The following is a 57,671-nucleotide window of genomic DNA, read 5'->3' as shown; positions in this document are numbered from 1 at the left end:
TTTTGCTGCGCCGCCGCCGTGCCCGCGATGCCGAGCGCGACGGCCGCCAGCAGCGCCGAAGCCGCCGAAGCGATTTGGCGCGAATTCCGGAACGTCTTCATCGTGCCACTCCTTACACGTCCACTACGACGAACAGATGAGCAATTCGCGTGCCTGATGTGCGAAGCGAACGGACGCCGCATACGACACTGCCGCCGGGCCAGAGGCCAACGGCGGCAGTGAACAACGACGGCAAGTAAGCGGCCCGGCGCGCGGCCGGACTCTGGCGGACCATACGGGACAGGATCAGCCGGAATCAGCCAAGATCGACCGGCACGAAGATCTGCGCATTGTCGCGCTGGATCAGCAGCGCAATGCTCTTGCCCGCGTGCGTGACCATGTCCTTGAGCTGCTCGGCGCTCGTCACCGGGCGGCCGTTCACGGCGAGGATCACATCGCCCGGCTGGATGCCCGCGTTCTCGGCCGCGCCGCCGGCCTGTTCGACGACCACGCCGTGATCGACCGACGCGTTGCTCTTCTCGTCCGGCGTGAGCGAGCGCACCGCGACGCCGAGTCGGCCCTGCATCTGCGCGCCGTGCGTATCGGCCGAGGCAACCTTCGTATCGGTGAGCGCACCGATCGTCGCGCTCACGGTCTTCGTCGACTTGTCGCGCCACAACTGAATGTCGGCCTTCGTGCCCGGCTTCATCGAGGCGATCAGCGCCGGCAGATCGGTGGAATCGTCCACGTGCTGGCCGTTCACCGAAAAGATCACGTCGCCGGGCTTCAGACCCGCCTTCGCCGCAGGACCACCCGCGTCGACCGAGCTCACGAGCGCGCCGTGCGGCTTGTCCATGCCGAACGAATCGGCGAGCGTCTGGTTCACCGACTGCACCGCCACGCCGAGGCGGCCGCGGCTCACGTGGCCCGTCTTGACGAGGTCGTCCTTGACCTTCATGGCCTCATCGATCGGAATGGCGAACGACAGGCCCTGGAAGCCGCCCGTCTGCGAGTAGATCATCGAGTTGATGCCGATCACTTCGCCCTGCAGATTGAAGAGCGGCCCGCCCGAGTTGCCCGGATTCACCGGCACGTCGGTCTGGATGAACGGCGTGTAGTTCTCCTCCGGCAGCGAGCGCGACTTCGCGCTGATGATGCCCGAGGTCACGGTGTTGTCGAAGCCGTACGGCGAGCCGATCGCCACGACCCACTGGCCGACCTTGCTCTGGTGCGGATCGCCGATCTTCACAGTCGGCAGGCTCTTCGCGTCGATCTTCAGCACCGCGACGTCCGACTGCTTGTCCGCGCCGACGACCTTCGCCTTGAACTCGCGCTTGTCGGTGAGCTTCACGGTCACGACGTTCGCGCCGTCGACCACGTGCGCGTTCGTGAGGATGTAGCCGTCCGGACTGATGATGAAGCCCGAACCGAGGCTCGCGCTCGGCGTGTCGGACTCGCCGCCGCCGTCGCCCGCGCCCGGGTGGTTCCCGTAGAAGTGCTTGAAGAACTGGTAGAACGGATCGCTCGGATCGATCGGCAGTTGCTGCGCGCGGCCGTGCATCGCGGTCTCTTTGACCATGTGCTTGGCGCTGATGTTGACAACTGCGGGCCCGAAGGTTTCGACGAGGCCGGAGAAATCGGGAACGCCAGTTTTGGCGGCGGCTTCCGCGGGCATCAGCGCCGCGGCCTGCGCCGGCGAAACGAGGTTCGGGGTCGGAACGTCATGGCGTCCGGCTACATAGCCCGCCGACAACGCGGCGGCTACGGCAATCGCCACGGCACTGCGAGTTAAGACTTTTGCGTTCATTGCGGACTCCTTGAAGCGGGGACGTGTTGTGCGTGTTATGACGGAACAAAGACTACGTGGCGTCACTTAAAGGAGTCTTAATCCGGCGCCCCCCACGTAAAAAGTGCGCCGCGGGGTTCAGAAACGCACGTCGACCTGAAGACCGCCCGCCGGCGAATCGCCGAGCGTGATCGTCGCGTTGTGCTGATCCGCGATACGGCGCACGATCGCGAGCCCGAGGCCGGTGCCGGAGACGTCCGTGCGCGCCCGCGAAGCGCCCCCGCCGACGCGGTAAAAACGGTCGAACACGCGCGCGCGTTCGGCGACCGGAATGCCCGGTCCGCTGTCGGCGATGCGCACGAGCGGATGGCCGCCGTCGAGGCGCAGCGCCACGTCGACGCGCCCGCCTTCCGGCGTGTATTTCGTGGCGTTGTCGAGCAGGTTGTTGAGCATCACGCGCAGCGCGTCGGCGTCGCCGTGCACGGTTGCATCGGTGCTCTGCTCGATGCCGAGATCGACGCCGCGCTGCTGCGCAACGGTCGCGCGCGACGCCACGCAATCTTCGAGCAGCACGCGCAGATCGACATCTTGCGCACACACATGGCCGTCCGGTTCGGAGCGCGCGAGCGCGAGCAGCTGTTCGGCGAGCCGCGTCGCGCGCGTCACGCCCGCCTGCAGATCGTCGAGCGCTTCGCGGCGCGCGTCGTCGTCCTTTGCGCGCGCAACCAGTTGTGCCTGGATCTGCACTGCGGCGAGCGGCGTGCGCAGTTCGTGCGCGGCATCGGCGACGAAGGCCTTTTGCGTGTCGCGCGCCTGCGCGAGACGGTTGAGCAGCGCGTTCAGCGCGCGCACGAGCGGCGTGACTTCGCGCGGCAGCCGTTGCTCGGGCAACGGATCGAGCGCTTCGGGATGGCGCGTATCGAGCGCATTCGTGACGCGCGCGAGCGGCTTGAGCCCGCGGCCCACCACGAGCCAGACGGCGAGCCCCAGAAACGGCAGCAGCACGATCAGCGGCCACAGCGTGCGCAGCGCGACGTTCGCCGCGAGACGGTTGCGCACGGAGACGGGTTGCGCGAGCTGCACGAAGTTGTCGCCGACGATCGCGCCATACACGCGCCAGTCGCCGCGATCGGTGCGCTCGGTCGAGAAGCCGAGTTCGGTGCGCGGCGCGAGCGGCACGCGCGGATGCGAGTAATACATCAGCACGCCGTTGCGGTTCCAGATCTGCAGCACGATGCCCTCGTTGCCGGTGTCGCGCGAGCTGAGAATCTCGCTGAACGGCTCGGAGGGCAATGCGTCGGCAATTTCCTGCAACTGGTAGTCGAACAGTTCGTTGGCTTCGGCCAGCGCCTGGCGATAGATCAGCCAGCCCGCCAGCACGACACCCGCGACGACGATCGCGAGCAGCCAGAAAAGCAGTTGTTTCCGGATAGAACTCATCGGCGCGTCACGCTTCCTTCGCGATCATGTAACCGAGCCCGCGCACGTTGCGGATCAGGTCGGCGCCGAGCTTCTTGCGCAGAGCGTGGATATAGACTTCGACCGTGTTGCTGCCGATCTCCTCGCCCCACCCGTACATCTTCTCCTCGAGCTGATTCTTCGAGAGCACCGCGCCCGGGCGCGCGAGCAGCGCTTCGAGCAGCGCAAATTCGCGCGCCGAAAGCGCGATCGGCGCGCCGTCCTGGGTCACCTGGTGCGACGCCGGATCGAGCGTGATCGTGCCGTAGCGGATCATCGACTCGCTGCGGCCCGACTGGCGGCGGATCAGCGCGCGCATGCGCGCGCCGAGTTCGTCGAGATCGAAGGGCTTGATGAGATAGTCGTCGGCGCCTGCGTCGAGACCCTTCACGCGGTCGGCAACCGCGTCGCGCGCCGTGAGGATCAGCACCGGGAGCGCAAGGCCGCGCGCGCGCAGCGTGCGCAGCACGTCGAGCCCGTCCTTTCTCGGCAGGCCCAGATCGAGCAGCAGCAGATCGTAAGATTCGCCGGTCACGGCGGTGATGGCGGCGTCGCCGTCCTCGACCCAGTCGACCGCGAAGCCGTCGCCGCGCAGCGCTTTACGCACGCCCTCGGCGATCATGCGGTCATCTTCGACAAGCAGTATTCGCATCGTAATGAATTGGCAAAGAGGCGCTGCGTGACGGTGGAGCGGGCGCCGGATTGGGGCAGATGGGTGCATTCTAGCGCCCCCGGCCCCCGCGCCACCGTCACGCCACCCCGGCGCCACCCCCGCTCCACCGCCAGGCCGGTCGGCTTTCGCGCATGCACCGGGGTTTTTGTCGCCGCACGATGCGCGCGCGCCGCGCGAGGTCTTTACAATTGTCGCTTTTGCGGCGCGCGGCGCTGCGGTGCGACGCGATCCGCCCGGCTTGCACGATGCGCATCGCGTCGCGCGGTGCGCCGCAACCCGGATTCGCGCGTGCGCGCGGCGAGGCGTTAGCAACAGATCGTGCCCACCGCCCGCCGCGCGCCCCTTGCACTGCCCGTATTCATCTGACGCTCCACATGCTCCCTGCTTCGCTGTCCCGCCTTCGCAACCTGTTGCGCCCTGTGTTGCGTCCCGGGTTGCGTCCCGTCCCGCCGCGCGCCGCGCACATGGCGGGCGCGCCATCCGCTACACGCGTAGCCGCACCTGTGCGCGCCATGTTCGTCCTGCGCCTTGCCTGCGCCGCACTGGCCGCGGCGAGCCTCGGCATGCCCGCCGCGCAGGCGCAGCCGAAAGGCGCGCGCCTGCCTTCGGTCAACGTGAGCACCGTGCTGCCGCCGTCCGTGATGGCGGGCCTCGAACGCGCGCACGTGCCGCTCTCGGCGGTGAGCGTGGTAATCGAAAAAATCGGCGACCGCCAGCCGAGCGTGGCCGTCAACGCAGGCCAGCCGATGATGCCCGCCTCGACGATGAAGATCGTCACGACGTGGACCGGCCTCGCAATGCTCGGCGCCGACTACCGCTGGCACACGAGCGCGTTCACCGAAGGCGAGGTCGACGCGAGCGGCACGCTGCACGGCAATCTCTACATCAAGGGCACGGGAGACCCGAAACTCGTCCCCGAAGAGCTGATCGATCTCGCGCAGAAGATCCGCGCCGCGGGCATCGCGCACATCGACGGCGCGCTCGTGCTCGACAAGAGCGAGTTCGACGCCTCGACGCGCGACCTGCCGCCGTTCGACGACGACGCCGAGGCCCCCTACAACGTCGGCCCCGATCCGCTGATGTACGCGTTCAAGTCGGTATCGTTCACGTACTCGCCGTCTCCCGATGGCGTCTCGATCAGCATCGTGCCGCCGGTCGCGCAATGGCAGATCGACAACCGCATCCGCGAGCACGGCGGCAAATGTGTCGGCATGATGCCGTCGCCGCAGATCGCACCGGGTGCGAACGGCACCGTGACCGCAAGCTTCGACGGCAGCTACGCCGCGCGCTGCGGCGAGCGCACGCTCAACATGGCCGCGCCCGTCAATCACACCACGTTCTTCACCGACGGCTTCCTCGCGCTGTGGCAGCAGGCGGGCGGCACCTTCAGCGGCACGGTGCGCGAAGGCGTCGTGCCGCCGGGCGCACGCCTCATTGCCGTCCATCAGAGCCCGCCGCTCGCCGACGTCGTCCACGACATCAACAAGTTCAGCAATAACGTGATGGCGCGCAACCTGTTTCTCACGCTCGGCGCCGTCGAGGGCAAGGCGCCCGCGACCACGACGAAAGCTGCCGCCGCCGTCAAGGCGTTCCTGCGCAAGAGCGGCGTCTACGCGCCCGAGCTCGCGCTCGAAAACGGCTGCGGCCTCTCGCGCGACGAGCACATCAGCGCGCTTTCGCTCGCGTCGCTGCTGCAGGCCGCGAATGCGAGCCCCGTCGCGCAGCCGTTCGTCGATTCGCTGCCGATCGCGGGCGTCGACGGGACGATGCGCCGCCGCCTCACCAATACCCCTGTGGACGGCAACGCGCACATCAAGACCGGCACGCTGCGCGACGTGCGCGCAATTGCGGGCTACGTCGCGGCACGAACGGGCGAAACGTGGATCGTCGTGAGCCTCATCAACGACCCGCACGCGGCAGGCGCGCGCGAAGCCCACGATGCGCTGCTCGAATGGGTCTACAAGGGCATGCCCGAAGAAGCGCCGATGTACGTGCAGCGCCATCCGAAACGGGCGGCGAAGCACATCCGCAAGAGCCCGCAGCGCCGCGTGGCGCATTGAAGACGCGGGCAAGCCCGCAGATTCGGCACGCGTCGCACGAAAAAAAAACCGGTTCTCGCGAACCGGTTTTTTTGTATGCACAGGTGAAGCTAACGTGCCGCGAATGTGCCGATATCGAGCCCGCTATTCCCGCGCCTCGAACGCCGCCGCCGCCCTTCCGAGCCGATCATTCACGGCGATCCAGTCGAGCGTTTCGGGCAGTTTTTCGATCAGGATACGCGCGACGTTCGCACGATCGAGCGCCCGCAGCAAGCCATAGAGTTCGCGTGCGTACAACTGCGGATCTTCCGGCGCGGCGACGAAATGCACGCCCGGCGCGCTCGCCCATGCTTGCGCGCGCGATGCGCGGGCCACGAGCGCCACGGTCTCGCCGTTCTCGCGCGCCGCGCTCAGCAGCGGCTCCAAAGCCTCGAACGGCAGCAGCGCGAGCGGCGTGCGCGGCGCGTAGTGCGCCTTCAGCGTCCCCGAGGCACGCGGCGCCGTGGCATCCGATCCGTCCGGCAGACGCGGCGCCTCGCCGAGCACCCGCGCGATATCGTGCGGCGTGATGTGGCCCGGGCGCAGCAGCGCCGGAAAGCCGCGCGAGAGATCGAGAATCGTCGATTCGATGCCCACATCGCTCGCCCCGCCGTCGAGCACATGCACGTCCGCACCGAACTCGTCGCGCACATGCTGCGCGGTGGTCGGGCTCACATGGCCGAAGCGGTTTGCCGACGGCGCCGCGACACCGCCATGACCTCCGCGGCGCGCCGAAAACGCGGCGAGCAGCTTCTGCGCGACCGGATGCGACGGGCAGCGCAAACCGACCGAATCCTGACCGCCGCTCACGGCATCGGGGATGCGCGGGTGGCGCTTGACGATCAGCGTGAGCGGGCCGGGCCAGAATGCGGCGACGAGCTTGCGCGCCGACTCCGGCCACTCGGCGGCCCAATACTCGGGATCTGCGCCTGGCGGCAGATGCACGATTACCGGATGATTCGCGGGCCGCCCTTTGGCCGCGTAGATGCGAGCGACGGCGTCAGGGTTCGCGGCGTCGCCGCCGAGGCCGTAGACGGTCTCGGTCGGGAACGCGACAAGCTCGCCCGCGTCGAGCAGCGCGGCGGCGTGCTCGATTTCGGCATCGGTGGGATACGGCTGACCGGTCATGACGTCGTGCAACCTCAGCTCGTGGCGATATGCAGCAAACGCGCGCAGTCGCGCGCGGCCACACGCGCTTCGTCGAGCGTCGGCGCCGTGAAGTTCACATGGCCCATCTTACGTCCCGGACGCGCATCTTCCTTGCCGTACAGATGCAGACGCGCGGCCGGCATGGCCGCCACCTGATCCCACGGCGGCGTGACGGGCACAGCGCCTTTCTGCGCGCGCACGCCACCTGCACTGCCCGGACCGCTTCCACCGGCGGCGAACCACACATCGCCGAGGATGTTCAGCATCACGGCCGGCGAGTGCTGACGCGTGTCGCCGAGCGGCATGCCCGTCATCGCGCGCACCTGCTGCTCGAACTGGCTCGTGGCGCACGCATCGACCGTGTAGTGACCCGAGTTGTGCGGACGCGGCGCCATTTCGTTGGCGACGATCGAGCCGTCTTTGAGGATAAAGAATTCCACGCACAGCACGCCCACGTAGCCGAGCTTCTCCGCGATCTGCAGCGCCGCCTGCTGCGCCTGCTCGACGAGCGCGGCGCTCGCATCGGGCGCGGGCACGATCGTGTGCGACAGCACGCCGTTGCGGTGCGTGTTCTGCGCGAGCGGATAGACAGCGCTCGCGCCGCTCGCGCCGCGCGCGATCAGCGCCGAGACCTCGAACTTCAGCGGCAGACGCTTTTCCAGCACGCACGGCACGCCGCCGAGCGCGGCATGCGCCTCGCGCACGTCCTCGGCGTTGCCCACGCGCACCTGGCCCTTGCCGTCGTAGCCGAGCCGCGCCGTCTTCAGAATGCCCGGCAGCACAGCGGCAAGCGCGGCGTCGTCGATGGCTGCCAGCGCCTGCGACGACTCGATCACCACGTGCGGCGCAACCGGCACGCCCGCGGCGGCAATGAAGCGTTTTTCGGCGATGCGGTCCTGCGCGACGGCCACACAGCTACCGGAGGGACTCACGAAGGTCGATTTGGCAAGCGCGTCGAGGCTCGCGGCGGGCACGTTCTCGAACTCGGTCGAGATGGCGGCGCACAGGCGCGAAAGCTCGGTCAGCGCGGCTTCGTCCTCGTAGGCGGCGCGCAGATGGCGGTCGGCGACCATGCCGGCCGGGCTCGCCGGATCCGGATCGAGCACGGCGACGCGGTAGCCCATCGCCTGGGCGGCAAAGCAGAACATGCGGCCGAGCTGGCCGCCACCCACCATGCCAAGCCAGGCGCCGGGCAGGATCGGTGAAACCGGAGTGTTGTCAGGGGTCATCTCAGTGGTCGGTCGCGGCTGGCGCGGCGCTGCGAACGGCGCACGGGCCAGGCCGGGTTGAATGTCGAAGTTGAGCGTCGAGGTCGAACATCAAAGCGAGGCGCGCTGCCGTGCCCCGGCGGGGGCGCTCACAGCGCCGGCAACACCATCGCGTGTGCAGCTTCGTTCTGGCGCACGCGGAAAGCCGCGAGCTTGTTCGCGTATTCCGTGTCCGTCACGCTCAGGATCGACACGGCGAAGAGCGCCGCGTTGGCCGCGCCCGCCTCGCCGATGGCGAAGGTCGCGACCGGCACGCCCTTGGGCATCTGCACGATCGAATGGAGCGAATCGACGCCCTTCAGATACCTGCTCGCCACCGGCACGCCGAGCACCGGCACGGTGGTCTTCGCGGCCAGCATGCCCGGCAGATGCGCCGCGCCGCCCGCGCCCGCGATGATCGCCCGCAGGCCGCGCTCGCGCGCCTTTTCGGCGTACTCGAACATTTCGTCGGGCATGCGGTGCGCCGAGACGACTTTCGCCTCATAGGCGACGCCGAACTCCTGCAGGACCGCAACCGCCTGCTTCATCGTTTCCCAGTCCGAGCTGGAGCCCATCAGTACGCCGACGAGCGGCGCCGCATGCTGGTGAGCCGTCTGTACTTCGCTCATTTGCTTCCTTTCCCCGGGATGCGCGCGCTCGCGCGCATCCGTCGACGTTAATTCACGCTGATTCGCGTCAGGCGAGATGCCTCAGGCGAGCGTCTGGCCGGTGAGGCGCTCGAGCGCCTCCTGATACTTCGCGGACGTCTTCTCGATCACCGCGCCCGGCAGCTTCGGCGCCGGCGGCTCCTTCTTCCAGTCCTGGGTTTCGAGCCAGTCGCGCACGAACTGCTTGTCGAACGACGGCGGGTTCGAGCCCACCTGATACTGGTCGGCGGGCCAGAAGCGCGACGAATCGGCGGTGAGCGCCTCGTCCATCAGATACAGCTTGCCGTGATTGTCGAGACCGAATTCGAACTTGGTGTCGGCGATGATGATGCCGCGCGTCGCCGCGTAGTCGGCCGCTTCCTTGTACAGCTTGATCGCCGTTTCCTTGATGGTGCGCGACAGCTCGGTGCCGATGCGGCGCTCCATCTCCTCGTACGTGATGTTCTCGTCGTGGTGGCCCATTTCGGCCTTCGCCGCGGGCGTGAAGATCGGCTCGGGCAGCTTCTGCGCATTCTGCAGGCCCGGAGGCAACTGCACGCCGCACACGGCGCCCGTGGCCTGGTAATCCTTCCAGCCGCTGCCCGCCAGATAGCCGCGCACCACCGCCTCGACGAGGATCGGCTCAAGGCGCTTCACGACGACCGCACGGCCGCGCACCTGCTCGACTTCATCGGGCGCGACGACGGTTTCGGGATCGACGCCGGTGAGGTGGTTCGGCACGACATGTTCGAGCTTGCCGAACCAGAAGTTCGCCATCTGGTTCAGCACCTGGCCCTTGCGCGGAATCGGCTCGCCCATGATGACGTCGAACGCCGACAAACGGTCGGTCGTGACGATCAGCAGCTTGTCGGTGCCCACGGCATAGTTGTCGCGGACCTTGCCGCGGCCGAGGAGCGGCAGCGAGCGGAGCGTGGATTCGTAGAGGGTAGACATCGTCGTGATTCGCTATTTAACGTGGCGGGGCCGGCGCAAAACCGGACCGAAAGGGTAAACCGGGTAAACCGAAAGGGTAAATCAAAAAGCCAGTCGCCGTTCCCCAGACCGGCGGATACGGCGACGATCCTGCTGCAGGTTGCTTGCACAGGATGTTGCGCAGAACGTCGCGCGGCCGGCCGGTCGTGCTGCAGGCGCTGCGGGTGCTGTAAGCGCTGCGGGCAAGACCGGGGCGCGCGGCGCATCAGCGAACGATCTGCGCGAGTTCGCCCGACTTGTACTTCTCAGCGATCTTGTCGAGCGACACCGGCTTGATCTTGCCGGCCTGGCCTTCGCAGCCGAATGCCAGATAACGGTCCACGCAGACCTTCTTCGCGGCTTCGCGGGCCGGCTTCAGGTAGTCGCGCGGGTCGAATTTTGACGGATTCTCGAACATGTAGCGACGAATCGCGCCCGTGATCGCGAGACGCAGGTCCGTGTCGATATTGACCTTGCGCACGCCGTGACGGATGCCTTCCTGGATTTCCTCGACCGGCACGCCGTAGGTTTCCTTCATGTCGCCGCCGAATTCGCGGATTTCCGCCAGCAGCTCCTGCGGCACCGACGACGAACCGTGCATCACGAGGTGCGTGTTCGGAATGCGCGCGTGGATTTCCTTGATGCGCTGGATCGACAGGATGTCGCCCGTGGGCTTCTTCGAGAACTTGTACGCGCCGTGCGAGGTGCCGATTGCAATTGCCAGTGCGTCGCACTGCGTGAGCTTCACGAAGTCGGCGGCCTGCTCCGGATCGGTCAGGAGCTGCTCGCGCGTCATCGTGCCCTCGGCGCCGTGACCGTCTTCCTTGTCGCCCTTCATCGTTTCCAGCGAACCGAGCACGCCCAGTTCCGCCTCGACCGTGACGCCGATCGAGTGCGCCATGTCGACGACCCGGCGCGACACGTCGACGTTGTATTCGTACGATGCGACCGTCTTGCCGTCGGCTTCCAGCGAGCCGTCCATCATGACGCTGCTGAAACCGCTGCGGATCGCGCCCATGCACACCGCGGGCGACTGGCCGTGGTCCTGGTGCATGACGACGGGGATATGCGGATACGACTCGATGGCGGCTTCGATCAGGTGACGCAGGAACGGCTCGCCCGCATATTTGCGCGCACCCGCCGACGCCTGCATGATCACCGGCGCGCCGACCTGGTCGGCTGCGGCCATGATGGCCTGAACCTGCTCCAGGTTGTTGACGTTGAACGCGGGCAGGCCATAGCCGTGCTCTGCCGCATGGTCGAGCAGTTGACGCATTGATACGAGAGGCATTGTGCTACTCCTTTGATTTAAAACGAATTCCTACGTCACGCCAGCCATCTTGCGTGGCCGGTCGAAGGCGGCCTGGCAGCCGCCGCCCGCATGCTCGCCGCGGGCGCAATGGCGTGATTTTATCGCGAAGCCAGCCCGCTCCCGGGGCAATCGCGTCAGCGGCATGAAAATGCCATGTCAGGGCGTCCTGACGGCAAGCGGGCAGCGGACTGACATCGGGATGGCGTCGGACGGGCAATCGAGCTGACAAGCCGGCTGAAAAGCGGACTGAAAAGCAGGCAGTCCGCGCGGCCTCTCGTACGCGCGGACTGCGGCCGGATTCATGTGCGAACCGGGTCAAACTCGCGATCGAACCTTACAGCACGTCTCCCACACGGACGATCTTCAGCGTGTTGGTGCCGCCAGGCTGCCCCATCGGCTCGCCGACGGTCAGCACCACCACGTCGCCGCGCGACGCATAGCCCTTGCTCACCACCACTTCGACGGCCTGCTGGAGCGCGGTGTCGCGGTCCGTGCTGGTGTCGAGGTGCAGCGGCGTGACGTTGCGGTAGAGGGTCATCGCGCGCTCGCTGCCGGTGCGCGGCGTGAGCGCGAAAATCGGCACGTGAGTCCAGTGACGCGACATCCACAGCGCCGTCGAGCCCGAATCCGTGAGCGCCACGATCGCCTTCGCGCCGAGGTGGAACGCCGTGAAGAGCGCGCCCATGGCAATCGACTGGTCGATGCGCGTGAAGGTGCGGTCGAGGAAATCCTTGTCGAGCTCGGACTGCTCGGACTTCTCGGCTTCGAGACAGATCGCGGCCATTGCCTCGACCGTCTGCACCGGGTACTTGCCCGCCGCCGATTCCGCCGAGAGCATCACGGCGTCGGTGCCGTCGAGCACCGCGTTCGCGACGTCCGACACTTCCGCGCGCGTCGGCACGGGCGCATAGATCATCGACTCCATCATCTGCGTGGCCGTGATGACGAGCTTGTTCGAATCGCGCGCCATGCGGATCATGCGCTTTTGCAGCGCGGGCACGGCGGCGTTGCCGACTTCGACCGCGAGATCGCCGCGCGCGACCATGATGCCGTCCGACGAATCGAGGATCTCCTGCAACGCGGGAATCGCCTCGGCGCGCTCGATCTTCGCGATCATCTTCGGCTTGATGCCGTACGGCGCCCCCGCGATATTCGCGAGCTGGCGCGCCATTTCCATGTCGGTTGCGTTCTTCGGGAACGACACGGCGATGTAGTCCGCGCCGAGCGACATCGCCGTGCGGATGTCCTCCATGTCCTTCGCGGTCAGCGCGGGCGCGGTGAGGCCGCCGCCCTGGCGGTTGATGCCCTTGTTGTTCGACAGGTCGCCGCCGATGCGCACGGTCGTATGGATCTCGCTGCCGATCACGCGGACGACGTCGAGCACGATCAGGCCGTCGTTGAGCAGCAGCGCGTCGCCAGACTTCAGGTCGCGCGGCAGATCCTTGTAGTCGAGACCGACGCGTTCTTCGTTGCCGAGTTCGCAGTCGGCGTCGAGGATGAACGGCATGCCGGGTTCGAGCGCGATCTTGCCGTTCTCGAATTTGCCGACGCGAATCTTCGGGCCTTGCAGGTCGGCCATGATCGCAATCTCGCGACCTGCCTTGCGGGCGCATTCCCGCACGCTGTCCGCACGCTGGCGGTGATCGTCCGCCGTGCCGTGCGAGAAGTTGAGGCGCACCACGTCGAGTCCCGCGCGAATCATCTGCAGGAGGACGTCCGGCGAGCTGGAAGCCGGACCGATGGTTGCAACAATCTTGGTGGCGCGATGCATGAGTCTCCTCGTCTGGAAAAGATCGCTGGAAGAAACGTTGCTGCGAGAAGGACCGACCGGCTCACCCGCACCCGCGGTGTGGCCGAAACGCGCGCCGGTGAAATACAGCGTCGCTTTGTGCGAGCGCGCCATCCGCGCGGCGGCCGCTTCGGCCGCGCGCGCTTCGCGCCTCGGGGCGGCGTGCTCGCCGCGGTGTGCAAGCGCGCATTGTGCGCGCCGCGTCCGCGGCTGCCGCCGGAAATCCTGCGTTGGCCAGCCTGGCTGGCCGTCTTTGTGGCCGCCGTTTGAGCATGGCAGGCGCGCCCGGCGCGCCTGCCGCCACAGTCGAACTGACACGCGCCCCGCCGCTACCGCCGGGGCGCGCCGTGTCGCTTACGAAGCTGCCCGGGTTTCGAGCACTTCGACAGCCGGCAGCTTCTTGCCCTCAAGGAATTCGAGGAACGCGCCGCCGCCGGTCGAGATATAGCTGACCTCGTCGTGAATGCCGTACTTCGCGATGGCCGCAAGGGTGTCGCCGCCGCCTGCGATCGAGAACGCCGACGACTTCGCGATGGCCTGCGCGAGCGTCTTCGTGCCTTCGCCGAACTGGTCGAATTCGAACACGCCCACCGGGCCGTTCCATACGACCGTGCCGGCCTGTTCGAGCTGCGAGGCGAGCGCCTTCGCGGTCTGCGGGCCGATGTCGAGGATCAGGTCGTCGTCGGCGACGTCGGCCACAGCCTTGATTTCAGCCTTCGCGTCCGCAGCGAACGCCTTCGCGGTCACGACGTCGCTCGGAATCGGCACCGAGGCGCCACGCGCGCGCGCCGCGTCGATGATGACCTTCGCTTCGGCGACGAGGTCGGCTTCCGCGAGCGACTTGCCGATCTTCAGGCCGGCCGCGAGCATGAACGTGTTGGCGATGCCGCCGCCGACGATCAGCTGATCCACTTTTTCCGCGAGCGACTTGAGGATGGTGAGCTTGGTCGAGACCTTCGAGCCCGCGACGATCGCCACGAGCGGGCGCTTCGGCGCGCCGAGCGCCTTGCCGAGCGCGTCGAGTTCGGCGGCGAGCAGCGGGCCCGCGCAGGCGACGCTCGCGTACTTCGCGATGCCGTTCGTGGTGGCTTCGGCGCGGTGCGCGGTGCCGAACGCATCGTTCACGTAAACGTCGCAGAGCTTCGCCATCTTCTGCGAAAGCTCGTCGGAATTCTTCTTTTCGCCCTTGTTGACGCGGCAGTTCTCGAGCAGGACGACGTTACCCGGCGCGACGTTCACGCCGTTTTCGACCCAGTTCGCGACGAGCGGCACATCGCGGCCGAGCAGGTCGGACAGACGCTTCGCGACGGGCGCGAGCGAGTCTTCCGGCTTGAATTCGCCTTCGGTCGGACGGCCGAGGTGCGACGTGACCATGACGGCCGCGCCCGCGGCGAGCGCGGCCTTGATGGCCGGCACGGAAGCGCGGATGCGGGTGTCTTCGGTGATGTTGCCCTGGTCGTCCTGCGGCACGTTGAGGTCGGCGCGGATGAACACCCGCTTGCCGTTGAGCTTGCCTTCGGAGATCAGATCGGAGAGACGCAGAACCTGGTTCATGGACTTGACTGTGCGTGATGGTGGGAAGGCGGTGACAACGCGATGCCCGGGCGGCTGCGGACCTGGCGCGGCGTGCACGGCGCGGGATCCGGAATCTGGGGCCGTCCCGGGTCGCTGCTCGTGGCCTTGCCTGATATCCGGCGAACGCGACGAAAGCCGGCATCGAATTGCGAGACCGGTATTTTAGCCGATCGCCAGACCGATCCGAGACGCCCTTCGGCGAATGTGCCGAGCGGGTCCGATCAGATATCCCGCCGCATGTCCCGTAGCTGGGCGCTTGCCGTGAGGCACGGCCATTTTGGCACGTTTTCGTCTTGTTTTTTTCGCGATGCCCGATGATGCTTTTTCCCGGAGGCATTTGGCACCTGTTTTGGGCGCCTTTCAAACACCTTTGCATGCGCTGGCCGACTGGCGCGCCGAGGCGTGACATAAAGCGTCCTCAGGCGCCCGCGAGGGCCCGTGTATACGCCAAATGGCGCTAGAATGCACGTTTGCCCGCTGCGGACGCCGAAGCTGCCGCTGCGCTACGGTCCACAACGAGCGTTACGAGAATTGTCCTCATGAGCGAAATCAAGGAAATGCCGCTGGTCGAACTGTCGGCCAAGGATCTGCCCGCGTACTGCCCGAATCCGTCGATGCCGCGCTGGAGCAACCATCCGCGCGTCTTCCTCGACGTGACCCACGGCGAAGCGCGCTGCCCCTACTGCAGCACGCGCTACAAGCTGCGCGACGGCGAGGTCGTGCACGGCCACTGAGCGCCCCGCAGTTCCCGGGTGTGCCCTTGTTTCGCTGTGCATCGCCCGCCGGCATGAGGCCGCGGGCGGCCCGATGACGCGTCTTGCGGCGCGTCCGCCCTGCTAACCGCGTTCCGCGCGCCTGATGCGCGCGGAAGCTTTGTCACTTTCCGGACCCTGATACCCGATGCGCCGCGCGCTGGTAATCGCCCCTAACTGGATCGGTGACGCACTGATGGCGCAGCCGCTCCTTTCGCGGCTCGTGAAACTGCATCCGCGCATCGTGATCGATGCACTCGCGCCCACGTGGGTCGCGCCCGTGCTCGAGCGCATGCCTGAAATCCACGACGTCTACGCCACCGACCTCGCGCACGGCAAGCTGCAACTGCTGCGCCGCTGGCAACTCGCGAGCGATTTGCGCGAGGTGCGCTACGACGCCGTCTACGTGCTGCCGAACTCGCTGAAGTCCGCGATGATTCCGTGGCTCGCGCATATTCCGCTGCGCATCGGCTACACGGGCGAGAGCCGCTACGGCCTCTTGAACGTGCGCCACGCGAATCCGCCGAAGGACGAACGTCCGCCGATGGTCAAGCACTACGCCGCGCTCGCGTGGGCGCCCGGCGCGACGGTCCCCGACGATCTGCCGGTGCCGCGTCTCGAGTCGGATCCGAACGAGGCGTCGCGCGTATCGGCGCGCTTCAACCTCGATACGCGCGTGCCGCTCCTCGTGTTCTGCCCCGGCGCCGAGTACGGCCCAGCCAAGCGCTGGCCGCCCGAGCATTTCGCGGCGCTCGCGCAGATGGTGGGCCAGTCGTTCCCGTACACGCAGATCGTCGCGCTCGGCTCGCCGAAGGATGCGCCGCTCGCTCAGGCCATCGCCGAGCGCGCATCGAACGTGCGCAACCTGTGCGGACAGACCGCACTCGGCGAAGCGTGCGCGCTGATCTCGCGCGCAAACGCTGTCGTCACCAACGACTCCGGCTTGATGCACGTAGCCGCCGCGCTGCGGCGGCCGCTCGTGGCGCTGTACGGCTCGACGGATCCGCGCCACACGCCGCCCTTGTCCGATCTCGCAAAGGTACAATGGCTGCATCTCGATTGCAGCCCGTGTTTCCAGCGCGAATGTCCGCTCGGACATCTGAATTGCCTGCGCGAACTGAGCCCGGAACAGGTGTTCGGCGACCTTCGCGGCATGCTGCTCGGCCAACGCTAGTCTCGCTGCGGCTGCAGCGGCAACAGCAGGCCTGCTGCCGCTGCAAACGCAGCGAGTGTCGATTCGCAACCCGCGCCCCGGCGCACAAGATCATCGAGCCATGCCACGTTTTGCCCACCACTTTGAAGCCGCCGCGGACACGCTCAACGCCTGGTATCAGGCCGTCGCGGAAGTGAATCTCGACGGCTTGATTGGCCTGTGGATCGATGAGGAATTCGTGAGCTGCATCTGCCCGGACGGCGCCCATCTGTATGGCCTGCCGAACATCCGCGCAGGGCTCGCCGCGCAGTTCGAGGCAGCGCCGGTGTCGATCGAGCCGCTCGATATCCGCGTCTACGACAGCCTCGGCACCGTGGTCTACGCCATCGTGGAAGCGCATCGGCCGGTCGACCCGAAAGCCGTGCCCGCAATGGTCTTCACGACCTACGTGATGGTTCACGAGCGCGGCGAATGGCGCATCGCCCACATCCACTCGAGCCGCATGCCGGACGAAGCGGCCAGCCAGTTCTCCGCGAAACTGCGCCGCAGCCTGGGCGCGCTGCACTGAACACGCCTTCGGTATAGCAGTCATGAGCACGACCGGAGACAAATCCCACACCACCGGAACACCGGATGCGAATGCAGCGCACGCGCATTCGCATCCGGCAGCGCTGGCCGGCGCCTATCGCGCGCCGGTCTGGCTGCCGGGCGCGCACGCGCAGACCATCGTGCCCGCGCTCATGTCGAATCTGCCCACGCCCGTCTACCGCCGCGAGCGCTGGGACACGCCCGATGGCGACTTCATCGAACTCGACTGGGTTGTACCCGCCGCCGGGCAGCCGCTTCCCGCGCCCAACGCACCGCTTTTCGTGCTCCTGCACGGGCTCGAAGGCAATTCCGGCTCGCACTACGCACGCACGATGGCCGCCGCCGCAGCCGCGCGCGGCTGGCATGCCGTGATCCCGCACTTTCGCAGTTGCAGCGGCCCGCTGAATTTGCTGCCGCGTTTCTATCATCTCGCCGACGCCAACGAGGTCGACTGGATGCTGCATCGCTTCGCCGCGCTTCATCGCGGGCCGCTCGTGGCGGCAGGCGTCTCGCTCGGCGCGAACGTGCTACTGCATTGGCTCGCGCAGCAACGCGAGGATGCGTCGATCGTCAAGGCAGCCGCCGCGGTTTCCGCGCCGCTCGACGTCCACGCGGGCGGCGAAATGCTCTCGCACGGCTTCGGCCTGATCTATACGCGCAGCTTCCTCAAAACGCTGAAGGCGAAGGCGCTCCAGAAGCTCGAACAATATCCCGGCCTGTTCGACGCAAACGCCGTGCTCGCGAGCCGCACGCTGTTCGAGTTCGACGACGTCGTGACCGCGCCGCTGCACGGCTTTCGCAACGCCGACGACTACTGGACCCGCGCGACGGTTGGCCCGAAGCTCAGCGAAATCGCCGTGCCGACGCTCGTGCTCAACGCGCGCAACGATCCGTTCCTGCCTGACCGCGCGCTGCCCTCGCCCGGCGAGGTAAGCGCGGCGGTCGAGCTGGAGCAGCCCGCGCACGGCGGCCACGTCGGCTTCATGACGGGACCGTTCCCGGGCCGCTCCGACTGGCTCGCCGAGCGCGTAACCGGCTATCTCTCACGCTTTGTTGCCCATGGATGAGATCGTCAGACAGGCACTCGCGCGCTGGCCTGACGTGCCGCACTGCACCGGCTGGCTGATGCTCGATGCGCGCGGCCACTGGCGCATGCGCGACGAGGCCGACCAGGCGGCGGGTACGCACGGCACGCCGATCCGGCACGAGACGCTGATCGGCTTCATCAACCGCAATTACGCGTGCGACGAGCGCGGCCAGTGGTATTTCCAGAACGGGCCGCAGCGCGTCTATGTCGAGCTGGAATACACGCCGTGGATCGTGCGGCTCGCGTGCGATGCGGCCGGCGCACTCACGCTCACCGACCAGTCCGGCCAGCCGTTCGCGCCGTCAGCCGTCTACGTGGATGAAGCGGGCAGCGTGCTGTTCGCATCGCCCGCCGATGCTGCTGAAGATGGTGCGCGCGCGTGCGTGGCCCTGCTCCACGATCACGATCTCGATGTGTTCGCCGACCACGCGTCGCTTGCCGACGACGGTTTAAGCGGCACCTTCGCGTGGCGCGCCGATGCCGTGCTGCCGCTTCAGGCAATCCAGCGCGCGCAAGTGCCCGCGCGTTTTGGCTTCGTTTCGAGCCCGGCGCGCGAAGCCGCCAACGTGCAGGGGCAGCGCGGCACCGCCTGAGCGCCCCGCTTAGCTACCGTCTTTCTCGTCTTCGCGCTCTTCCTTGTAGCGCGCCTCGAACTCGTGCAAGCGCGCCGTGATGATCGACAGGTCATAGAAGCCGACCGATCGCATGTCGCGCGCCTCCTTCAACTGCCGGATCGCCGACGCCCACCCGCCGTCGAGCGCGAACTTTTCCGCCAGCGCACGCCGCTGTGTCAGCAGATCGCCCAGGCCCGCGCTCGCCTGTGCGAGGTAGAGCCACCACGCAGCCTGCCTTGGCTCCGCCACGGTCTGAGCCTGCGCAAGCGTCTGCGCTTCCTTGAAGCGGCGCGCGCCGAGTAACGCCTCCAGCAAAACTTCCGTTGCGGCATGCGATGCGGGCCATGCGGCGTGCGCGGTCCGCGCGCGCTGCACCGCTTCATCGTTGCGCCTCGCGCGCCGGGCGATGTCCGCGGCGAGCACGTCGAGACTCGGCGAGCTGCGCGTCCTGCTGCCGTCGGCCGCTTCAAACGCGCCGAACGCCGCACGCGATTTCGCCAGCGACGCTGCAGCAGCGTCGTACTGTTCAAGCAATGCCTGTCCGAACGCGATGCCGTACCAGTTCGCGGCCACGTTCAACGCCGTACGGTCGTCGATTTCGGAGCGCAGCCGCGCAACCTCGTCGATCCGGTCGCCGCGCATCCGACTCTGCAAGATACGCACGCGCGCGCGCACGAAGCCGTACTCGGGCGTCTGGCGCGGCTGGCGATACGCCGAACGTCGCGCGCGGTCCTCCATGTCGGCGATGCGCTCCGTGGTGAGCGGGTGCGTGCGCGCGTAGGCAGGCACGCCCGTGTCGTCCATCGACGCGCGATCGAGCCGCTCGAAAAACGCCACCATGCCGTACGGATCGTAGCCCGCGCCCGCGAGCAACTGGAAACCGACGCGGTCCGCCTCGTGTTCGGCGGCGCGCGAAAAGCTCAACTGGCGGTCGACGGCATAGGCCCCGCTACCGAGTACGAGCGCGCTGCCAAGGTCGCCGCTGCGTGCGAGCACGCCCGCGAGGATGCCAACCAGCATGCCCGCGAGCGCCGTGTAACCGGTGCGCTCGTTCTGCGAGAGCATGCGCGCGATATGCCGCTGGAGCACGTGGCCCATCTCGTGGCCGAGCACGGAGGCGAGTTCCGATTCGGTCTGCGTGGCGACGATCAGTCCGCTGTTCACGCCGATGAAACCGCCCGGCAGCGAGAACGCATTGATCTGGCTGTCGCGGATGGCAAAGAGATCGAAGTCGGGTCGATAGCCGCCGATATACAGCGCACTCGCCGCCGCCGCGAGCCGCGCGGCAACCGAGTTGAGATAGTCGCGCACGAGCCAGTCGCCGATGTAGTCGGGGCGGCTGCGGATCTCGCGCATCACGCGCTCGCCGACCTTGCGCTCGGCCTCGGGCGAGAGCGCGCCGTCCGAGCCGTCGCCGAGCGCGGGCAGTTGCGGCACCCAGGTGCCTGCGCGCACACTGGCGTTGCCGTGCGCGCCCGACTGGCCGGACAAGCGGTCTCGCGCGCCGCCGTAGGTGCCGAACACGCCCTGTGCGATGGATGCGGGAATTATCGGATCGGCGCGCTCGTCGAGCGGGCCGATCACGAGCGCGGGCGCATCCGGCGCGAGCGAATCCGTGCCCGCGGGAGCCGCGCCCGGACCGTGGACGTTGGCTGCGCCCCGGATGGCGGCGGCCGCATTCGTATCGAGCGTGACCGCGCTGGCGGCGAGCGCGAGCGAGGCGCGCGTCTGCGCGTACGCCTGCGGGCAGACCGCAACCGATACGGACAACCAGGCAGCAAGCAGTCGTTTCAGACGCATTGATGACAGGATTGGAGAAAGGCGGGACTGCGGGGTAGCGGCTGGCGCCGCTTCGCCGCCTGCCGATTGTACGCGCGGCCTGCGTGCGCCACGGCGACACCGTGCGGACAGCGCCCGCGCGCGGCGCTGTTATGATAGGCGCCCTCGATGGAGAGCCAATCATGCCCGAACTCACTCATTTCGATGCAGCCGGCGACGCCCATATGGTCGACGTCGGCGGCAAATCCGAGACCCGGCGCATCGCCGTCGCGCGCGGCACGATCCGCATGCTGCCCGCAACGTTCGCGCTGATCCGCGACGGTCAGGCGAAAAAAGGCGACGTGATTGGCGTCGCACGCATCGCCGCCATCCAGGGCGCCAAGCGCACGTCCGATCTGATTCCGCTGTGTCACCCGCTCGCGATCACGCGCGTCGCCGTGGATTTCGCGCTCGACGAAACGCTGCCCGGCGTGCATTGCACGGCGCAGGTGGAGACCGTGGGACGCACCGGCGTCGAGATGGAAGCGCTCACCGCCGTGCAGGTCGGGCTGCTGACCGTCTACGACATGTGCAAGGCAGTGGACCGCGGCATGACGATCACCGATGTGAAGGTCATGGAGAAGCACGGCGGCAAGTCGGGGGATTGGGTGGCGGATTCAGACAGTCCGCACCCGCCTTCAAGGTAACAGACCATGCTGATCAACTGCGCCGCGTACCAGGATGGCAAGAAGCTCGCCGATATCAAGATCGAGGACATCAGCGATTACGTCGCCAAACCCGAATGCTTCGTCTGGGTTGCGCTCAAGGACCCGGAACCGGCCGAACTTGAGGCGATGAAAGAGGAATTCGGCCTGCATGAGCTTGCAATCGAAGATGTCCAGAACGGTCACCAGCACCCGAAAATCGAGGAGTACGGCGACTCGCTATTCGCGGTGCTGCACACGATCGAGATGGACGAGAACGACGAATTTGTGATCGGCGAAGTCGATATCTTTGCAGGCGAAAATTACGTGCTCTCCGTGCGCAACCGGACGCGTCACGGCTTCCAGGAAGTGCGTGCACGCTGCGAGCGGGAGCCGAGTCTGCTCAAGGAAGGCTCGGGTTTCGTGCTGTATGCGCTGATCGACACGGTCGTCGACCGCTATTTCCCGATTCTCGAAACGCTCTCCACGAAACTCGAAGAGATCGAAGACCGCATCTTCGAGAAACATACGCTCGCGCAGTCGCGCGCGATCATCGAGGATCTTTACTCGCTCAAGCGCAGGCTCGTGGCGCTGCAGCAGCGCGTCGCGCCGTTGCTCGAAAGTCTCAGCAAGCTGACGGGCGGCCGCATCCCGCGCATTTGTTCAGGCATGGCCGCGTACTTCCGCGACGTCTACGATCATCTCGAACGGATCGTGCGGACGGTCGAAGGCCGTCGTGAAATGACCGTGACTGCGGTGCAGGTGAATCTCGGCATGATCTCGCTTGCAGAAAACGAAGTGACCAAGCGTCTCGGCGCGTTTGCCGCGCTCTTTGCCGTGCCGACCATGATCGCCGGCATCTACGGGATGAACTTCCAGAACATTCCGGAACTGCATCTGCCGTTCGGCTATCAGATCTGCCTTGCGGCGATGCTGGTGATCGACCTGATCCTGTTCTGGAGATTCAAGGCCTCAGGCTGGCTGTGAGCACTCGCGCGCGCGGCTGAGCCCCTCGCTCACGCCGCGCGCGCGCCGCAACGGTTAATCGCAGCGGTCAGTCACAACGGTCAGTCGCTGGAGTCGTCGTCCGATTCGATCGGTTGCGCGGGCGCGCCGTACTTCTTCATCAGGGCAGCCCTGAAGCCCTTGAGCGCCGGTTGCCGGTCGGTCAAGCCGTAGAGTTCGGCGAGTTGCTTCGGCCAGTCGCGCAGCTCCACCGCGAAGATCTTCAGCCGCGCGACGGTATCCATCGCCCCCGCCATGTCGCCAGCGTACGCCTGCAGCGCCGCGTAACGGCGCAGCACCGTCTCGCCAGGCAGCAGCGAAATCGCACGCCGATGCGCGTAGAGCTTGGACGCGAGATTCGACGCATCCATCGGCAGCAGCGTGGCCATCCCGTAGTCGCCCCATCCGCGGAACAGGAACGACGGTGCTTCGCTGTACTCCTGCGCGGGATGCTCGCCGTAGTAGAGCACCTCGGAGCGGTTGTAGTCGCGCAGCACGGGATAGAGCGACACGATCCCGCCGACCACGACGATCGCGAACACGCCGAACGAAACGCCCGACGGCACGAAGCGCAGCGCCCGCGTTTCGAGCAGGCCGAACACGAACATCGCGGGCAGCAGGAAGAACATGTACTGCTGCGGATATTCGACGAGCGCATGCATGACGAGCGCGCCGATCAACATGAAGCCGAACACGCGCTCCGGCGTGTGGTTCGTGCTCAGCGCGCGCACGAACCAGGCCAGCAGGCCGAGCAGCACGATCGCGAGGCCGATCAGACCAGTCTTGGCGAGCAGATCGATGAAGATGTCATGCGCGTTGTTGGCGATCTCGACGCCGCCCAGCGCGCGCACCAGTTCGAACTGGCGCAGCGGGAACTCGCCCCAGCCGACGCCCAGCAACGGATGCGACTTGAACATCGTCAAACCGTAGCGCCACAGTGCGAGACGCGGCGCGATCTGTCCGGCGTCCTTGAAACGGTCAGCCGCGGACACGTCGAGCTGGAGGTTGTAGCGCACGTTGGCCCAGCGCACGTACGCGTTCACGCCGATGAAGATCAACAGCAGCACGACGGGCAGCAGCCAGTCGCGCAGCGTGCCGTGCCTGCCGAGCTCCGTCACGCCACGGCGCATGCCCGCAAACGCGATCCAGAATCCCCCGACGATGATCACCGCCATCTGCAGCCACGGGCCGCGCGATACGGTGAGCGCCAGACCGCCCGCAAAGATCGCGGAAAGCACTGCCCACAGCACGACATGCAGGCGGCGCGTCTGCACGAGGAAGAGGCACGCGGCCATCGCGAATGCGATATACGTCGCGAGGTGGTTGGCCTGCGCCATATTGCCGAACGGCCGGCGATCGGTCGCGATGTTGTACGCGACGACGAGCGGCGCGAACTTCGCTTCGAGGTGGAACAGTTGCACGACCTGGCTGAACACCGCGAAGAGTCCGCCGAGCAGCAGCGCAAAGGCGGCCCACACCAGCGCGGTTTGCGTCTGCCGCGCGCGCGCGATGCCGTAACCCGCCAGCGTTGCCATGAACGCGGCAAGCAGATAACCGGCGCCAAGCCAGTTCATCAACGGCTGCGTCACGGGCAGCGCGACGATCTGAACGATCAGGAACAGGCCGAACGCGAGAGGCACCAGCGCAACCGAGGGCGTTGCGAAACCGATCGCAGGCCGCGCCGAGCGCACGAGCAGCAACACGGCAGCGCCGACGAACAACCAGAGCGCCAGCGACGTGAATTCCGCGTAGAACGTCGGCATCGGGTAGGTGTGGTTGACGACGGCATACGGTAGGGTCAACGCAACAGCCAGCAAGAAGAACGTAAGAAACCGCGTGAAATTGGAAGGCATAAGTCCGCAGGGGCGTCAGCAACCGGCGCACTATACAAAACTTTTCCCGCTCTGTGCGGGCTCTCTCCTTGTTGCGAGCGAGCGCGCACGCTTTTTGCGGTTCACGGGCGCGAGCCTGGCGGCGCGACAGCCGGGTGCCTGCGCCGCCCTGCTCTTCACGATGCCGAGCCTCACCGCGTTTCCGCGACTGACCGCGCACGATTGGTTGCGTAAGCCCCTAAAGCGCACGGTGCACGTCGAAGCCGCGTCAAGCCTCTTCAGGCCCTGCAGTCTGGCGGCGCGAGATTCGGCGGCAGCGTCGCGGCGTCGGCCGGCGCTGGCCCGGCGCCTGGCGCGCCCAGCGACGACGCCGTCTTGCTGCCCGCGAAACACTCCCACGTGACGGTGCCGCCCTGCGAGCTGCCGCGTGCGAGCGCGACGCGGGCCGTAGGCGCCTCGGCGTTGTCCGGCACCGAGGGAACCAGCACGAGCGTATTGCTTCCCGCAGGCGCAACCCGAACCGTGAAGGTGACGGCGATCTGGCCGTTCGTGTCGTCGACCCGCACCGATTCGACGTTGCGCGTCGCGGGCGGCGACGAGAACCCGGCAGAAAACGCGTTGCCGCTCGCGGCGTTTTCCGCGACCGCGAGCCGTGCCGACGACGCGAGCGACAAACCCTCGCCGACGCGGCTGCGCGCCAGATAGTCCTGATACGCGGGAATGGCGTAGGCGGCGATCACGCCGACGATGGCAAGCACGATCATCAGTTCGATCAGCGTAAAACCACCGGGCGCGAGGCGGCCCACGTTCCGCACGATCGGCGCGAACCTGGCCGACGCGACGGCCTGAGCGCGCGAGCACGCGTGCAGCAAACGCCATCGCGACACGGCTGCGGGCGTTCGCGCGAGAAAAACAGTGACGGTCATCATCCGGGCTCCAGAAACAAGAAACGCCTGTCCACGAAAGGTGAACAGGCGTCTTGATCGTATCGGCCGGTCCAGCTGCGGGACAGCCAGCCGAACGGCGTAGGAACCGGCTTACGGCTTGTTTGCCCGCTGCTCCACCTGCGCCGCGCGCTCCACCGCGCGCCGCGCCTGGCGGCGCTTGAGCAGGTGACCGAGCCCCATGACGAACACCGCGCCCGCCGCGGCCATGCCGTACTCGGCGACCGGCGTATCGAGCAGCGGCCAGCGGTCGCCCGCCGGATCGTTCACGATGAGCCCGCCCGCGATCCAGCCGAGCAGCCCCGCGCCCAGCGTGACGATGACCGGAAAACGATCGAGCAGCCGCAGCACGATCTGGCTGCCCCACACGATCAGCGGAATGCTCACCATCAGCCCGAAGATGACCAGACCGGTGCGGTGCGCCGGATCGGCGGCCTCGGCGGCGCCCGCAATCGCCACGACGTTGTCGAGGCTCATCACCGCGTCGGCGACGATGATCGTCTTGATCGCGCCGAGCAGCTTTTCGGCAGGCTTCACGTCGGCGTGTTCGAGATGCGCCGGGGCGAGCAGCCGCACGCCGATCCACAGGAGCAGCATTCCGGCGGCGAACTTCAGCAGCGGCACGTTGAGCAGCAGGACGGCGAACGAGATCAGCACGACGCGCAGCGCAATCGCGCCCACCGTGCCCCACAGGATGCCGCGCAGACGTTGTTGCGCGGGCAGGTCGCGGCACGCGAGCGCGATGACGACGGCGTTGTCGCCGCCGAGCAGGATATCGATGACGATGATCTGAACGACAGCGCCCCAGTTGAGCGACGCGAGAAACTCAGTCATGAAAGCAGTGGCGAGAACGGTGAGCGGTCAGCGCAAAAGCGCAGTGAGAGACAACGCCAGAAGCAAGCCCGGCGGGCACGAGCCAGGCACAAACCAGACGGCCAATAAAAAAGCGAGGTAGCCATCACTGGCTCCCTCGCTTTTTGCCGGGACCCTTATGAAAGGATTCCGCAAGCATACCAAAAACGCCGGCTACCCGCGCGAGCAGGGCCGGCGATCGGCGGTATTACAGCACTGCCTTCAGCAGACGGCCCATCTCCGACGGATTGCGCGTCACCTTGATGCCGCAGCCGTCCATGATTTCCAGCTTCGCGTCGGCCGTGTCCGCACCGCCCGAGATCAGCGCGCCGGCGTGGCCCATGCGCTTGCCCGGAGGCGCCGTGACGCCCGCGATGAAGCCGACGACCGGCTTCTTCATGTTGTCCTTGATCCAGTAAGCGGCATTCGCTTCGTCCGGACCGCCGATCTCGCCGATCATGATCACGGCGTCCGTATCCGGATCGTCGTTGAACATCTTCATGACGTCGATGTGCTTCAGACCGTTGATCGGATCGCCGCCGATACCGACTGCCGACGACTGGCCGAGGCCGAGCGCGGTCAGCTGCGCGACGGCTTCATACGTCAGCGTGCCCGAACGCGACACGACGCCGATGCGGCCCTTCTTGTGGATGTGACCCGGCATGATGCCGATCTTCAGCTCGTCCGGCGTGATCGTGCCGGGGCAGTTCGGGCCGAGGAGCAGCGTCTTGCGGCCTTCGCGGCGCATGCGGTCCTTCACTGCGATCATGTCGCGAACCGGAATGCCTTCCGTGATGCAGATCGCGAGATCGAGGTCGGCCTCGACGGCTTCCCAGATCGCAGCAGCGGCGCCTGCGGGCGGCACGTAGATGACCGACACGTTCGCGCCGGTCGCTTCCTTCGCTTCGCGCACGTTAGCGTAGATGGGAATGCCCTCGAAGTCCTCGCCGGCCTTCTTCGGGTTCACGCCCGCGACGTATGCTTCGCGGCCGTTGGCGTACTCACGGCAGGCACGCGTGTGGAACTGACCGGTCTTGCCGGTGATGCCCTGCGTGATGACCTTGGTGTCTTTGTTGATCAGAATCGACATGTATTGACCTCTGTTCGCCTGGCGTTGCGTTGCGTCACGTCGGCTGCGGCCTTCGCGCCGTCGCCACGCCATTCGGTATGCGGTGAAAATTACTTGCCTTCGGCGGCCGCGACAACCTTCTGCGCGGCTTCTTCCATGCTGTCCGCCGAGATGATCGGCAGGCCCGAATCGGCCAGCATCTTCTTGCCGAGGTCCTCGTTCGTGCCCTTCATGCGCACGACGAGCGGCACCTTCAGGTCCACCGCCTTCGAAGCGGCGATCACGCCTTCGGCGATCACGTCGCAACGCATGATGCCGCCGAAGATGTTCACGAGGATCGCCTTCAGGCCCGGGTTCGTCAGCATCAGCTTGAACGCTTCGGTGACCTTTTCGGTCGTCGCGCCGCCGCCGACGTCGAGGAAGTTCGCCGGTTCGCCGCCGAACAGCTTGATGGTGTCCATCGTCGCCATCGCGAGGCCTGCGCCGTTCACGAGACAGCCGATGTCGCCGTCGAGCGAGATGTACGCGAGGTCGAATTTCGACGCTTCGATTTCAGCCGGATCTTCTTCGTCCAGGTCGCGGTACGCGACGATTTCCGGGTGGCGGAACAGCGCGTTCGAGTCGAAGTTGAACTTCGCGTCGAGTGCGATGACCTTGCCGTCGCCGGTCAGGATCAGCGGGTTGATTTCGGCGAGCGATGCGTCGGTTTCCCAGAACGCCTTGTAGAGACCCTGCAGGATCGCGCGGGCTTGCGGGACCGAAGCGTCGGGCACGCCGATTTTCTTCGCGAGGTCGTCGGCTTCTGCGTCCTGCAGACCCTTCGACGGATCCACGGCGATCTTGTGGATCGCTTCCGGCGTCTTGGCGGCCACCTCTTCGATGTCCATGCCGCCTTCGCTCGAACCCATCACGACGACCTTCTGCGAGACGCGGTCGATCACGAGGCCGACATACAGTTCCTTCTTGATGTCAGCGCCTTCTTCGATCAGCAGACGGTTGACCTTCTGGCCTTCCGGACCGGTCTGGTGCGTGACGAGCTGCATGCCGAGGATCTGGTTCGAATATTCGCGGACTTGCTCCAGCGACTTCGCAACCTTCACGCCGCCGCCCTTGCCGCGGCCGCCTGCGTGGATCTGCGCCTTGACGACCCACACCGGGCCGCCCAGCTCTTCGGCGGCCTTGACCGCGTCATCCACCGAAAACACCGGCTTGCCGCGCGGTACCGCGACCCCGAATTTCCGCAGGATTTCCTTACCCTGGTACTCGTGAATCTTCATGCGTGATTCCCTTCAGTCTGAGAGTTGGATTGGACTTCGTTTCCGCTGTTGTTATTCGTGCGTGACGGCATCGACCTTGCGCTCACGCGTCCGGGTCGACGTCCTCGCGCACGCCGGCTGTCTCCGCGCCGCGCTCCTCGGAGAGCGGCGCATGACCATACCAGCGCGGATAAAATTGTTCGACCGCCTCGCCGTCGAACCGCAGCGCATGGCAGCGGCCGAGCTGGAAAGGCGGCTTTTCGCCGGCGCTGGCAACCTTGCCGCTTTCCGGTCCTGACGCTTCACCCGGCGAGCCGCTCTGGGCATCCCAAACCTCTCCGGCGAACGCCTGCACCGCGGCGGTCGGCAGCACGCCGAGCATCTCGGTGAGATGCGTGCAGCCAGCCGTGCCGCCAAGACGGCGGCCCGCTTCGCGGCGGAAGTTCTGGAGCAGATTGAGCCCGATGAGGGCACGATAGGCGGGATTGGAATTCTGGCACAAACGACCGTAGGGCACCCAGTCGGACGACGCTTCGGCGTCGACGACGTTGAACCTGCGATCGATCGTGATACGCAGCCAGAGTTCATGGATCGGCAGACCATTGGGCCGAACGCCAGTGGCGAGGGGCACATCGCGTGGTTTGTGGTCGGTCAGGCAGGCGTCGATATCCCACAGGCCGTCTTCGCGCTCGTAGGCGACCGCCCGGATTGCACGCTGATGTCGCAACTGGCGGGGCACGGGCGGGGAAAGCGGCATGCGAAAGCTTGAGACCGGATTGGAAAACCGCCGAATTTTAACATACCGGGTATTTCCGACTGACAGGAACACCCTGGTAGATCAGGCCTTTACAAATGCCGTACGGCCTCAGTTTTCCGGCCAGGCTTCGTCGATGCCTTTGAGAATCTTGCCGATGATGCCCATCGAAAATCCGCGCGCAGCGAGAAACCGCGCCTGACGCGCGCGTTCGGCCGGTGTCGTGGGCAACTGGCCGTATTTCTTCTCCCAGACGGCGCGTGCGCGGGTGAGTTCGGTCTCGCGCAACTGCGCGTTCACTTCCTCGATGAGCGTGTCGTCCACCGCGTGGCGCCTGAGTTCGCTGACGATGCGCGTCGTGCCGAGCCGCGCGGCGCGGCGATGAATCACGCTCTCGGCGAAGCGCGCGTCGGAAAGCCAGCCTTCGCGGACGAGCGCGTCGAGCAGGGCTTCGAGCGCGTCGACGTCGTCGACGAACGGCATCAGCTTGCGCGAAAGCTCCGCGCGGCTGTATTCGCGGCGCGAGAGGTAGGCGAGCGCGCGACTCTTGAGCGAACGGACGGGGCGCCGCGATTCGGCGGTGGCAGCAGTACGCGCGGAAGCGGTCCGTGCCGCACGGGCGTCGGAGGTGCGCTGAAAGCGGTCGGCGCCCGCGTCGGCAACATCGCGCCCGGAATGACCAAAGCCGCGCTCGCCCTCGCGGGCGTCGCGGCTTTCCTGGCCGTCGCTCGGGCGGCCCGTATCATGTTGCGCCTTGGGCGCCGATGCGGACCTGCCCTTGCGAATCACGGGTGAATTACTCCTCTTCGTCCGCGATTTCGACTTCGCCGGCATTGTTGGCGTTCGCCGGCATCGCGCTCACGCCGAGCGATTCGCGGATGCGGTTCTCGATCTCGCGCGCGATTTCCGGGTTCTCGCGCAGGAATTCACGCGCGTTGTCCTTGCCCTGGCCAATGCGCTCGCCGCTATAGCTGTACCACGCACCCGCCTTGTCGACGATCTTGGCCTGCACGCCGAGGTCGATGATTTCGCCCTGACGCGAAATGCCCTCGCCGTACAGAATGTCGAACACCGCTTCGCGGAACGGCGGCGCGACCTTGTTCTTCACGACCTTCACGCGCGTTTCGCTGCCGATCACTTCGTCGTTCTTCTTGATCGAGCCGATACGGCGAATGTCCAGACGCACCGACGAGTAGAACTTGAGCGCGTTGCCGCCCGTGGTGGTTTCCGGGTTGCCGAACATCACGCCGATCTTCATGCGGATCTGGTTGATGAAGATGACGAGGCAGTTGGTGCGCTTGATCGTGCCGGTGAGCTTGCGCAGCGCCTGCGACATCAGACGTGCCTGCAGACCCGGCAGCGAATCGCCCATTTCGCCTTCGATTTCGGCCTTCGGCACGAGCGCCGCGACCGAGTCGATCACGATCATGTCGATCGAGCCCGAGCGAACCAGCGCGTCGGCGATTTCGAGCGCCTGTTCGCCCGTGTCCGGCTGCGAGATGAGCAGCTCGGGCACGTTCACGCCGAGCTTCGATGCATATTGAACGTCGAGCGCATGTTCCGCGTCGATGAAGGCCGCCGTGCCGCCGATCTTCTGCATTTCGGCGATCACCTGGAGCGTGAGCGTGGTCTTGCCCGACGATTCCGGACCGTAGATCTCGACCACGCGGCCGCGCGGCAGGCCGCCCACGCCAAGCGCGATGTCGAGGCCGAGCGAGCCGGTGGAAACCACCTGGATGTTTTCAACCGCTTCGCCGTCGCCGAGCCGCATGATCGAACCCTTGCCGAACTGCTTTTCGATCTGCGCGAGCGCGGCGGCAAGCGCCTTGCTCTTTTCAGCAGTCAGCCCAGCCGAGCCTTTCTTGCTATCTTCCATGAATCGTCCTTTGCTATGATGAACGGCATCTCGTGACGGCGCACGGGCTTGTTTAGCTCATTGCCCAGCTCATTGCCCCGGTTAATACCCGAGCTGATGCGCGCGAACGCAGATACTGTATAAAAAAACAGTGGTTTTAGCAAGCCCCAAGCTCACCAAAACCGCGAAATTTCGGGAGACCGCCGCGCGCCACGCAAGCCCGGTGCGGGCCTGGAGACGACGCGCACGCACCATGCGAATTCTCATTGCCGAAGACGACAGCATACTCGCGGACGGACTCGTCAGATCACTCCGCCAATCGGGCTATGCCGTCGATTACGTCAAGAATGGCGTCGACGCCGATACCGCGCTGTCGATGCAAAACTTCGACCTGCTGATCCTCGATCTGGGCCTGCCGAAAATGCCGGGCCTCGAAGTGCTGCGCCGCCTGCGCGGACGCAATTCCACGCTGCCTGTGCTGATCCTCACGGCCGCCGACAGCGTCGACGAGCGCGTGAAAGGCCTCGACCTCGGCGCCGACGACTACATGGCCAAACCCTTCGCGCTCAACGAACTCGAAGCGCGCGTGCGCGCGCTCACGCGGCGCGGCGCGGGCGGCGGGCCGACCATGGTGCGCCACGGCGCGCTGTCGTTCGACCAGGTCGGGCGTGTCGCGCGCATCAACGACCACGTGCTCGATCTCTCGGCGCGCGAGCTGGGCCTGCTCGAAGTGCTCATGCAGCGCCTCGGGCGCCTCGTCTCGAAGGAGCAGCTCGTCGATCACCTGTGCGAATGGGGCGAGGAAGTCAGCAACAACGCGATCGAGGTCTACGTCCACCGGCTGCGCAAGAAGCTCGAAGCGGGCGGCGGCGTGCGGATCGTGACCGTGCGCGGGCTCGGCTATTGCCTCGAAAAAGAACCGTCGGCGGGCACGAACGGAGCTGCGCAACCGGGCGCAGCACAACCGGACGCGGCGCAACCGGCTGAGCAACCAGGTGCACAACCGGCCGAGGCAACCGCCGCCAGCACGCCGCCCGCGATGCCGGCCAGCCACTATTACAAATAGCCAGGCTTGAAGATGGCCGAGCCCGCCCGCGCCTCGCCGCCGTCCGTCCCCGCGACCGATACGCTCGACGACGAAGCGCGCGACGCCCGTTACGCGAATCCGTTCGCCCCGCCGGACGAAACCGAAGCCGTCGCAGAGGCGCGCCCGCGCTCGCTCTTCGGCGAGATTCTCGACTGGATGCTCGCGCCGCTCCTGCTGCTCTGGCCGATGAGCATCGCGGTGACCTACCTCGTTGCGAAGTCGATTGCGAACGGTCCGTTCGACCGCGCGCTCGAAACCGACGCCTATGTGCTCGCGCGTCAGATCCACCCGGTCAACGGCGTCGCGGAACTCTCGCTGCCCGCCTCCGCGCGCGACTTCCTGCGCGCCGACAACGTCGACAACGTGTTCTTCCAGGTGCTCGGCAGCCGCGGCGAACTGGTCGGCGGCGACCGCGACATGCCGCTGCCGCGCGAGGACGATCGTCCTCCGCCGGGGCTCGTACAGTTTCGCGACGACATGCTTCACGGCATCGATATCCGCGTAGCCTACACGACCGTCGAGCTGCCGCAGATGCCCGGCGCGCAACCCGCGCTGGTCCAGGTGGCCGAGACGCTCGACAAGCGCCGCCAGCTCGCCAACGACATCATCAAAGGCGTGATCCTGCCGCAGTTCGTGATCCTGCCGCTCGCGATCCTGCTGGTGTGGTTCGGGCTTTCGCGCGGGCTCGCACCGCTGCACGCACTGCAATCGAACCTGCGCATGCGTCGCCCCGATGACCTCTCGCCGCTCGAAGCGCGGCGCGCGCCGCCCGAAATCGAGCCGCTCGTCACGTCGTTCAACGATCTGCTCACGCGCCTCGAACAGAACATCGAACTGCAAAAGCGCTTTATCGCCGACGCGGCGCATCAGATGAAAACGCCGCTCGCGGGGCTGCGGACCCAGGCCGAACTCGCGCTGCGCCAGGATGCGTCGCCCGAGGTGCATCGTTCGCTCGAACAGATCGCGACGAGTTCCGAACATGCGGCACGGCTCGTCACGCAACTGCTCGCGCTCGCGCGCGCCGAAAACCGCATGTCGGGCCAGGTCTTCACCCCGGTGGACGTCGCCGACGTTGCGCGCCTCGCCGTGCGCGACTGGGTTCAGCCCGCGCTCGCGAAGCAGATGGACCTCGGCTATGAAGGGCCGCTCGCGCACGACGACGGCGAACACGCCGCGCCTGTCGAAGTCGACGGCAATCCGGTGATGCTGCGCGAGATGCTCTCGAACCTGATCGACAATGCGATCCGCTACACGCCCGCGGGCGGACGGATCACTGTGCGCGTGCGCCCGCAACCGACGGCAGGCGTCGTGCACCTCGAAGTCGAGGATACCGGGCTGGGCATTCCGGCCGCCGAGCGCGGCCGCGTGATCGAGCGCTTCTACCGCATCCTCGGACGCGAAGGCGACGGCAGCGGCCTCGGCCTCGCGATCGTCCGCGAGATTGCGACGATGCATGGCGGCACGCTCGCCATCGAGGACAACGTCTATCAACAGTCGCCGCGGCTCGCGGGGACGCTCGTGCGCGTGACGTTGCGGCTGCGCGCGGCGGCGCCCGGTGCGTCGGGAAACCTCGCGCGAGGTTGACGCGGGCGCACCGTTAAAAACAGCGCTTACCAAACGGGACTTACCCTTAGGCCCACTGCGGGCCCGCTTCGGCAAGTCGGGAGCATAAAACATTCGATCGCAGACGAAGCGCGGCAATACACAAAAAATAGTGACGGTTTCAGCGAAATTAATTAATCACACTCCTATTTAATTACACCCACCCGACGCCCGGATTAATTTCGGAATTCCTCAGGTTTACGCTCCAATAATGACCAAGAGGGCCGCCCGCCAGGCGGACCCGACGTATAGCAATATTGGATTGGAGAGATCCATGGCAACGGTTGGCGGACAGGCTTCACACGCGCCGATGACGCACGACGAAAAGCGCGTGATAGTCGCGTCGTCGCTCGGCAACGTGTTCGAGTGGTATGACTTCTATCTGGCCGGCTCGCTCGCGGCCTACATCAGCAAGAGCTTCTTCTCCGGCGTCAACCCGACTGCCGCCTTCATCTTCACACTGCTCGGCTTCGCGGCGGGCTTCGCCGTGCGTCCGTTTGGCGCGATCGTATTCGGCCGGCTGGGCGACCTGGTCGGCCGCAAGCACACGTTCCTCGTGACGATCGTGATCATGGGCAGCTCGACCTTCCTGATGGGCTTCCTGCCGGGCTACGCGGCCATCGGCTTCGCCTCGCCCGTGATCTTCGTCGCCATGCGCCTGTTGCAGGGCCTCGCGCTCGGCGGCGAATACGGCGGCGCGGCGACCTATGTTGCCGAACACGCGCCGACCGGGCGCCGCGGCTTCTATACGTCGTGGATCCAGACGACCGCGACGCTCGGCCTCTTTCTCTCGCTGCTCGTGATCCTCGGCGTGCGCACGTCGATCGGCGAAGAGCAGTTCGCCGCCTGGGGCTGGCGCATCCCGTTCGTCGCGTCGATCCTGCTGCTCGCCGTGTCGGTCTGGATCCGTCTGCAGCTCGACGAATCGCCCGCGTTCCAGCGCATCAAGGCCGCGGGCAAGGTCTCGAAGGCGCCGCTCGCGGAAGCGTTCGGCCAGTGGAAAAAACCTGAAGATCGTGATCCTCGCGCTGCTCGGCCTGACCGCCGGACAGGCCGTCGTCTGGTACACGGGTCAGTTCTATACGCTCTTCTTTCTCACGCAGACGCTCAAGGTGGACGGCGCGAGCGCGAATATCCTGATTGCGCTCGCGCTCCTGATCGGCACGCCGTTCTTCCTGTTCTTCGGCGCGCTCTCGGACAAGATCGGCCGCAAGCCGATCATCATGGCCGGCTGCCTGATTGCGGCGCTCACCTACTTCCCGCTCTTCAAGGCGCTCACGCACTTCGCCAACCCGGCGCTCGAAGCCGCGACGCAGCGTGCGCCGATCGTCGTGATCGCGAACCCCGACGAGTGCTCGTTCCAGTTCAACCCGGTCGGCACCGCACGGTTCACCTCCTCGTGCGACATCGCGAAAGGTGCGCTGGCGCGGGACGGTTTGAACTACTCGAACGTGGCGGCGCCGGTGGGCACGATCGCGCAGATCAGGGTGGGCGACACGGTGATCGACGCATTCGACGGCAAGGCCGAAGGGGCCACGGAAAAGGGCGCGGCATTCGACAAGCTGCTGGCCGCGACGCTGCAGGCCGCCGGTTACCCGGTGAAGGCGGACCCGGCGCAGCTCAACTGGGCGATGACCGTGGTGATCCTGACGATCCTCGTGATCTTCGTGACGATGGTGTACGGGCCGATCGCGGCCATGCTCGTGGAGATGTTCCCGACGCGGATCCGCTACACGTCGATGTCGCTGCCGTATCACATCGGCAACGGCTGGTTTGGCGGGTTCCTGCCTGCTACCGCGTTTGCGATCGTGGCGGCGAATGGCGACATTTACTCGGGGCTCTGGTATCCGATTGTCATCGCGCTCATGACCTTCATGGTCGGGATGCTGTTCCTCAAGGAAACCAGCGACTCGGATATTTATGCGAGGGATTGAGGCCGGGCTTATGCAGGGTTGGCAGGATGTGCGGCGGGGCTGCTGGGTGGTCCTGCGAAAAAATCGTCAAGGTGGGGTTGACAGTCCAGGGCTGCCTCGGCATAATTCGCTTCTTCGGCGAATTAGCTCAGTCGGTTAGAGCGACGGAATCATAATCCGCAGGTCCGGGGTTCGAGTCCCTGATTCGCCACCAGTTGCAAGAAAAAGCCGCTGTTCTCACGAACAGCGGCTTTTTTGTTCTCAAAACTGGCATTACACCGAAAATTTTAGATTTCCCCGGTTTTGCCAGCGCGCTTGCTACACGGACTGTCACACTCAGCCATGGAGCAAGCCACATGAAACATCATCCTTTCGTCACCACCCGCCGCGGGTCCCCGAACCTGTACTTCCGCCGCAAGCTGCCCCTCGATGTCCAGGCCCTCCTCGGCCGGAAAGAAGTCTGGGCCAGCCTCGGCACCACGAGCTTTGCGCACGCAACAGAGGCTTACGCAGCTGCCCAGTCGGCGTACGAACGCACCGTCGCGGACGCGCGCCTGCTCGCGACGGCGGGCGGCGATGACACCTGCCAGTTGCGGCCGGGCTACGCCCCCGCGGGCACCAGCGACTACCATCCGCTGTTCCGCCCCGCCGGCTGCGCGCTGCTAGCCCATACGCAGGTCGCGCGCTTCGTACAGCGGTACCGGGCACACGTGCTTGCGAGCGACGCGGAAACGCGCAGCGGCATGTCCTACGCGGAGCTCGACGCACACGAGCAACTGCTTGAGGACGCGCGCCAGCAGACGCGGCGGGCGCGCGCCGCCAACGACCTGGCGTTCTTCAGCGATACCGCCGAACACATCCTCGAAAGCGAACGCGTCTGGCTGCCCGCCGGCAGCGGCGCCTTCACCCGTCTGCTCGAGCTGCTGGCGGGTGCCGAAATCGAGCTGCTCGACGAACAGTTGCGTCGCGTGCGCGGTGAGAATCCGGACCCGGTCGACCTGGTGCCGCTCATCGACCCGGATGACACATGGGAAGCGGCGGTGCGTCGCTGGACCGCCGAAAACGCGCCGCAACCCAAGACCGTCAACGAGGTCAGGCGCCAGGCCGAGCGTTTCCGGTCCGTCGTTGACCTGCCGCTCTCGGAACTCACGCCGGACCACGTCGAACAGTTCAAGCAGGTATGCCTCGACCGCGAGGGCCTTTCGCACAGCCGTGTGAATACGATTCTGTCACTGCTCTCGCCGGTCATCACGATTGCAATGCGCAGGAACCTCACCGGCCTCGAGCGCAACCCGTTCAGTGGCGCGAAATTCGGCGGAAAAGCCGTGCGTAGCAACACCGCCTGTTTCCGGGATGCCTTTACCATCGACGAACTGAACCTCCTTTACGCGTCGCCGGTGTACACGCAGGGCCTTCGGCCGCGCAAGGGCGGGGCCGATGCGGCGTACTGGCTGCCGCTGCTGGCACCGCACACGGGCGCGCGGGTCGAGGACCTGTGCCGCCTGCAGGGGGCGGACATCGTACAGCGCGATGGTCACTGGTGCTTTCATCTGCACGACACCAAGCGGGAAAAGCGCATGGCGTTACCGAAGGTGATGCGCTGGGTGCCGGTGCACCGCACGCTGCTGGAACTCGGCTGGCTGGACTATGTCGCGTCCCGCCGCGCGCTGGGCGCCACCGCATGGCTGTTTCCGGACCTGCACATCAACCAGTATGGCCAGCGCAGCGCGGTATTTTCGAACTGGTTTAACGAGTACCTCGACGGCATCCCCGGACTGGATGACCCGCGCCTCGTGTTCCACAGCTTCCGCCACACGCTCAAGGCCTTTGCCGAGGAGTCCGGTGTCCGCGACCGCGTCATCGAGGAGCTCATCGGGCACGCATCGGACAATGACTACGGCCGCAAGGAAGACGGCGAAAAGCGCTTGCCCCTGAACCAGCTTGTCGAGGCCATCGAGCGGCTGAGGTTTCCGGGGCTTAAGCTCGGCCACCTGAGTCCGTGGCGCGTTTCGCAAGGCTAGACCGCGCGGGTGCCGGGACCGACCCGGCATGGCCAGTGATTGGAGCCGGTTGCATAATGCGGCCGGCTCTTCATTGCATGTAGCAGGAAAAATATAAACCCCGCTCCCTAAAATCTTTAAAAAAGAGTTTTCCGAATCCCAAGGAGGTTCTTTAGAAACCCTGAAAAGGAGTCTCCTTAGGGCAGGAATCAGCCTTTGCTCATGCGACACGGAGCATGGGCCCGCAAGAGCGGGAGTCTGGCAGCGAATCCCACTCTTCAGTTGTGGTGGCAACCTCTTGCTCAAGGCTACTGAGCGAGGAGCTTCCTCAAGCCGCGCCGCAAGGTGCGTCCCGCGTGGCCTTGTAGCACCCGCTCGAAAACAGCTGCCACACGCATGGCAAGGAAACACCGCGACTGCGATGCTGCGAGGTCAGGTGTGGCCTCCGGGACGTTTCGCCCCATCGCCGGAAAGGTGGTCGTTAGCGAAGCGAGACATGCCCAGACGCTCCCCCTTGACGACGAACAACCTCCAGCGGCAAACGCCAAGTGGTCGAAACCCAGTTGCTAGAGAAACACCTTGAGGACTTCACGGCCGGGCCATCAAATATCACGCTTCGCACTGCCCTTCTTTGCGTGAGTGCCCCCCCTGACCGCAGGCGGTACATTAGAATTTATTGTCTGTTACGACAGAGCCGAAGGCCGCCTGTCGTGCCGAAACCAGAATCAGAAGAAGGGGTTGCCATGCTGACCAACATCCGGGGATTGGTAGACCGACTCGACCTGGCGCCATCGAAAGGGCTCATTCCGCTCTTCGAGGCAGTTTCCAACGCCATGGACGCCATCGAGGACAGATTTGGCGGTCCGTCAGGCGGCGCGATAACGATTCGACTGCTTGCGACCGACGACATCGCATCGCAAGGCGGTGACGAGACGCTGATTACTGACGGCTTCGAGGTCACGGATAATGGCGTGGGCTTCAACGACGCCAATATCGCCTCGTTTGGTGAGGCGTACACACTGTCGAAGGTCAAGCTTGGCGGCAAGGGCGTCGGCAGATTCACGTTCCTGAAAGTCTTCCGCCACTGCGACGTTCGCAGCGTCTATGAACATGGCGGCAAGCACTTCTCCCGCAACTTTACCTTCTCGATAACCGAGGAACTCAACGGCGCCCAGGCCGTTAGTCCAACCAGCGCGCCGACCGGTACGAGCCTTCGTGTATGCGGACTGGATGAGCGGTACCGCGCAGCGTGGCCCATTGACCCTGAGTTGCTCGCGCAACGTATCGTCGCTCACTTCCTCATCCGGTTTGCGGCACGCTCCTGCCCCGGCATGACCCTGGTCGCGCCAGGGCGCGAAGCCATAGACCTCCAGAAACTTTTTCAGGAAACAGTCCAGCCTCACATCGAAGAGCGCTTCTTTGATGTCCGCGGACACACGTTCGCACTTCAGGCGTTCCGCCATCGCGACGGCCGCGCGCGTCATGACTATCATCTTTGCGCCAATGGCCGGGATGTCATGACCTAGAAGCTGCGCGACTTGCTCCCCGAGCTTCCGGAGCGGCTCGTGGATGACGAGCAGAGCGCTTATACGCTCATCGTGCTCGTCACCGGGGAATATCTCGACGAACACGCAAACCAGGAGCGAACGAAAATCGCATTCCAGTCCGATGAAGAGCCTGAACTGGAGCAGACTCTCGTGTCCCGCCAAGCTCTCAATAAAGGTCTGGCTACCACGCTTCGCTCCGCCCTGGCCACCGACCTGAGAGTCACCAACGACGAGAAGATTGCCCAGATTGGCCGCTTTGTCGAACGAGCCCCTGAGTACAGGGTGCTCACCCAGGAGAAGTATCGTCCTCTTCTCGAGCAACGCGTTCAGCCCGGACTCCGGGATGAGCAACTCGACGAAGCCCTGCTCCATATCCGTCGCGATATCGAGGACGGCATTCGCGCCGAGGAGCGTCATGTCGCAGCGCTCATCGAAACGGAATCATTTGAGGCGTATCAGGAACGCATTAGAGGGCTCATGGAAGAGATGAACGACGTGGGCAAGGCGAAGCTCGCCGACTACGTTGCGCATCGACGCACCATTCTCGACCTCGTTGACCAGAGCCTCAAGCGCGTACAGAGCGACCAGAAATACCCTTTCGAGAAAGTCCTTCACAAGATGATTTTCCCGATGGGCGCGACCTCAAAGGACATCTTCCTTGACCAGCAAAACCTCTGGCTGATTGACGAGCGGCTTTGCTTTCACACCCTGCTGACGTCGGACAAGAAGCTGAATCAGGTTGCGGGACTGGAAGGGACCTCTGGCAAGGAACCGGACATCTTCGCGTTCTTCTACGACACCCCGATTGGCGTGGCAGAGCCCAACAACCTCCCGGGCGGTGGAGTGGTGATTATCGAATTCAAGCGCCCCGGGCGCGACAACTATGACAAGGACCCGGCTGACCAAATCATTCAGCGCTTTGTCGAAATCAATCAAGGTGGGGTGAAGGATATCGACGGACGCCCTATCAACCCGACGGGCATACGGTACACGGGCTATCTCATCGCCGACCTGACGCCAACACTGCACCGGCAGGTTGCCATGCGATATCACCGGACCGCCGACCACGAAGGCTACTTCTACACGCTACCTGGCGGTAATGGCTCAATCGAAATCATCTCGTACGACAAGCTGCTTCAGGATGCAAAGCGTAGAAATCGGGTGCTCTTTGACAAGCTTGGACTGCACAAGCATTGACGACTCGCGACTTCGTCGTTACGACAGTACATCGACGGCATCCATGCACCGTGGCCTGTGCCTAAGCGCCGCTATCTAGATTGCCGCCTCTTCGTCGACCATTTTGCGCGACAAGTGTCGAACGATACTTTACCGGCCGGCGAAAGAGAATGTTGGAGCCGACCTGAAAGCTCCCGACACCGAAGACCGTGAGTTCCAGCCTAAGGCTCGTTTCGTTTGTCATACGGTATCGTTCGTCGATTTGACATCGTTTTGGCCGCCACACCCGGCGATGTCAAAGGTAAGATTTGTCCTTTGCCGCTCAACCAACGCTTCCGATGTCCAATCCAGTCGCAGAACAACTCTACTCGACCTCGAATCGCCTCCAGTTTCATCCCCCGTATATGGACTCCGAGTTCGTGCCCGGTAACATTTACGACCCGTCGTCGCCGTGGGACCAGCTACGAGGTGGCGCGCTAATTCCAAGCGGCCGCTCATTGCTTGTAGCGGCGGGAAACGTGGAAAATCCGGCAGGCCCCGAGAGCGTTGTCGAGTGGCTCTCGGGACATAAAGGCAAGATTGCCTACAACCTGCTAACTGACGCTGAGGGTTGGAGGCACGCCGGCGTTGACGTATCAAAATACTTCATGGTCGTAAACGCCATCAACGCAATTTTGCGCGATGCGACTGGCTATAAAATGTCAATTCAGGAGCTTCTTGACGCCCTGAATGCTGACTCATCATTAGACAGGTACATCATCGAAGACGCAATTCGCATGTACGCGACGCTGGGGTATTTAAAGTTCGTCAAACAGGAAAAAGGCATTCAAGTTCTCTTCTCCGACGCAAAGCGATACGAGTACGAAAGGCGCTCTTACCTTAGAAGCTTCGCCGACGAACTAGTGTTGAAGAGCCGACGCATCGATTCCCTGATACGCCACTCCGGCACTATAGGCTCGTACCGCGAGGCTCTATTACGAAGTATGCTGAAGCGCTTGCTACCAGCGAGATATCACGTTGACACCGGTTTCATTGAGGACTGCCCACGGCAGCTCGATATCATCATCTGGGATGGCGGCAATTATCCAGCGCTTTTCCGCGAGGCCGATGTCGTCGTTGTATCTCGCGCTTCGGTGCGCGCTGTGATTGAGGTCAAAACGACCCTGAATTCCGGCACACTTCGAGAAGCGCTTGACATCATCTCGGGGACTTTTTCCGAGGACGGACGTGTGCTTCCGGTTTTCAAAGGGGTATTCGCATTCGAGACAAAATATGTAGACGACCGCGATGGCGCAAGAGTGTGGCTTCAAAGTCTCTACAACGAAACTAGTGAAACCGGGAGCTACAAATATCCCCTCAAGTCGTTCTATTCCAGCGTAACCGCGGTGTGTGTGCCGAATCGGACGTGCATCCTTCACGGTTACAAAGACTCAGAGAACGAGCATATTCATCCTCAACCTTGCCTGATTCAGCCAGCGACCGTGGAACCTGGAGACTGGCAAACCGCTAGGTTCCTGCAAACGTTGCTGGAACATTTGATTTTGGACCGGGACGCGAAGAAGGCAGCGGTCAAAGAATTCAGCCGAACATCGACAGATGTCGCGTATCGCGACCACGTCACCATATTCGGCGATATTTGGCACCCTTCGATGCTAGTACATGACCTCCCGCAGACGATGTATCCACCTACATCCAAGCAATATGTTCACGCGCTTGAGCTTTTCTTTGAAGGCGCATTGGACGAGCGGGACGTTATCGATAGGACCAGGAATTGGAAGCCCACGAACCAAGCCGCTCCAAAAAGTGACGCCAGAGCCGACAAATCCCTGTAGACGTTACGCCGGGAATGCGGATTGGCACTCTCCCAAGCCCGGCATAGTGCCTCGCTCCGCTTCGTCTGCCACCAAGCAGTCTTCGCGCGCCTTAAAAGCGTGATTCAGACTTGCATTCGCCACGCTTGACGGAAGGTCACGGATGCACATCACAAGTCGCCGGCCCTCGAACAGATGGTGGCCAACTTAAGTCTTCGCAGCCGTGGTAGGGGGCAGCCAACCGGAAGGCATCAGTACCCGAAGAAGCATACCTGCGTATAGCTGACTACTACTCGCGGATGCCCCCAACGATGGATTCCGCCGGAAGCATCGCAACCTATCTGGACTGGTTCACACCGGCGCCGTGAGACCACAGGTCGCTCGTCTGAGTGCGTGACCCGGGAAATCCGGGACACGCACGTCAGGCTACGCCCTACCGGTTTATAAAAAAAGTCAGAGCACCAAGGGAGTCACTGGAACACCGGCGTCAACAGCGACGAACAGCAAGCGCGGGCCTGTAGCTAGACTAGGCAGAACTTTAGCCTCTGCTCCAAAGCTTCAATGCACGCCCCAACAATTCACGTCCACGCACTTCAATTGTTGACTCGTCCCAGCTATTAAAGCGATTTAGAACGCCGTTGATTGGCGACACTGAGTGCGTAAGAATCTCATCGCGCTTAATCTCCCACGCAGCGTTTTTCATAGAGCTGTTCAGGCTTCCGGTGATGAGCGTCAGGTTGCCGAACGTTTGAATCAGTGCGTTGCGCCGACGACTCTCGGCCACACCTGGCGCTTCCTCGTTGGCAAACCACGCGTGCTCAACACCCGCTGAACCATCTTGGAGAGGCCAGTGGGCCACCCAGCCTTGCGGCATGATGTGTTCGACCGTGAGCGGTGCGGTGGTGTTGACGTTCTCTGATTTCGACGACCGATACGTTTCGCTGATGCGCCACAGGACGTGCGTCAATCTCAGATTGTTGAGCGAGTGGTATGCGCTGTTACCCATCCATGCCGAAGACACAGTGTCGTCGCTCGGCCATTCGTCAGTCGCACTTTTGAGTGACGTCAGGTATTCACGGACGACCTCGGCAGTCGCTGCCTTGTTGCGAATGGCCCGCGTGAGGCCCATGAATATTCTGTTGTACGCCTTCGCTTCGCCGCCACAAATCGCACGACGCACAAAGTAGCTCTCAAGCATTCCAGCAGTTTCGGACATGTCGGTATCCGTAGCGCCCATGTCAAGCAATGCTAGAAGAGGTGGGTAGGCCGTGCTGACGTCGAAGAGGTTCAGAAAGTGGGCCAATCCGCCAAGTAGTGGAGACTCGTGAGAAACCGAAAGCATCCGGAAATGGTCGCGCTGTCGGGCAAGCGCTGACAGCTCTTCCTCAACACTTGAGAAAGGCTTCTCGCGTTCAACCCAGTGCTTGTACTCGACAAAAAGATGCTTGATTGGAATATCCCGAGCCTGCTTACTGGCAAGGTAGTGTTGGATGAAAAGGTCACTTCGGGGTCGACGAAGTCGGCCTTGCGTCACCTCTTCACGCCAGAACGGCTCGTCGAATGTGGACCAATACTGCTCGTAGAGCTGTTCCTGTTTTTCCCCGAGTCGAGCGGCTCGCAAGAATATGTAGTTTCGGAGGAGGTCTGCCGGGAGGAGTGGTTCGCCCCTCGCATTGAGCGTTTCGAAAATGACCTGGGCGTCGTCGCCATCGCCCAAATCAATCGCCACAACCTTCAGCGCGGTCTTGAGTGCCTCGAAGCATGCTTCAATGCGTTGCTCCATCGCGATGTCATCGCCGACCGGAGGTTCGTCGGGCGCACCCTTGAAAAAGGCGGATATCTGCTCGTGGAAGAACAGGTATGCCTCCACCATGCGTGGCCGCGGATTGAATTTTCTCGCGTATGGTCGACGGGTTAGGGGGTGAATCTTCTCCAGGGAAGACTTTGAGCCAGCCGTGAGGACGTCCATAAACTGGGGACGGTCAGAAAGCGTAGGCCAAACTTTGAATTTTTCAACTTCGGGTTCCGCCATTCTTCCCGAATTGAGCGTGTACTTCTCACACTCCTCAGCGAATTCATCTAGATTTTCCTCGCGGCAAAAATCCCGGAATGCGGCGAGGAATATCTGCAGTGTTGTCAGACGTTGTTGGCCGTCGATGACGCTTCGCCGTTCGACTCGGCCGACGTGTGTCTGCTTCTGGTCAAGAACCATTGCGCCCAAGAAATGCACAGGGGCATCTCGACGGTCGTCAATAAATTCCGTGAATTTCCGCGATATGTCTTCCCAGAGAGGCTCCCATTGATGTTCACGTCCCCATACATACTGTCTTTGGAACATCGGGATTTCGAGTCGCATCTTTCGTTCGAAGATGTCTAGTAATGCAATTGCATTTGCATCCATCTGATGGTCTCTCAGGTTTCGTTTGTTTTGGCGAATGGACTTGGCCGAACGTGATAATAACCAAGAACAAAGAACCGCCGATAGCTACGTCACCAAAAACCTTCAACGCGGCAATTGCCGATTACGAAACGTCTCGGGGAGGATGGAAACTACCGCTTCTTCGCATACCTTTACACATTGCGCAAACGTCGGGAGACGGTAAAGTTCTCGCGTTCTGTCGCACGAGGCTACAACCCCACCTTTGCTACCACCGCATGCGTCCAGCAACGTGCCGGTCGATGAACTGACTGTAATCGTCAACGTTCGTCAGTTGGTGCTTGTAGTTTGCGGCCAATCCCATGCACGACTTGCGAAAGGAATTGCCACCAAATCCGTCGTATCCTGACTCGCGCTGTGCGCCGTTTGCGAGCAGTTCGCACCACCGTTTCACGGTGGTGACCATTGCGAGCAGTTCCTCCCGGTCCAGGGAGAGCCCCGTCAGCTGACCATGGAAGACCTTGTTTCTGACGTCGTACGCAGCTTTCAGAGCGACACGCAATCGTGCGTACTCGTCGCCCACCAGGTCGCTAACCGAAAAGCCAGCAAGAGCGTCAATGCCAGAGATGAACCCCGTGAAGTACGCGTTGCGGCACCTCTCCAAAGTTGCTATCAGGTCGGGGACGCTGTGCTCGTTGAAGGCCTCGCACTGAAACACCAGATAGGTGAAGAGCCGACGGACCTGGCGCTCCATTTTCACTATGGAGAGAGTGAACGCATCGACTCCACGCGTCTCGGCTTCAGACAGCTTGATGATGTCCACAACCGCGAATTCCTGCTCAAAGCTCATGCTCACTCCGCACATGAAAAACGGCATCTTGGCACCGGCGTCGAGTTGCTGTTGTCATCAGTTGTCGAAGAGTCGATGCCCCTGACAAGCGAAGTGGGCGCTCACTGAAACGCAAAACGCCATGCTGTCGGTGTAGTAGGTTGTGCAGCGGTGCGCGCGATTCATGAGTGGCCTGCGACACTGCCGCACAGTGTAAGAATTACGCAGAAATCGAGTGGTACGCAATCGGGCGTTCGGTGGCGAGCAACCGTTACGCGTTATCGGAAGGCGTGGCACCAACTTCCCTAGTGTCGGAAGGTTCAACACTCGAAGAGCGGCGAGCGTGCTGGCAAGGCAGCGTTGCGATGGAAGTACCGTCAACGGGAGCGATGCGGTTAGCGGCACTGCCCAACATTTAGACGGCACGCAATGGGAGGAATCGCGCCGAGTAGATAGTCCTCGACGCATCATTCAATTAGAAATATTTAACCTTGTGTGCAATCTTTTGCAACAATCGCACGCTATTGGCGCCAGCTGAAGAGGCACGCTGACGCTTGAACTGACTGAGGCAAAGGACGTTTGCGGTCGGCCGTTGTGCGGCTGCCGGCTCTGACGACAAGAGGCCTTGGAGCACCGTACGGGCTTCGTGAGCTTCCGGCTCAAAACACAGCGAGAGCTGCTCTTCTCTAACCATGTCATCCTCTCTGGGTCATTTTGCGTCGCCTGCATCTGCCTCAGATGCTTGGCGTCCTTTCACGGATGACGCATCGCCATCCAGTCCCGTGGATTGTAGTTCACGGACCGCCAGCGCTTCAAGGGTTGGAATGGCCTCCAGGGTTATTGCGGTGACCGGGTAGGCGGGACGCACCTTCATTGCGCCAGAACTGCTGTCTTTCCGACCGTTTTCGTGAGACGAGAAGAACTTCAAGAATCGTGATGGCGCTACGCCGTCGAATGGCATGATGCGAACCTTATTCTTGTCCGTCTCTCGGTCCGTAATGGCATCCGAGTGTAGTTTAGTTGCAAGGCTCTTTCGATACGGCTCAAGGAAGTACACCTCCTCGATGCCTGCGGCGACGATATGCCTCGCGCATGAGTGGCATGGGTAAGTCGTCACAAAGAGTTTGCCGCCTTTCACCTCAGACCCGTGGATTGCGCCTGCGCTCAACAGGGCATGCATCTCCGCATGCACGGCGCGCGAGAATTCAATCAAGCTCCGGAGCTGACTATCATGGCGCATCAGCTTGTAAGCTTCTTCGCGCTTGTCTGCTGCGATAATCTCTTTGTCGACCATCTTTGCGACGACGGCATCCGCGATGGCAGACTTCTCAATGTCGTTGAAGCAGCGGCCACCTTCAACGTTCCAGCATCGATGGTCGCTGTCAAATGACTCGCCAGCATCCGTTGTTTCGTAAAGACCGCCAAATGGACGCGGCACATCATTCCACCCGACTGAAATGACGCTACCAGCCTTGTTCGTGAGGGCCGCGCCGACCTGCCGTGAGAGACACGCCGAATTGCGCGCTGCGGAGAAGGCTGCGTACATTGCGCGCTCGTTGATAGTCGGTGTCGCGATGCGCGTGCCAAGCATCAAATCCAGGAAACGCTTAACTCGGGCCTTTAATTGGGAATCTGTGCCCTTATCTGCACGCAAGAAGAAGTCGGACAACGGGAATGTATCCTGGACGCGCTGACCATAATCGAGCTCCTCACCCGAGTCGCGGTCGATGAGCCTGTAGACATCGTCGCCGCGCGAAGCGCGATTGGCTAATCGGTCCACTCGCAGTTCGATGGGCGTGTACACACCGACAACGTGAAGCATGTCACCATACACGGACCGCAACAGACGCAGCTCGTCGATGTGCTTAATTGAGTCGATGATGTGGCACCGCCGCTCGGAAACGGTCGGCCGAATAACATCGCGGTCGAGTTCATTATCTGGAAACAATAGCGGCTGGTGAGATTGCTCATCCTTGCGCTTGTTTTCATTGAGCCTCTCGCGCTCCAGTGTGATTTACTGGATAGCTATTCGGGCGAGTACAGCGTTGCCGTGGTCATGCCTCAGCTTGTTGCCTGCTTCAATCAGCTCGTGCGTGGAGCACTTAGTCTCCTCAAGACCAGACAAATGGCGAATCACATCGCTTAGCCGGATGATGTCGACCTTGCTATAGGAATAGTCTGTTTCATGAAGCAAGGATTTGAACATCTGCGCGACTTCGTGCAGTGGGGTCCCCATCGGCCCACAAAGAGCAATCACTACCTCTGGTGTTCGCGACTTGTCTATGGTCGTTTGGTCATCAAGACGTTCGCGCTTCCCTCGTCCGGATGACGTTGCGACAACTGCAAGATTGCTCTTCATGGCAATACTCCTCGAAGGTGGCCGAACTGTGACCTGCCACCAATTTTGAGTCTCATCAGTTCACCGTTCAAGCCGGGCAAGCCCACCGTCGACGTGTCGGAGACGCCCATCCGTTTGCGCTCCGTCAATCGGCGCGGACGTTGCCAGTGTCAGCGATTTGCTGAAGCACCGTCTTCTGGGCCGCATACCATCTCACCAGGCATTCGCGGTCGTGGCAGGTTTGCTCACGATAGTTCCACTCCGCCCGCGTTCGCTCCCTGAAAGCCGCCTGGTCGGTAGCTGCCGCCTTCGCCTTCGCATAGATTGCTGCCAGCGCCACGTCGTCCGCCGCGAGCCCAGCGTCGGAGCAAATCAGGTGTTCGGCGTCCGAGCGCGCCTTGCTGCAGTCAAAGCTGGTCTGTAGAACCGATTCCACGGGAATGGTTGCGGCTGACGCAGTGTCGGCGCCGGAAACTGACAGCGCTTCGTTTGCTTTCAGCCAGTCCTGCAGCGGCGTCGATTCCAATGGAAGGTCCTTCCAAGTGACTCGCTTGGCGACGGATTTTCCAGCAGAGGCATCGACTGTTTCTCTGAACACAATGTCGCCCTTGCCCGTAGCCTCGTTGATTGCGAAGGCGGCGTTGTCCGACGCGCACGCTTGCGCCTTGCAGCCTTCCCCCACGATGAAGCCGTCTTTCTCGTAAATGCCGCCGGAGCTGGTAACGGTGATGCGGTCCACAAACTTCCTCCAGTCGGCGCGCGAAATGGGATAGAACGCTGTCCGGAAGCGCTTGTCCGTCACTACGTCAGAGGGGTATTTGCCAACGAGCCACCTGAAGTCAGAACGCTGCGAGTCCCCTTGTCCATCAGCGGCTACGTTTACCGCTGAGGCAACAGCGGCATCATTTACAGACGCCGCTGTTGCGTCTTGCTGGTCACGATGGGTTTGCTGGTAGATAGCGAACACAGCAATCCCAATAGCAAGTGCGCCAAAGACTGCTGCTTTCATCTCCATCAACTCATTGGTTTCAGCAAGAGCCGGGCGCGGCGAAATTTCGGCCTCTAGTAATGAATCGAAGCGCGCGTTAGCCGCCTCGAGCGCCTCGATTACCGCCGTCCTTTTCTTGTTGAACTTCGAGATACTGAACCAGCCATACCAGAATGCAACGGCGAGAAAAACGAGGCCGATAGAGATACTGCCCAAGAAGATGAAGAACGAGCCCAAAAGTCCGACAAGAAACGGGGCAATGGAGTTCGGCGCCTTCGGCCACGAGAGTACGGTATTTGCCAGTGACACCGCTTCGTTAGCAAGCGGTCCTCGCTGCCCGAGGCCGGCTTCACATTTCCGTTCAATTTCATAGACGGCCAGCATCGCTTTCTCTTTTTCTGCTAGCGATATCGAGCCGATGTCGACCGCAAGCCTGATGGCCTTTGTGGTCGCTTCAAACTCCCGAGTGAGAGTCTCCAGAAAACCCTGATGCTCTTCGAGCGTTACTGCCTCGGGAAGGTCATCGCGTCGTACGTAGACCCCATGCGAGAAGAAGTATTGCAGGAGTGCATCGCCGGTGCGCGCCTGAACCTGGGCGACGAAATCACGCGCAGCCTGTTCCCTCTTCGACAGCCGCTCGGTGCTCGCTATATCAATGCGGCTACTGCCGGCAACGACAGACCGAACTGGACTCGCCGTTCGCCTCGCATTGAGGTTATGCGTATAGCGGATGCCAGTCCCTGGAATGCCGGCAGTGACCCGGCCACGTGTGTTGTACGTTAGCCCTTTACCCCCTATCGATGTACTGATGCCGCTCTTGCTCACATTCACCCGAATGCCGGGTGCAATCTTAATGCTCCTTCTGAAGCCCCATCCCATTTGTGCTCCCCTTGTACTCTCGATTCTTCGTATTTGCCCATCGGGTGTCGGCCCATGGTTCGAAAAGGCAAGCGCTCATCGCGCGGCCCGACCCCAACGGCAAAAGCATCAGGTATACCTACGGTAACGCTCCGAAAACTCTCGATAGTCCGGCAGACTTTTCATGTGAGCATGCATCAGCTCCTCCGCGTGGCAGCCGATGCATAGAACCTTCAAGTTTCCATCGGTGTTGTCGTGCTTCTGCCCGTTCTGATGATGCACATGCAGAAACTTGGCCTCGACTCCAGGCAAAACGATGTCACACTTCTCGCACTTATAACCGCGGCGGCTACGCGTTCTGGCCGAAACGTCGGGCCAATCGTCGGTATACGTGTTAATCGAAGCAGTGGCCGACGAATGCTTGGGCGTAACTGACAGCAGGTCTTTCGGGTATTTGTCGAAAAATTCCGTGAGTCGGAACTGGTCGACGATGGAAAGGCGGCGCGGACGAGCCATCTGCATATCAAAGCCCTTCCAGCGGATATGGGCGAGACAATTCTGGCAAACATCCAACTTCATCGGCTCGGACTTTATGCCACTGTCCAGGACGTTTACGTGAAACAGACCCGAATCCGAAATCGCTACAACATACCGCTCAGCCCGATGATTCCTGTACATGGTCTCGAGCGTACGGCAGTGCGCGAAATGGTACTTGGGCATACTTCCGCGATTACCGATGGTCGGGACGTCTCGGATATAGACCAAGACGCGGTAGCCCTTATACGCAAGCGTACCGTCGTCTAGTACCTGAATCTGGTCAGCAGTTACATCAATGCCCGCGCCTTGTAGCCTGTCAATCACCGGCAACTCAATTACGGTGACTACGTGCTGCACGCCAAATCGCTCAACCAAGGGCGCACCCATTTTGCTCCGCAGGCCGTTCAACGTCGACCAAGTCAGGAAGTCCGGTAATTTGATGGTCATTTCTGTAACTTCTGAGCAATGAGGTCCATCTTATCGCTCGCATTGGTCACAATGCGGAACTCGACGCGCTGATTGGCTAGTTGCGCTGCAGCCGAATGCTCATCGGACGTTAGCGGATGTGACGACGAGAGGCCATTCGCCGTCACATGCTGAATCAGCCACTTCTCCTTTGGCTGCACCTTCTGAAGTGACAACAGGTATTCGAGGGTGCTGCGAGTGCGTGCCTGTGAGAGTGCCATGTTATTGAAGTACGCAGTACGCTCGTCCGTTGTCCCAGCCCATGCGGCACTCGTATGACCCTCGATGCGGACTTCCTTGACGGCATCCTTAAACTTCGGGGACGTCAGCAGTGCCACGTAGCGTGGGAAGAACTGCCCCAGTACCTCCTTGAACCGCGGGCGAAGCTCCGAAGAACCCGTTGCGAACAACACTGTCGGTTCATTGAACCTGATGGTCATGTCGCCAAGGATTTCGGCGTTCCATTGCTTGAGGTCCTTCTCGAACTCCTTCTGCAGTGCAAGCTGCATATCCTTCTTCGTTGTCTCATACTCTTTCACAACCAACGTGGTCGTTTTCTCGACGCGAAGCATGAACGCTGCCGTCAAAAGCATAAAGACCAGCATTAGGCCGGTCATCAAGTCGGCCATCGGTATCCAGTGCGACTGATTGCTTTCCGAATCCACTCGTCACCTCACGCCGTGCCAGCAATGCGAACGACCTCGCGAAGGCGGTCGGTAAGCGGCGTATAGTCCGCCACGAACTTTTCGGACAACGATGCCAATTGACGACCAAGCGACTCGAGACTCTTATTGAGCTCTTCCTGCAAGCCCTTGTCGAGGGCGACGACGCTTTGACGCACTGCCTCCATCGAACGATTCAGGCCGTCGTTCACCTCAGTCTGCGACTTCCGCACAGTGTCCGTGAGCAGTTGCTTCATTTCCGAGGACGATGACTGCATCTGGGTTCCAAGGTTCTTGACGACATCTGATACGTCGGCTTGTACCTTCGCCACCCCTTGCTTCATGGACTCAGTCATCTCATCGACCTTCTTGGCGAACTGCGGGGTAACATCCTTCATCTGGAGCAATACCTCAGCCATCGAGCGCTGTGACTGGTCAATCAACTGATGTTGATGCGCGAGACCGCGCAACGTGCTTTCAAGCGCCTGAGCAGTGGCCGCGAATCCGCCCGCACGTTCGATAAAGACACCGAGCCCTGCCGATGCGTTGCGCAAGTCCTCCGCCGAATCCTTCTGGAGTGCTTGCAGATTATCGAGCTCCTCCTTGTACTGTTGTTGCCAAACGACCAGCTTCTCGACGGCAGCGTTGAGATGGCGGAAGTTCTCACCGAACTGCTCACTAATCTTCGCGTTGAAGTCCCTGATTACCTCTTTCAGCGCCTCGATGAGCGCCTTCGAGCCATCTTCGGACATGCGTTGCGCGAACGTATCGAAAGATAAGCGGAGCGAGCGCAGTTCATCACCTTGCTCTTGCCGCATCAATTTGAGCTGCGTGAGAAGGCTACCTTCCTCTGTGCCGGACAAGCTGCGCTGGAGAGCTTGCGTCGCGGCGACGACATCATCGAGTGTGGCCGACTTCGGCGCGCCTTCAGTTTGAGGAATCGGGTCCTTGTGGGTGTAGTGCCGATATCGAAGAACAAGTGAGCCTAGCACTCCGCTAACCGATGCCCAAAAGGCCGTTTTCACGCCCTCGAGGAGATGCGGCACGCTGTCCGAGACATTGGTCGCATCGAAATTCAGCAGCGCCAATGCGATGCTGAAGAAGCAACCCAGGATACCCACGGTCGTCAAGACTTCCGGACCATGCGAAACAGAGAAGCGGTTAAATTTGTGAAAACCGAAATACCAAGTCAGGACGGCGTTCGCCCCGATAAAGAACAGCGTCGGGCCATCGGTCAAGATTGCAGAGGCCGATTCACTCGCATAGGCGCACGGTGCCAGCAGGATGCCCAGAAGGCAAATTGCGATTCTCAACTTCATTATTGATTGGTCTCAGTGTGGTTTCGTTGTATGCAAATTGCATACAACAGAGGCCTTACATCCGCTGTGCTTTGACAGTGATGCAGTTCTCAATTTTTGTTACTTAGGGTTAGATTCTCGCAGAACTTGAGGGGATTGGGCCACAGGACATACCGGACTCAAGGTCTGGCAGTTCACCGGCAGCGAATGCAGCAGCGAGGCCGTTTAAGTGCGTCCCAGTCGCCACCGCTCCCTAACTCGGCTCGACAGGACAGATTCCCTCTAGTCACCTGTCATAATTTGAGGTGGTAAAACGGTGCGCGTCAAAAGCGAACGGGAGAAAGAGCCATGCGGGATAGCACACCAACGATTCTCATCTACAAAAGAACGCATAAAGGTGTCGGCTCCAGCTATGCGTGGTCCGCCCAGGTTGATGCCCTGCTTTGCATCGCGGACGAAGACCCGGTGGCCGGAATCGAGTTGGATTCAGCGCATTACGACACCGACGATTCCGCTGAGCGCGACGAAATGAAGCACTTGCTGTTCAATCTTTCGGGGGCTATTCTTAATACGCATCCACGCTGGTGACGAGAAAGTCGTTCGCGCCGAGGACGTCTACGACCCACTGATGCGTGAATCGAAAACGCTCGACGCTATTCGGCCGCGTAAGCCCCACCTGCGCCGAACGCACGACTTTTTGGTGCCGGCCGGAGTTCATGCGCCGACGGCGAGCATTCTGTAATGGAACAGGCATCCCCGACTGCTGGCAGTCACCTGTGCGTCGTTCGGCAACGCAGCGCACTACCGCTTGGCGAACGCGCTCAACATTCGGAGGAACATGTTTGTCTCCGGCGCTTTCGATTGCTGAGGCTGATGTGTGGCAACTCCATATGCTTTCAACATTGGAACGATGATGTCCGCGCAGTACTGAATCGCACGAATTTCGCGCTGGTCAAGCTGCGCCGCCCAACCATCATCGTGCTGGATTAACTTCATCCTCTGCGGTGCAATGTACTCCTTGGACCACACATCGGTCGGCATCGGAAGCTGCAATTCTTGATAGAGGGCCACCCGATTCTTCCCTTCGTTAGCGAGATACAAGCCAAGGGGTTCGATATGCATGCATCGAGGGTGGGGGTCTAGACCTCGCGTTCCACCGACCTTAGATGACCATTCCCCAGTCTCGATGAATCGGGCAACTTGTCGCTCACAGCACTCGAGTGCCTGCTTACGCTCCGGACCATTGAGCGCCGCGGCCCGCCATCTCCCACTTTCCCCGACTACCACGGAAGGTTCCAACCATAAGACGCCTCTTTCTTTCCCTTTGCCACTGCATTCCTCTTCGGCAACGTCGAAAAAAGGGAGGACGGCGCGGATGAACGTCCACGGGGAGATGGTCTCCCAGGTCGGAACCCACCCACGGGGGAAGGATGACACGAACTCCCCAACGTCATCCGACTTACCTGACTTGGAAAGCCATGCGTCTAGTGCGTACTTCCTCCGCACGAGTTGTTGGGACCAAGGCGCCAGACGTGAGTGCGGTTCTGTTTTGACGTGACTGAGATGCGGATTGATGTAGCGAATGCTCATTTTGCTCGGGTGTCATAGTCGACTTACTTCTTGAGGACCGTTCGCGAGGTGCCGACGAAACAGTACTGATATCGCCCGCGGTCGAACTGTCATTCCGGCTTGGTAAAGAGGAACGGACGTCAAGCTATGTACAATCGCCGCCGCCAATTTCTAACGGCTAATGGAGCGACGAGAATGGACCGGGCCCCTAGCGGAATAATTCAAGCCTGGTCGCCTGCCCCGCCCTAACGCGCGGGTTGCCTCGATGACCTATTGGCGGTCATGAGTTTTCCTCAGCGGGGCCGATTCCAAGTATGGCGTGAACTTTTAATAATGCTTCGCCTGTTTCAATTTTTCGCTGGCCAAATTCTGTGGCCAACATCGTCGAAACCTGTGCGAGGCTCTCGACGACGATTCCCAGCGGTCGAGCGATTGCCTCCAATTGCAACCTTAGCCAAGTTCGGGAAGTAGGGTTAACCATCGCGATACACAACACTGCCAACACACTGAGCCAGACCTCGCGTGGGATGTTCGCCGACGCTCTTTTTCCCGCAGAGTAGACAAACTTCGCTGCGCCCGACAATGCATTCAAGCCCAGTCCGCCAAGGGCATAGCCCCCCACCTGAAAGGTCACCTGAACGGCCGCCGCGCGTGAATAGGCACGCAAAGTCGCCATAACGGCGATAGGTGCGACCCTTCCGCCCATGGCGGCAATGTCCTTGTCGGCAGTAACAATGGTCGCACTGATAGTTCGTTGCAGCAGAATATAGGGAACATCCTTGGGGTCTCGATATTCCCCCCCATCACTCGGGACGTCGCCGACGTCTACAAAATTGATTAACGCTCGCAAACGCAGCCAGTGAGCACCCACGTCTTCATGCTTAGCTCCCTTCTCGATGATGAAAGGAATGTACTTTTCGACTTCGCTTTTGAGGAATGTGGGCGCCCATGCAATCACCGTTTCGACCTCGAGAACTTCAAGGAGTTCGGAACGCCCAAGGGGGTTCTTCCGCTTGGTTGTCGCCCAAATGAGTTCCCTGATGACCACATTGGCATCGAGAATCAGATTAACTTGAAAGAGTGACGCGAGTAGCGCGAGCGGTGTCCCGTCATCGTAGAGCTTTCTGTAATCTTTCAGCATATCGGAGCGAATGTTGCTATCACGCATGGTTCCCTCGTTTGTCTCCCTTTAGGTGTCAGGCCATCTCGACGCCATGAGAATCTAGCGCACTCGGCAGGCACACTCACCGAAAAAGGGAAAACGCCTCTCTGCCCGCAATATCGGCCGAGCCAAAAGCGCCAATGAGCGTGCAATCAGCAGCAACGCATTCAAAGGTGCTGTCCTGAAATGTGAGCACGAAGTGTTGACGAGGGTGATGGGCGGACACTTGCGGCCAGTGCATCGCGACTAGACGCGAGACCATAACCTCGTGTAGCGAATACCATTTTAGCCCCCGCCGAGCAAGCGGATGCCCGCGAAGCCTGCGCCATATAGCGACTATTACTGTACAAAATCCAAAACGTACAGTAAATCCGGGGCCAGTTCGCTTGAGGCAGGCGCAGCCCCGATTGGCTCGGTCCTCTATTACTGCTCCAACCGCTGGTACCGTACGCGATTCAGGAAGACGCACAGGTCAAACGGCATGGCCGGCAGACTCCACTCTCCGCCTACCTCCAATACGTCCTGCTACTGCGTGACACGCTCTTCCTGCTCACTATGAGTGGGTTCCATGTCCATCTGCTCAGCATACACCGGCAGGTCGTAGGCTCAGCGCTGCGTCTTAAGAGTCGTTTGTTCGGTACAAATTCTTGCTTTCGACTTTGTACCGAAAATCTCTATGATTCAGCACGTTACGCCCCGTGTTGTGCCGTCAAGTTGCAACATTTGCATAGGTTTGCTTAGCACTTTAAGTGGGCGAAATGCACTGGCGCACCAGGAGAGCGCCTATAGGACTGTGTTTTCGACTAATACCAAGCAGGAAGTGGTGGATGTGATGACGGGCCTGGAACGTCGGCGACGCTGGACGGCGGAGCAGAAGCTGGCGATGGTGCGTGAGAGCTTCCAGCCGGGAAAATCCGTTTCGTTGGTAGCGCGCCAGGAGATGAGCGAAACGGCGAGCGCGTGTATCTGCTCGTTGGCCGGCTTCCGATACCCGAAGAAGGGCCACTCAATGATGGAAAATGTACAGAAATCGCTGGGCCGAATTCGACTGAGTTTGTGACAAGAGCTACAGAGAGTTGGCTCCATCAGGTGGAATTGGTGGTGAATACCAAAAATCCAGCTTCGTCACACGCTCATTTGTTGCCTCCCTTAGGCAGTTTAGTTCCCGCACGGAACGCCACCAGTTCAGCGAAGTCAGATTTGAAATTAGTGTCATCAAGAAGCTGCATGCCCAGCAAGCGCTGACGCTCTACCACGTTCAGTGATTTCGTTTTTACGCTCCAATTTCGCCTAAAATCAGCCAGCTGTTGTTCAATGTCCTTGTCCAGCTGCTTGAAGATGCGCCGGTCCGTGCAAAACGAGAAAGCTGCACCCCACGCGCGCACGGTATTGGAGATGCGCCAAAGCGTGCTCAGCATCGTCGGGTCCGAAGCGAAAGTCATCGGCATAGGCGTACCTGTCTTCAGATGGCGTTGACTCGCGAGCGCCGCTATACAGAGCGCGTCGACTTTTGCCAGCAGAGAGTTACGCGCGCGCTTACCTGGCGAGATAGCCTCTGGCGAGACGTCACACCCGAGAAACGAGAACCCCTTCTTCGTCTCGCCCGTCGCGGCCTTTGACGAGTCGGATTCTTTACCTCGCGTCGGTGGGTCGTAAGCATCGAGCTTGAACTCGCCGAGCGCTTGTTTGAGCTCCTTCAGCCTCTTGAAGGCCTGACTTCGGTTGGGTGCAAAGATGATGAGGTCGTCGATGTAGCGCACTGACATGCAGTCGCCGCTGTTGAGATGGACGTCGATGTCATGCAATAGCAGGTTGCACAACAAGGGCGACAGGCAAGAGCCCTGTGCCACACCGCGCGACGAAAGCGGGAAAAGCTCTTTGTAATCCTTCAGTTCCGCGATGTTGGCAAGCTCCACCTGAATGGCAGTCTTCAGAAGCTCGTCGAACTGTGGGTCATCGGTGTGTTTCGTTACGATTGCAAGCAACGCATCTTTCGGAACCTGAGTAAAGAAGTCCTTGATATCGGTGCGAATGTAGTACGGGTAATGCACCGCACCTCGGTACGTTCGTTCGATGGCCTTTGCAACCCCGCCATCCTCTACACCACCGAAGTTGAACCACTTCTTCTGGACGCCCTTTACGAACTTCAAGTTACTCAGCACGTCGAGAATGGCCCGTTGTACGACGCGAGATTTGATGGGTGCAATGACGATAGGCCGACGTGTCGTCTTGTTTGCCTTCTTGGCCGCAACGCCGTGAGCCGGAGGGAATTTGAAGGTGCCTGCAACCAGCTCTTTGCGGAGCGCTGATAGATGCTTGTCGAGTGAAAGCTGGAAATTCTTCGCTTCGTCGCGGGTACTTTCAGATGTTGATTTCTGGGCGTTCGTGAGAACAGCGCGTGCCGCTTTGCGGAGATTCGGGGTGCGGCAAACCTTTTTATAGAGCGTGCCCATTCTTCCGGTTCTTGTTGGGTACGGGGCCGCATTGGTTCGCTTGCCCCTAGGAGTGCGTCGGATTTGAGGTGAGGCGTGAGTCCAGGCACCAGGTGATAACTGGGTTCGCGC

At 62.5% G+C, this 57,671-nt stretch carries 46 protein-coding genes, 1 tRNA gene and 2 pseudogenes (1 of these 49 running past the window's edge); 18 read left to right on the top strand and 31 right to left on the bottom strand.

Going from position 1 to position 57,671, the window contains the following annotated elements; all coding sequences use genetic code 11:
• The 4 genes from ACFPTO_RS22280 to ACFPTO_RS22265 form a co-directional block, all read right to left on the bottom strand.
• On the bottom strand, nt 1–101 hold the start of the coding sequence (locus tag ACFPTO_RS22280) for a carboxypeptidase-like regulatory domain-containing protein (protein WP_377714803.1). It extends 400 nt beyond the left edge of the window; the window shows 101 of its 501 coding nt (coding positions 1–101); the start codon lies at nt 99–101; its stop codon lies beyond the left edge, outside the window.
• 194 nt (nt 102–295) lie between these two features.
• The gene (locus ACFPTO_RS22275; RefSeq protein ID WP_377714802.1) at nt 296–1,786 is read right to left on the bottom strand and encodes a DegQ family serine endoprotease; all 1,491 of its coding nucleotides are present in this window, start codon (nt 1,784–1,786) and stop codon (nt 296–298) included.
• A 117-nt stretch (nt 1,787–1,903) separates the two neighbouring features.
• A complete protein-coding gene (locus ACFPTO_RS22270) occupies nt 1,904–3,205 on the bottom strand; it encodes an ATP-binding protein (RefSeq protein ID WP_377714801.1) in 1,302 nt (433 codons plus the stop codon).
• A gap of 7 nt (nt 3,206–3,212) precedes the next feature.
• On the bottom strand, nt 3,213–3,875 hold the full coding sequence (locus ACFPTO_RS22265; protein ID WP_377714800.1) for a response regulator: 663 nt from the start codon (nt 3,873–3,875) through the stop codon (nt 3,213–3,215).
• Nucleotides 3,876–4,408: 533 nt separating this feature from the next.
• On the opposite strand from ACFPTO_RS22265, the gene dacB reads away from it, so the two are divergent.
• Entirely contained in the window at nt 4,409–5,956 is a 1,548-nt protein-coding gene (gene dacB / locus ACFPTO_RS22260) for a D-alanyl-D-alanine carboxypeptidase/D-alanyl-D-alanine endopeptidase (protein ID WP_377714799.1), read from the top strand.
• 123 nt (nt 5,957–6,079) lie between these two features.
• Here the strand turns inward: dacB and ACFPTO_RS22255 are convergent, their stop codons facing one another.
• The 7 genes from ACFPTO_RS22255 to ACFPTO_RS22225 all read right to left on the bottom strand — a co-directional run bounded on the left by ACFPTO_RS22255 (nt 6,080) and on the right by ACFPTO_RS22225 (nt 14,644).
• Nucleotides 6,080–7,102 carry an L-threonylcarbamoyladenylate synthase gene (locus ACFPTO_RS22255; protein ID WP_377714797.1) on the bottom strand — a complete coding sequence of 341 codons (1,023 nt, stop codon included), beginning with the start codon at nt 7,100–7,102 and terminating at the stop codon, nt 6,080–6,082.
• A gap of 14 nt (nt 7,103–7,116) precedes the next feature.
• The gene (locus ACFPTO_RS22250) at nt 7,117–8,352 is read right to left on the bottom strand and encodes a 5-(carboxyamino)imidazole ribonucleotide synthase (protein ID WP_377714795.1); all 1,236 of its coding nucleotides are present in this window, start codon (nt 8,350–8,352) and stop codon (nt 7,117–7,119) included.
• 128 nt (nt 8,353–8,480) lie between these two features.
• On the bottom strand, nt 8,481–8,999 hold the full coding sequence (gene purE, locus ACFPTO_RS22245) for a 5-(carboxyamino)imidazole ribonucleotide mutase (RefSeq protein WP_377714793.1): 519 nt from the start codon (nt 8,997–8,999) through the stop codon (nt 8,481–8,483).
• Between the two features lie 81 nt (nt 9,000–9,080).
• Nucleotides 9,081–9,971: a phosphoribosylaminoimidazolesuccinocarboxamide synthase gene (locus tag ACFPTO_RS22240; protein WP_377714791.1), complete on the bottom strand. Its 891-nt coding sequence runs from the start codon at nt 9,969–9,971 to the stop codon at nt 9,081–9,083.
• Between the two features lie 244 nt (nt 9,972–10,215).
• Entirely contained in the window at nt 10,216–11,280 is a 1,065-nt protein-coding gene (gene fba, locus ACFPTO_RS22235; protein ID WP_293039820.1) for a class II fructose-bisphosphate aldolase, read from the bottom strand.
• Nucleotides 11,281–11,635: 355 nt separating this feature from the next.
• Complete coding sequence (gene pyk / locus ACFPTO_RS22230) at nt 11,636–13,072, bottom strand: pyruvate kinase (protein WP_377714789.1); 1,437 nt, start codon at nt 13,070–13,072, stop codon at nt 11,636–11,638.
• A gap of 372 nt (nt 13,073–13,444) precedes the next feature.
• Nucleotides 13,445–14,644, bottom strand: coding sequence for a phosphoglycerate kinase (locus ACFPTO_RS22225; RefSeq protein ID WP_377714787.1), 1,200 nt, complete (start codon nt 14,642–14,644; stop codon nt 13,445–13,447).
• Between the two features lie 560 nt (nt 14,645–15,204).
• Between ACFPTO_RS22225 and ACFPTO_RS22220 the strand changes: the two genes are divergently transcribed.
• The 5 genes from ACFPTO_RS22220 to ACFPTO_RS22200 all read left to right on the top strand — a co-directional run bounded on the left by ACFPTO_RS22220 (nt 15,205) and on the right by ACFPTO_RS22200 (nt 18,838).
• On the top strand, nt 15,205–15,399 hold the full coding sequence (locus ACFPTO_RS22220) for a zinc-finger domain-containing protein (RefSeq protein WP_293039815.1): 195 nt from the start codon (nt 15,205–15,207) through the stop codon (nt 15,397–15,399).
• Nucleotides 15,400–15,565: 166 nt separating this feature from the next.
• Entirely contained in the window at nt 15,566–16,591 is a 1,026-nt protein-coding gene (gene waaF, locus ACFPTO_RS22215) for a lipopolysaccharide heptosyltransferase II (protein WP_377714785.1), read from the top strand.
• A gap of 100 nt (nt 16,592–16,691) precedes the next feature.
• A complete protein-coding gene (locus tag ACFPTO_RS22210; RefSeq protein WP_377714783.1) occupies nt 16,692–17,138 on the top strand; it encodes a nuclear transport factor 2 family protein in 447 nt (148 codons plus the stop codon).
• A gap of 22 nt (nt 17,139–17,160) precedes the next feature.
• The gene (locus tag ACFPTO_RS22205; RefSeq protein WP_377714781.1) at nt 17,161–18,225 is read left to right on the top strand and encodes a YheT family hydrolase; all 1,065 of its coding nucleotides are present in this window, start codon (nt 17,161–17,163) and stop codon (nt 18,223–18,225) included.
• Nucleotides 18,218–18,838 (top strand): DUF2946 family protein, encoded by a 621-nt coding sequence (locus ACFPTO_RS22200; protein ID WP_377714779.1) that lies wholly within the window; start codon nt 18,218–18,220, stop codon nt 18,836–18,838. Before ACFPTO_RS22205 ends, ACFPTO_RS22200 begins: the two co-directional genes overlap by 8 nt.
• A 9-nt stretch (nt 18,839–18,847) precedes the next feature.
• On the opposite strand, the gene ACFPTO_RS22195 is transcribed toward ACFPTO_RS22200, so the two are convergent.
• Nucleotides 18,848–20,659 carry a M48 family metalloprotease gene (locus ACFPTO_RS22195; protein ID WP_377714777.1) on the bottom strand — a complete coding sequence of 604 codons (1,812 nt, stop codon included), beginning with the start codon at nt 20,657–20,659 and terminating at the stop codon, nt 18,848–18,850.
• A gap of 161 nt (nt 20,660–20,820) precedes the next feature.
• On the opposite strand from ACFPTO_RS22195, the gene moaC reads away from it, so the two are divergent.
• Both moaC and corA read left to right on the top strand, forming a co-directional pair.
• On the top strand, nt 20,821–21,324 hold the full coding sequence (gene moaC, locus ACFPTO_RS22190; RefSeq protein WP_377714775.1) for a cyclic pyranopterin monophosphate synthase MoaC: 504 nt from the start codon (nt 20,821–20,823) through the stop codon (nt 21,322–21,324).
• A 6-nt stretch (nt 21,325–21,330) separates the two neighbouring features.
• Complete coding sequence (corA, locus tag ACFPTO_RS22185) at nt 21,331–22,308, top strand: magnesium/cobalt transporter CorA (RefSeq protein ID WP_377714773.1); 978 nt, start codon at nt 21,331–21,333, stop codon at nt 22,306–22,308.
• Nucleotides 22,309–22,388: 80 nt separating this feature from the next.
• On the opposite strand, the gene ACFPTO_RS22180 is transcribed toward corA, so the two are convergent.
• The 8 genes from ACFPTO_RS22180 to recA form a co-directional block, all read right to left on the bottom strand.
• Nucleotides 22,389–24,179 (bottom strand): PglL family O-oligosaccharyltransferase, encoded by a 1,791-nt coding sequence (locus ACFPTO_RS22180; RefSeq protein WP_377714771.1) that lies wholly within the window; start codon nt 24,177–24,179, stop codon nt 22,389–22,391.
• A gap of 257 nt (nt 24,180–24,436) precedes the next feature.
• Complete coding sequence (locus ACFPTO_RS22175; protein ID WP_377714769.1) at nt 24,437–25,087, bottom strand: pilin; 651 nt, start codon at nt 25,085–25,087, stop codon at nt 24,437–24,439.
• 108 nt (nt 25,088–25,195) lie between these two features.
• Nucleotides 25,196–25,936, bottom strand: a complete 741-nt coding sequence (locus ACFPTO_RS22170; RefSeq protein WP_377714767.1) for a TerC family protein — start codon at nt 25,934–25,936, stop codon at nt 25,196–25,198.
• A 226-nt stretch (nt 25,937–26,162) separates the two neighbouring features.
• Complete coding sequence (sucD, locus tag ACFPTO_RS22165) at nt 26,163–27,044, bottom strand: succinate--CoA ligase subunit alpha (RefSeq protein ID WP_293039796.1); 882 nt, start codon at nt 27,042–27,044, stop codon at nt 26,163–26,165.
• 89 nt (nt 27,045–27,133) lie between these two features.
• On the bottom strand, nt 27,134–28,300 hold the full coding sequence (gene sucC / locus ACFPTO_RS22160; RefSeq protein ID WP_377714765.1) for an ADP-forming succinate--CoA ligase subunit beta: 1,167 nt from the start codon (nt 28,298–28,300) through the stop codon (nt 27,134–27,136).
• A gap of 82 nt (nt 28,301–28,382) precedes the next feature.
• Nucleotides 28,383–29,036 (bottom strand): DUF2889 domain-containing protein, encoded by a 654-nt coding sequence (locus ACFPTO_RS22155; RefSeq protein ID WP_377714898.1) that lies wholly within the window; start codon nt 29,034–29,036, stop codon nt 28,383–28,385.
• A 108-nt stretch (nt 29,037–29,144) separates the two neighbouring features.
• A complete protein-coding gene (recX, locus tag ACFPTO_RS22150) occupies nt 29,145–29,822 on the bottom strand; it encodes a recombination regulator RecX (protein ID WP_377714763.1) in 678 nt (225 codons plus the stop codon).
• Nucleotides 29,823–29,829: 7 nt separating this feature from the next.
• Nucleotides 29,830–30,909, bottom strand: a complete 1,080-nt coding sequence (recA, locus tag ACFPTO_RS22145; protein ID WP_377714761.1) for a recombinase RecA — start codon at nt 30,907–30,909, stop codon at nt 29,830–29,832.
• Nucleotides 30,910–31,141: 232 nt separating this feature from the next.
• Between recA and ACFPTO_RS22140 the strand changes: the two genes are divergently transcribed.
• The 8 genes and pseudogenes from ACFPTO_RS22140 (at nt 31,142) to ACFPTO_RS22105 (ending at nt 42,045) form a co-directional block, all read left to right on the top strand.
• Nucleotides 31,142–31,954 carry a response regulator gene (locus ACFPTO_RS22140; protein ID WP_377714759.1) on the top strand — a complete coding sequence of 271 codons (813 nt, stop codon included), beginning with the start codon at nt 31,142–31,144 and terminating at the stop codon, nt 31,952–31,954.
• A 12-nt stretch (nt 31,955–31,966) separates the two neighbouring features.
• Nucleotides 31,967–33,559 (top strand): sensor histidine kinase, encoded by a 1,593-nt coding sequence (locus ACFPTO_RS22135; protein WP_377714757.1) that lies wholly within the window; start codon nt 31,967–31,969, stop codon nt 33,557–33,559.
• 292 nt (nt 33,560–33,851) lie between these two features.
• Nucleotides 33,852–35,511: pseudogene (locus tag ACFPTO_RS22130) on the top strand (MFS transporter).
• A 116-nt stretch (nt 35,512–35,627) separates the two neighbouring features.
• Nucleotides 35,628–35,704, top strand: a tRNA-Met gene (locus ACFPTO_RS22125).
• 142 nt (nt 35,705–35,846) lie between these two features.
• Nucleotides 35,847–37,511, top strand: a complete 1,665-nt coding sequence (locus ACFPTO_RS22120) for a DUF6538 domain-containing protein (protein ID WP_377714755.1) — start codon at nt 35,847–35,849, stop codon at nt 37,509–37,511.
• A 722-nt stretch (nt 37,512–38,233) separates the two neighbouring features.
• Nucleotides 38,234–39,016 (top strand): ATP-binding protein, encoded by a 783-nt coding sequence (locus ACFPTO_RS22115; protein ID WP_377714753.1) that lies wholly within the window; start codon nt 38,234–38,236, stop codon nt 39,014–39,016.
• 39 nt (nt 39,017–39,055) lie between these two features.
• Nucleotides 39,056–40,234, top strand: coding sequence for a hypothetical protein (locus ACFPTO_RS22110; RefSeq protein WP_377714751.1), 1,179 nt, complete (start codon nt 39,056–39,058; stop codon nt 40,232–40,234).
• Nucleotides 40,235–40,551: 317 nt separating this feature from the next.
• Nucleotides 40,552–42,045 carry a DUF6602 domain-containing protein gene (locus tag ACFPTO_RS22105; RefSeq protein WP_377714749.1) on the top strand — a complete coding sequence of 498 codons (1,494 nt, stop codon included), beginning with the start codon at nt 40,552–40,554 and terminating at the stop codon, nt 42,043–42,045.
• 517 nt (nt 42,046–42,562) lie between these two features.
• On the opposite strand, the gene ACFPTO_RS22100 is transcribed toward ACFPTO_RS22105, so the two are convergent.
• The 8 genes from ACFPTO_RS22100 to ACFPTO_RS22065 all read right to left on the bottom strand — a co-directional run bounded on the left by ACFPTO_RS22100 (nt 42,563) and on the right by ACFPTO_RS22065 (nt 52,397).
• Nucleotides 42,563–44,425: a DUF262 domain-containing protein gene (locus tag ACFPTO_RS22100; protein ID WP_377714747.1), complete on the bottom strand. Its 1,863-nt coding sequence runs from the start codon at nt 44,423–44,425 to the stop codon at nt 42,563–42,565.
• 244 nt (nt 44,426–44,669) lie between these two features.
• Entirely contained in the window at nt 44,670–45,251 is a 582-nt protein-coding gene (locus tag ACFPTO_RS22095) for a hypothetical protein (RefSeq protein WP_377714745.1), read from the bottom strand.
• Nucleotides 45,252–45,939: 688 nt separating this feature from the next.
• The gene (locus ACFPTO_RS22090; RefSeq protein ID WP_377714743.1) at nt 45,940–47,178 is read right to left on the bottom strand and encodes an anti-phage dCTP deaminase; all 1,239 of its coding nucleotides are present in this window, start codon (nt 47,176–47,178) and stop codon (nt 45,940–45,942) included.
• A gap of 66 nt (nt 47,179–47,244) precedes the next feature.
• Nucleotides 47,245–47,589: a hypothetical protein gene (locus tag ACFPTO_RS22085; protein ID WP_377714741.1), complete on the bottom strand. Its 345-nt coding sequence runs from the start codon at nt 47,587–47,589 to the stop codon at nt 47,245–47,247.
• A 124-nt stretch (nt 47,590–47,713) separates the two neighbouring features.
• Complete coding sequence (locus tag ACFPTO_RS22080) at nt 47,714–49,435, bottom strand: DUF4236 domain-containing protein (protein ID WP_377714739.1); 1,722 nt, start codon at nt 49,433–49,435, stop codon at nt 47,714–47,716.
• 108 nt (nt 49,436–49,543) lie between these two features.
• Entirely contained in the window at nt 49,544–50,398 is an 855-nt protein-coding gene (locus ACFPTO_RS22075; protein ID WP_377714737.1) for an HNH endonuclease, read from the bottom strand.
• Complete coding sequence (locus ACFPTO_RS22070; protein WP_377714735.1) at nt 50,395–51,045, bottom strand: OmpA/MotB family protein; 651 nt, start codon at nt 51,043–51,045, stop codon at nt 50,395–50,397. Before ACFPTO_RS22070 ends, ACFPTO_RS22075 begins: the two co-directional genes overlap by 4 nt.
• A gap of 44 nt (nt 51,046–51,089) precedes the next feature.
• Nucleotides 51,090–52,397 (bottom strand): hypothetical protein, encoded by a 1,308-nt coding sequence (locus tag ACFPTO_RS22065; RefSeq protein WP_377714733.1) that lies wholly within the window; start codon nt 52,395–52,397, stop codon nt 51,090–51,092.
• A 327-nt stretch (nt 52,398–52,724) separates the two neighbouring features.
• Between ACFPTO_RS22065 and ACFPTO_RS22060 the strand changes: the two genes are divergently transcribed.
• Entirely contained in the window at nt 52,725–52,964 is a 240-nt protein-coding gene (locus tag ACFPTO_RS22060) for a PDDEXK family nuclease (protein ID WP_377714731.1), read from the top strand.
• Between the two features lie 213 nt (nt 52,965–53,177).
• Here ACFPTO_RS22060 and ACFPTO_RS22055 read toward each other — a convergent pair whose 3' ends face one another.
• Nucleotides 53,178–53,498: a hypothetical protein gene (locus ACFPTO_RS22055; protein WP_377714729.1), complete on the bottom strand. Its 321-nt coding sequence runs from the start codon at nt 53,496–53,498 to the stop codon at nt 53,178–53,180.
• Between the two features lie 727 nt (nt 53,499–54,225).
• A complete protein-coding gene (locus tag ACFPTO_RS22050; protein ID WP_377714727.1) occupies nt 54,226–55,113 on the bottom strand; it encodes a PIN domain-containing protein in 888 nt (295 codons plus the stop codon).
• Between the two features lie 817 nt (nt 55,114–55,930).
• Here ACFPTO_RS22050 and ACFPTO_RS22045 point away from each other — a divergent pair.
• A pseudogene (locus tag ACFPTO_RS22045) lies at nt 55,931–56,044 on the top strand (transposase); the annotation flags it as partial.
• Nucleotides 56,045–56,240: 196 nt separating this feature from the next.
• On the opposite strand, the gene ACFPTO_RS22040 reads toward ACFPTO_RS22045, so the two are convergent.
• Nucleotides 56,241–57,560 carry a reverse transcriptase domain-containing protein gene (locus ACFPTO_RS22040; RefSeq protein ID WP_377714725.1) on the bottom strand — a complete coding sequence of 440 codons (1,320 nt, stop codon included), beginning with the start codon at nt 57,558–57,560 and terminating at the stop codon, nt 56,241–56,243.
• Nucleotides 57,561–57,671: the final 111 nt, after the last annotated feature.

This window comes from Paraburkholderia denitrificans (assembly GCF_042655705.1).
Classification (GTDB): Bacteria; Pseudomonadota; Gammaproteobacteria; order Burkholderiales; family Burkholderiaceae; genus Paraburkholderia; species Paraburkholderia denitrificans.
Note: the sequence above shows the minus strand (reverse complement) of the source record. Positions and strands in the feature narration are given on the sequence as shown.

Coding starts and splice junctions, on each gene's coding strand:
- ACFPTO_RS22175 (WP_377714769.1), bottom strand. CDS start 25,087: ATGATGACCGTCACTGTTTTTCTCGCGCGAACGCCCGCAGCCGTGTCG.
- moaC (WP_377714775.1), top strand. CDS start 20,821: ATGCCCGAACTCACTCATTTCGATGCAGCCGGCGACGCCCATATGGTC.
- ACFPTO_RS22060 (WP_377714731.1), top strand. CDS start 52,725: ATGCGGGATAGCACACCAACGATTCTCATCTACAAAAGAACGCATAAA.
- ACFPTO_RS22155 (WP_377714898.1), bottom strand. CDS start 29,036: ATGCCGCTTTCCCCGCCCGTGCCCCGCCAGTTGCGACATCAGCGTGCA.
- ACFPTO_RS22180 (WP_377714771.1), bottom strand. CDS start 24,179: ATGCCTTCCAATTTCACGCGGTTTCTTACGTTCTTCTTGCTGGCTGTT.
- ACFPTO_RS22210 (WP_377714783.1), top strand. CDS start 16,692: ATGCCACGTTTTGCCCACCACTTTGAAGCCGCCGCGGACACGCTCAAC.
- recA (WP_377714761.1), bottom strand. CDS start 30,909: ATGGAAGATAGCAAGAAAGGCTCGGCTGGGCTGACTGCTGAAAAGAGC.
- ACFPTO_RS22250 (WP_377714795.1), bottom strand. CDS start 8,352: ATGACCCCTGACAACACTCCGGTTTCACCGATCCTGCCCGGCGCCTGG.
- ACFPTO_RS22040 (WP_377714725.1), bottom strand. CDS start 57,560: ATGGGCACGCTCTATAAAAAGGTTTGCCGCACCCCGAATCTCCGCAAA.
- ACFPTO_RS22115 (WP_377714753.1), top strand. CDS start 38,234: ATGCTGACCAACATCCGGGGATTGGTAGACCGACTCGACCTGGCGCCA.
- ACFPTO_RS22205 (WP_377714781.1), top strand. CDS start 17,161: ATGAGCACGACCGGAGACAAATCCCACACCACCGGAACACCGGATGCG.
- ACFPTO_RS22095 (WP_377714745.1), bottom strand. CDS start 45,251: ATGAGCTTTGAGCAGGAATTCGCGGTTGTGGACATCATCAAGCTGTCT.
- ACFPTO_RS22225 (WP_377714787.1), bottom strand. CDS start 14,644: ATGAACCAGGTTCTGCGTCTCTCCGATCTGATCTCCGAAGGCAAGCTC.
- ACFPTO_RS22240 (WP_377714791.1), bottom strand. CDS start 9,971: ATGTCTACCCTCTACGAATCCACGCTCCGCTCGCTGCCGCTCCTCGGC.
- ACFPTO_RS22170 (WP_377714767.1), bottom strand. CDS start 25,936: ATGACTGAGTTTCTCGCGTCGCTCAACTGGGGCGCTGTCGTTCAGATC.
- ACFPTO_RS22140 (WP_377714759.1), top strand. CDS start 31,142: ATGCGAATTCTCATTGCCGAAGACGACAGCATACTCGCGGACGGACTC.
- corA (WP_377714773.1), top strand. CDS start 21,331: ATGCTGATCAACTGCGCCGCGTACCAGGATGGCAAGAAGCTCGCCGAT.
- ACFPTO_RS22275 (WP_377714802.1), bottom strand. CDS start 1,786: ATGAACGCAAAAGTCTTAACTCGCAGTGCCGTGGCGATTGCCGTAGCC.
- fba (WP_293039820.1), bottom strand. CDS start 11,280: ATGCCTCTCGTATCAATGCGTCAACTGCTCGACCATGCGGCAGAGCAC.
- ACFPTO_RS22100 (WP_377714747.1), bottom strand. CDS start 44,425: ATGGATGCAAATGCAATTGCATTACTAGACATCTTCGAACGAAAGATG.
- ACFPTO_RS22195 (WP_377714777.1), bottom strand. CDS start 20,659: ATGCGTCTGAAACGACTGCTTGCTGCCTGGTTGTCCGTATCGGTTGCG.
- ACFPTO_RS22265 (WP_377714800.1), bottom strand. CDS start 3,875: ATGCGAATACTGCTTGTCGAAGATGACCGCATGATCGCCGAGGGCGTG.
- ACFPTO_RS22085 (WP_377714741.1), bottom strand. CDS start 47,589: ATGAAGAGCAATCTTGCAGTTGTCGCAACGTCATCCGGACGAGGGAAG.
- ACFPTO_RS22065 (WP_377714733.1), bottom strand. CDS start 52,397: ATGAAGTTGAGAATCGCAATTTGCCTTCTGGGCATCCTGCTGGCACCG.
- ACFPTO_RS22075 (WP_377714737.1), bottom strand. CDS start 50,398: ATGACCATCAAATTACCGGACTTCCTGACTTGGTCGACGTTGAACGGC.
- waaF (WP_377714785.1), top strand. CDS start 15,566: ATGCGCCGCGCGCTGGTAATCGCCCCTAACTGGATCGGTGACGCACTG.
- sucD (WP_293039796.1), bottom strand. CDS start 27,044: ATGTCGATTCTGATCAACAAAGACACCAAGGTCATCACGCAGGGCATC.
- ACFPTO_RS22120 (WP_377714755.1), top strand. CDS start 35,847: ATGAAACATCATCCTTTCGTCACCACCCGCCGCGGGTCCCCGAACCTG.
- purE (WP_377714793.1), bottom strand. CDS start 8,999: ATGAGCGAAGTACAGACGGCTCACCAGCATGCGGCGCCGCTCGTCGGC.
- ACFPTO_RS22070 (WP_377714735.1), bottom strand. CDS start 51,045: ATGGCCGACTTGATGACCGGCCTAATGCTGGTCTTTATGCTTTTGACG.
- ACFPTO_RS22135 (WP_377714757.1), top strand. CDS start 31,967: ATGGCCGAGCCCGCCCGCGCCTCGCCGCCGTCCGTCCCCGCGACCGAT.
- ACFPTO_RS22055 (WP_377714729.1), bottom strand. CDS start 53,498: ATGCATATCGAACCCCTTGGCTTGTATCTCGCTAACGAAGGGAAGAAT.
- sucC (WP_377714765.1), bottom strand. CDS start 28,300: ATGAAGATTCACGAGTACCAGGGTAAGGAAATCCTGCGGAAATTCGGG.
- ACFPTO_RS22270 (WP_377714801.1), bottom strand. CDS start 3,205: ATGAGTTCTATCCGGAAACAACTGCTTTTCTGGCTGCTCGCGATCGTC.
- ACFPTO_RS22200 (WP_377714779.1), top strand. CDS start 18,218: ATGGATGAGATCGTCAGACAGGCACTCGCGCGCTGGCCTGACGTGCCG.
- ACFPTO_RS22080 (WP_377714739.1), bottom strand. CDS start 49,435: ATGGGATGGGGCTTCAGAAGGAGCATTAAGATTGCACCCGGCATTCGG.
- ACFPTO_RS22220 (WP_293039815.1), top strand. CDS start 15,205: ATGAGCGAAATCAAGGAAATGCCGCTGGTCGAACTGTCGGCCAAGGAT.
- pyk (WP_377714789.1), bottom strand. CDS start 13,072: ATGCATCGCGCCACCAAGATTGTTGCAACCATCGGTCCGGCTTCCAGC.
- dacB (WP_377714799.1), top strand. CDS start 4,409: ATGTTCGTCCTGCGCCTTGCCTGCGCCGCACTGGCCGCGGCGAGCCTC.
- ACFPTO_RS22105 (WP_377714749.1), top strand. CDS start 40,552: ATGTCCAATCCAGTCGCAGAACAACTCTACTCGACCTCGAATCGCCTC.
- ACFPTO_RS22255 (WP_377714797.1), bottom strand. CDS start 7,102: ATGACCGGTCAGCCGTATCCCACCGATGCCGAAATCGAGCACGCCGCC.
- ACFPTO_RS22050 (WP_377714727.1), bottom strand. CDS start 55,113: ATGCGTGATAGCAACATTCGCTCCGATATGCTGAAAGATTACAGAAAG.